39 protein-coding genes and 1 other RNA gene (1 of these 40 running past the window's edge) are annotated in these 48,517 nt (G+C 41.5%); 36 read left to right on the top strand and 4 right to left on the bottom strand.

Going from position 1 to position 48,517, the window contains the following annotated elements; translation table 11 throughout:
• The 6 genes from G603_RS21535 to G603_RS0110840 form a co-directional block, all read left to right on the top strand.
• Window positions 1-2,291: hypothetical protein (locus tag G603_RS21535; protein ID WP_196808066.1), on the top strand; the 2,291-nt coding region annotated here is incomplete at its 5' end.
• A 32-nt stretch (window positions 2,292-2,323) separates the two neighbouring features.
• Window positions 2,324-2,929, top strand: coding sequence for an imidazole glycerol phosphate synthase subunit HisH (hisH, locus tag G603_RS0110860; protein WP_026670247.1), 606 nt, complete (start codon window positions 2,324-2,326; stop codon window positions 2,927-2,929).
• A 17-nt stretch (window positions 2,930-2,946) separates the two neighbouring features.
• Window positions 2,947-3,705 (top strand): imidazole glycerol phosphate synthase subunit HisF, encoded by a 759-nt coding sequence (gene hisF / locus G603_RS0110855; protein WP_026670246.1) that lies wholly within the window; start codon window positions 2,947-2,949, stop codon window positions 3,703-3,705.
• 90 nt (window positions 3,706-3,795) lie between these two features.
• Entirely contained in the window at window positions 3,796-4,470 is a 675-nt protein-coding gene (locus G603_RS0110850) for a uracil-DNA glycosylase (RefSeq protein WP_026525824.1), read from the top strand.
• Window positions 4,471-4,548: 78 nt separating this feature from the next.
• Window positions 4,549-5,841 (top strand): diaminopimelate decarboxylase, encoded by a 1,293-nt coding sequence (locus G603_RS0110845; RefSeq protein WP_026670245.1) that lies wholly within the window; start codon window positions 4,549-4,551, stop codon window positions 5,839-5,841.
• 3 nt (window positions 5,842-5,844) lie between these two features.
• The gene (locus G603_RS0110840; protein ID WP_035792870.1) at window positions 5,845-6,717 is read left to right on the top strand and encodes a tyrosine-type recombinase/integrase; all 873 of its coding nucleotides are present in this window, start codon (window positions 5,845-5,847) and stop codon (window positions 6,715-6,717) included.
• Window positions 6,718-6,859: 142 nt separating this feature from the next.
• Here the strand turns inward: G603_RS0110840 and G603_RS0110835 are convergent, their stop codons facing one another.
• A complete protein-coding gene (locus tag G603_RS0110835) occupies window positions 6,860-7,888 on the bottom strand; it encodes a 3-deoxy-7-phosphoheptulonate synthase (RefSeq protein ID WP_026525821.1) in 1,029 nt (342 codons plus the stop codon).
• Between the two features lie 260 nt (window positions 7,889-8,148).
• Between G603_RS0110835 and G603_RS0110830 the strand changes: the two genes are divergently transcribed.
• The 4 genes from G603_RS0110830 to G603_RS0110815 all read left to right on the top strand — a co-directional run bounded on the left by G603_RS0110830 (window position 8,149) and on the right by G603_RS0110815 (window position 14,043).
• Complete coding sequence (locus tag G603_RS0110830) at window positions 8,149-10,215, top strand: methyl-accepting chemotaxis protein (protein WP_026670243.1); 2,067 nt, start codon at window positions 8,149-8,151, stop codon at window positions 10,213-10,215.
• A gap of 153 nt (window positions 10,216-10,368) precedes the next feature.
• A complete protein-coding gene (locus G603_RS0110825; protein ID WP_026670242.1) occupies window positions 10,369-12,213 on the top strand; it encodes a C1 family peptidase in 1,845 nt (614 codons plus the stop codon).
• Between the two features lie 328 nt (window positions 12,214-12,541).
• The gene (locus tag G603_RS0110820) at window positions 12,542-13,651 is read left to right on the top strand and encodes a serpin family protein (RefSeq protein WP_026670241.1); all 1,110 of its coding nucleotides are present in this window, start codon (window positions 12,542-12,544) and stop codon (window positions 13,649-13,651) included.
• A 92-nt stretch (window positions 13,652-13,743) separates the two neighbouring features.
• A complete protein-coding gene (locus tag G603_RS0110815) occupies window positions 13,744-14,043 on the top strand; it encodes a hypothetical protein (RefSeq protein WP_026525817.1) in 300 nt (99 codons plus the stop codon).
• Between the two features lie 66 nt (window positions 14,044-14,109).
• Here G603_RS0110815 and G603_RS0110810 read toward each other — a convergent pair whose 3' ends face one another.
• Window positions 14,110-14,784, bottom strand: coding sequence for a PilZ domain-containing protein (locus G603_RS0110810; RefSeq protein ID WP_026670240.1), 675 nt, complete (start codon window positions 14,782-14,784; stop codon window positions 14,110-14,112).
• Window positions 14,785-14,883: 99 nt separating this feature from the next.
• Between G603_RS0110810 and G603_RS0110805 the strand changes: the two genes are divergently transcribed.
• The 5 genes from G603_RS0110805 to G603_RS0110785 all read left to right on the top strand — a co-directional run bounded on the left by G603_RS0110805 (window position 14,884) and on the right by G603_RS0110785 (window position 22,092).
• Window positions 14,884-15,609, top strand: coding sequence for a hypothetical protein (locus G603_RS0110805; protein WP_026670239.1), 726 nt, complete (start codon window positions 14,884-14,886; stop codon window positions 15,607-15,609).
• 36 nt (window positions 15,610-15,645) lie between these two features.
• On the top strand, window positions 15,646-17,499 hold the full coding sequence (locus G603_RS20045; RefSeq protein WP_035792867.1) for a heparinase II/III domain-containing protein: 1,854 nt from the start codon (window positions 15,646-15,648) through the stop codon (window positions 17,497-17,499).
• 60 nt (window positions 17,500-17,559) lie between these two features.
• A complete protein-coding gene (locus tag G603_RS0110795; RefSeq protein WP_026670238.1) occupies window positions 17,560-19,380 on the top strand; it encodes an ABC transporter ATP-binding protein in 1,821 nt (606 codons plus the stop codon).
• On the top strand, window positions 19,373-21,199 hold the full coding sequence (locus G603_RS0110790) for an ABC transporter ATP-binding protein (RefSeq protein WP_330367634.1): 1,827 nt from the start codon (window positions 19,373-19,375) through the stop codon (window positions 21,197-21,199). Before G603_RS0110795 ends, G603_RS0110790 begins: the two co-directional genes overlap by 8 nt.
• Before the next feature lie 230 nt (window positions 21,200-21,429).
• The gene (locus G603_RS0110785) at window positions 21,430-22,092 is read left to right on the top strand and encodes a flagellin (protein WP_026525812.1); all 663 of its coding nucleotides are present in this window, start codon (window positions 21,430-21,432) and stop codon (window positions 22,090-22,092) included.
• 168 nt (window positions 22,093-22,260) lie between these two features.
• On the opposite strand, the gene G603_RS0110780 is transcribed toward G603_RS0110785, so the two are convergent.
• Entirely contained in the window at window positions 22,261-23,058 is a 798-nt protein-coding gene (locus tag G603_RS0110780) for a hypothetical protein (protein WP_026670236.1), read from the bottom strand.
• Between the two features lie 197 nt (window positions 23,059-23,255).
• Here G603_RS0110780 and thrC point away from each other — a divergent pair, with 197 nt between their 5' ends.
• From thrC to mnmA, 12 genes are all read left to right on the top strand, one after another.
• Complete coding sequence (gene thrC, locus G603_RS0110775; RefSeq protein WP_026670235.1) at window positions 23,256-24,740, top strand: threonine synthase; 1,485 nt, start codon at window positions 23,256-23,258, stop codon at window positions 24,738-24,740.
• A gap of 41 nt (window positions 24,741-24,781) precedes the next feature.
• Window positions 24,782-26,158 carry a citrate/2-methylcitrate synthase gene (locus G603_RS0110770; RefSeq protein WP_035792863.1) on the top strand — a complete coding sequence of 459 codons (1,377 nt, stop codon included), beginning with the start codon at window positions 24,782-24,784 and terminating at the stop codon, window positions 26,156-26,158.
• Window positions 26,159-26,200: 42 nt separating this feature from the next.
• Window positions 26,201-28,018 carry an aminopeptidase P family protein gene (locus G603_RS0110765; protein ID WP_026670234.1) on the top strand — a complete coding sequence of 606 codons (1,818 nt, stop codon included), beginning with the start codon at window positions 26,201-26,203 and terminating at the stop codon, window positions 28,016-28,018.
• Between the two features lie 156 nt (window positions 28,019-28,174).
• Window positions 28,175-28,382, top strand: a non-coding RNA gene (gene ssrS, locus G603_RS22020) — 6S RNA.
• A gap of 85 nt (window positions 28,383-28,467) precedes the next feature.
• Window positions 28,468-29,694, top strand: a complete 1,227-nt coding sequence (locus G603_RS0110760; RefSeq protein WP_026670233.1) for an EAL and HDOD domain-containing protein — start codon at window positions 28,468-28,470, stop codon at window positions 29,692-29,694.
• Window positions 29,695-29,871: 177 nt separating this feature from the next.
• Window positions 29,872-31,203 carry an aminotransferase gene (locus G603_RS0110755; RefSeq protein ID WP_051198099.1) on the top strand — a complete coding sequence of 444 codons (1,332 nt, stop codon included), beginning with the start codon at window positions 29,872-29,874 and terminating at the stop codon, window positions 31,201-31,203.
• A gap of 3 nt (window positions 31,204-31,206) precedes the next feature.
• Window positions 31,207-33,165, top strand: coding sequence for a YgiQ family radical SAM protein (locus tag G603_RS0110750; RefSeq protein WP_026670232.1), 1,959 nt, complete (start codon window positions 31,207-31,209; stop codon window positions 33,163-33,165).
• A gap of 393 nt (window positions 33,166-33,558) precedes the next feature.
• A complete protein-coding gene (locus G603_RS0110740; protein ID WP_026670231.1) occupies window positions 33,559-34,563 on the top strand; it encodes an energy-coupling factor ABC transporter permease in 1,005 nt (334 codons plus the stop codon).
• 36 nt (window positions 34,564-34,599) lie between these two features.
• Entirely contained in the window at window positions 34,600-35,376 is a 777-nt protein-coding gene (gene cbiQ / locus G603_RS0110735; RefSeq protein ID WP_026670230.1) for a cobalt ECF transporter T component CbiQ, read from the top strand.
• Between the two features lie 65 nt (window positions 35,377-35,441).
• Window positions 35,442-36,188 (top strand): energy-coupling factor ABC transporter ATP-binding protein, encoded by a 747-nt coding sequence (locus G603_RS0110730; RefSeq protein ID WP_035792860.1) that lies wholly within the window; start codon window positions 35,442-35,444, stop codon window positions 36,186-36,188.
• 21 nt (window positions 36,189-36,209) lie between these two features.
• Window positions 36,210-36,620: a metal-sensing transcriptional repressor gene (locus G603_RS22015; RefSeq protein ID WP_026525801.1), complete on the top strand. Its 411-nt coding sequence runs from the start codon at window positions 36,210-36,212 to the stop codon at window positions 36,618-36,620.
• A gap of 13 nt (window positions 36,621-36,633) precedes the next feature.
• On the top strand, window positions 36,634-37,725 hold the full coding sequence (gene mnmA / locus G603_RS0110720) for a tRNA 2-thiouridine(34) synthase MnmA (RefSeq protein ID WP_026670228.1): 1,092 nt from the start codon (window positions 36,634-36,636) through the stop codon (window positions 37,723-37,725).
• 86 nt (window positions 37,726-37,811) lie between these two features.
• On the opposite strand, the gene G603_RS21525 is transcribed toward mnmA, so the two are convergent.
• Window positions 37,812-38,489 (bottom strand): NUDIX hydrolase, encoded by a 678-nt coding sequence (locus G603_RS21525; protein ID WP_026670227.1) that lies wholly within the window; start codon window positions 38,487-38,489, stop codon window positions 37,812-37,814.
• 279 nt (window positions 38,490-38,768) lie between these two features.
• Between G603_RS21525 and G603_RS0110710 the strand changes: the two genes are divergently transcribed.
• The 9 genes from G603_RS0110710 to G603_RS0110670 form a co-directional block, all read left to right on the top strand.
• Complete coding sequence (locus tag G603_RS0110710; protein WP_242834874.1) at window positions 38,769-39,905, top strand: cation diffusion facilitator family transporter; 1,137 nt, start codon at window positions 38,769-38,771, stop codon at window positions 39,903-39,905.
• A gap of 76 nt (window positions 39,906-39,981) precedes the next feature.
• Window positions 39,982-41,343 (top strand): sodium-dependent transporter, encoded by a 1,362-nt coding sequence (locus G603_RS0110705; RefSeq protein ID WP_026670225.1) that lies wholly within the window; start codon window positions 39,982-39,984, stop codon window positions 41,341-41,343.
• 208 nt (window positions 41,344-41,551) lie between these two features.
• Entirely contained in the window at window positions 41,552-43,453 is a 1,902-nt protein-coding gene (locus tag G603_RS21520; protein WP_051207733.1) for an EAL domain-containing protein, read from the top strand.
• A 146-nt stretch (window positions 43,454-43,599) separates the two neighbouring features.
• Window positions 43,600-44,196, top strand: a complete 597-nt coding sequence (locus tag G603_RS0110695) for a manganese efflux pump MntP (protein ID WP_026670224.1) — start codon at window positions 43,600-43,602, stop codon at window positions 44,194-44,196.
• A gap of 242 nt (window positions 44,197-44,438) precedes the next feature.
• Window positions 44,439-45,047 (top strand): NUDIX hydrolase, encoded by a 609-nt coding sequence (locus G603_RS0110690; protein ID WP_026670223.1) that lies wholly within the window; start codon window positions 44,439-44,441, stop codon window positions 45,045-45,047.
• 12 nt (window positions 45,048-45,059) lie between these two features.
• Window positions 45,060-45,755, top strand: a complete 696-nt coding sequence (locus G603_RS0110685; RefSeq protein ID WP_026670222.1) for a YggS family pyridoxal phosphate-dependent enzyme — start codon at window positions 45,060-45,062, stop codon at window positions 45,753-45,755.
• Window positions 45,756-45,984: 229 nt separating this feature from the next.
• Complete coding sequence (locus G603_RS0110680; protein ID WP_026670221.1) at window positions 45,985-46,257, top strand: hypothetical protein; 273 nt, start codon at window positions 45,985-45,987, stop codon at window positions 46,255-46,257.
• 91 nt (window positions 46,258-46,348) lie between these two features.
• The gene (locus G603_RS0110675; RefSeq protein WP_026670220.1) at window positions 46,349-47,689 is read left to right on the top strand and encodes an MATE family efflux transporter; all 1,341 of its coding nucleotides are present in this window, start codon (window positions 46,349-46,351) and stop codon (window positions 47,687-47,689) included.
• Window position 47,690: 1 nt separating this feature from the next.
• A protein-coding gene (locus tag G603_RS0110670; protein WP_026670219.1) for a non-ribosomal peptide synthetase crosses the window boundary here: on the top strand, window positions 47,691-48,517 show its start. Its footprint extends 5,230 nt past the window's final position; only the first 827 of its 6,057 coding nucleotides appear in the window; it begins with the start codon at window positions 47,691-47,693; its stop codon lies off the right edge, out of view.

Below are 48,517 nucleotides of genomic sequence, written 5' to 3'. Positions count from 1 at the left end.
CTGCAGAACCTGCTACAGAAGGCGCAGTAGCCGATGTTTCAGCGGAGCCTTCAATTGAAGGTTCAGTAAGTGACGTATCAGCAGAGCCGTCACTTGGAGATATTAACATCGATGAGATGATGGCCGCAGAACCTGCAACAGAAGGCGAAGTAAGCGAAACAACAGCGGAGCCTACGGTAGATGCTGAACTTGGAGATATTAACATCGATGAGATGATGGCTGCGGAAGCTGCAACAGAAGGCGTAGTAGGTGAAGTCTCAGCAGAGTCTACGGTAGACGCTGGACTTGGAGATATCAACATAGACGAAATGATGGCAGATGCTGTTCCGGAAGTTATGCCGGATGAGATATCATTGGATGATATGCTGCTTGAGGAGAACGGCGTAGAGGATTCTTCTATAGAAGAAGTTATGGGCATGGACGCATCCGCAGAGGCAGGAGCAGGTGCAGAAATGCCTTCAGCAGAGGCAGAAGTTGGTGCTGAGATACCTGCTGCAGAGCCTATTGAAGGAATGGCTGCTGAAGAAGCAGTAGCAGAAGATGCGCTGTCTATTGATGGATTGACAGAAGAAGTGGCAACTGAAGAACCCGTTATTGAAGAAGCAGCCGAAGAAATGTCGGCGGCTGATGCATTGGAGGGTGAAGTGGCAGTTGAAGAAATGATATTGGATGAAGAAGTATCAGGTGAAACTCCTGTAGAAGATGCTCCGGCAGAAGATTCAGCTTCTGCTGAAACTGCATCTGACGGGGAAGTTTCAGACGAAATGCTTGAACTAGATCAGTCGCAGATAGACAGGATGCTTTCAGGTGATGACTTAGATGAAGCAGCACCTGAAGCGGCTGATGGAGGCGGCGATGAGCTTAGCCTTGATGATCTTTCTTTGGATGGTCTTGATCTTTCCCTGGATAGTCCTGAGGGAGTATCAGAAGAAGCAGGAGATGACGTAAGTTTTGAATCTGTGAGCGCTGAGCTTGATGATCTGCTGAGTGATGTGGGCGAAGGCGGAGCAGAGGAGTCTCTTGATGGCGAATCTATGGGCTCTGAATCTGAGCTTGACAGTATGCTGGCAGATCTTGGAGGTGAAGGCGGAGAAGGTGGCAGCGAACCTGCGGATGTAGATATGCCTGACCTTGATGCCATAATGAACAGCCTTGCCAGTGATGATGTTGAAGATCTGGAAAACACAGCACACATCGATGAAAAGGAAGGCGCAAACGCCGGTGAAATCAGCCTCGATGATATTGGCGTAGATGAAGGAGAAGGCGGCGAGGAAGTCAATCCTGAAGATATTATGGAAGCTCTTGAAGGTGACGGACTTGATGAGATAGGCCTTTCTGATGATATTCCGGATCCCGATGAAGTTGAGGATAATGGCGGAGATTATGATGAAATCTCCTTATTTGACGGTTCCGGTGAGCCTGCTGAGGGCGAAGAGGGAGGCAAAAAGAAAAAGAAGAAGCGTCCTAATCTTCTTTTCCTTATAATAGCAGCGCTTTTCAAAGTGCTTACACAGACTGACGAGGATCTTAATCCGAAATCAGAAGAGGACGGACTTGCAAGTCTTACTGATGAAAACCAGCAGGTTCTCGATGAGCTGGCGGCAGAGGATGGCAAGAAAGCCAAGAAGGAAAAGAAAAAGAAAGAAAAGAAGGAAAAGCCTAAGAAAGAACCTAAGCCCAAGAAGGAAAAGAAGCCGAAGCCGCCGAAGGAACCCAAGCCTAAGAAGGAAAAGAAAAAGAAGGTCGATGATGGCGCTCCCGAGAAGGCTTTAGCTCCCAAGAAGGTAGCTATTTCAATGATTTTCGCAGTAAGTCTTGGTTTACTGTGCTGCATACCTTCATTTGTATTACCGGGTAGAATCATATTTGGTCGTGCTCAGACGGCATTTGAGCATGGTGATTACAAGGAAGCTTATAAGCTTTTGTATGGAAAACAGCTAAATGAAGAACAGGCTCTTTTGTATAACCAGGCCAGAGTTCTTGCTAACGCAAACCACTATATGGATTCCTACAACAACTATATTGCCATGAATATGAAGGATGAAGCTGTTGATAGTCTCCTTATTGGAATGCGTACCAAGAATGATGTAATTGCGCAGGCAGAGGAGTTTCAGGTTGCAGGTGAGGTCGAAAGCGTGTATTCTAATATCGAATCGATACTTACCGGTGAATATGGACTTACTCTGGCGGAAATTGAAGAGGTAAATAAGCTTACCGAGAAGGCAGCTTATACCAAACGTATCATGGAAATAGCAGGAACGCTGGAGGACTTTATACATCCGAACGGTTAAGCATCGATAATCTTTTTACGGGGATGTGGATTATGCTAGCGATTATTGATTACGATGCCGGAAACATAAAAAGCGTTGAGAATGCGTTTCAATTTCTTGGACAGGATGTTTGTCTGACCAGAAACCCTGAAGAGATTTACAGGGCTGACCGAGTAGTATTACCGGGAGTTGGTGCTTTTGGCGATGCCATGAGGAAACTAAATGAATATGGTTTGACGGATGTCATCAAAACTGTATGTGACAGTGGGACTCCGTTTATAGGTATATGCCTGGGCCAGCAGCTTCTTTTTGATTCAAGTGATGAGTCAGAGGGAGTTGCAGGTCTGGGCATTTTGCATGGAAAAATTAAGAAGATCCCGGAAAAGGAAGGCTTAAAGATTCCTCAGATTGGATGGAACAATTTGAAATTTCCCAATAAAGGAAGACTTTTTGAAGGAATCCCGGAAGATTCATATGTATATTTTGTCCATTCTTATTATCTGGATGCTGATGATAAGAGTATTGTCACAGCTACTACAGAGTATGGTGTTACTGTGGAAGCTTCCGTTGAACAGGGCAATGTTTTTGCATGCCAGTTCCATCCTGAAAAGAGTGCGGATGTTGGAATGGAGATACTGAAGAATTTCCTTAGAGTATAAAGAAAAGGACATAGATTATGCTGACTAAAAGAATTATTCCATGCCTTGATGTGCATGGCGGAAGAGTTGTTAAAGGTATAAATTTTGTACAGCTTCGTGATGCCGGTGATCCCGTGGAAGTAGGAAAAGCCTATTCACAGGCCGGAGCCGATGAGCTTGTTTTTCTTGATATTACTGCGACTTCTGATGCGAGAGAGACCGTGGTTGATCTTGTAAGAAAAGTGGCTGAGCAGATTTTTATTCCCTTCACTGTTGGAGGAGGAATAAGAAGCGTCGATGATATGAGAGCAGTTTTAAGGGAAGGTGCTGATAAGGTTGCCATCAATTCCGCAGCTATTAATAGGCCTGAGCTCATTTCGGAATCAGCTGATAAATTCGGCTCCCAGTGTGTGGTTGTTGCTATTGATGCAAAAAGAAGACCGGATGGAGGCTTTAACGTTTTTAAAAACGGCGGAAGAATTGACACAGGTCTTGATGCCATAGAGTGGGCAAAAGAAGCTGAAAAGAGAGGCGCCGGAGAGATACTACTAACAAGTATGGACGGAGATGGGACTAAGAACGGATATGATATTGAGCTTACCAGGGCAGTGTCTGATCTTGTGAACATTCCTGTTATTGCTTCGGGCGGCGCAGGAAACTGCGAGCATTTCTATGAAGCAGTTACCAAGGGCGGCGCGGATGCAGCGCTTGCTGCTTCACTTTTCCACTACAAGGAATTGGAGATAAGAGAAGTTAAGGAATATCTTAGAGATAAAAATATCCCTGTAAGACTTTGAGATAATTTCTCAAAAACGTGAAGCAGCACATGATAGATTTTCGCTACGAAAAATTTATAAATACTAATCGAAATATAAGGAGGCGCCTTCATGGCGGCAATAGATAATGACTGGCTTGAATACCTTGGAGAGGAGTTTTCCAAGCCATACTACAGAAAATTATACGAATTCATAGTTAATGAATATAAGACCACAACTGTTTATCCGAAAAAGGATGATCTTTTGAATGCATTTAATTACACACCTCTTTCTAATGTGAAGGTGGTAATTCTTGGACAGGATCCTTATCATGAGCCGGGGCAGGCTCACGGGCTTTCTTTCTCGGTGCTTCCGGGAGAGCCGGCACCGCCATCTCTGGTAAATATATATGGCGAGCTGAAAGAGGATCTTGGCTGTTATGTTCCCAACAATGGATATCTGAAAAAGTGGGCAGATCAGGGCGTTCTGCTTCTGAACACTGTGCTGACAGTCCGGGCTCACAATGCCAATTCCCATAAGGGAAGAGGCTGGGAGCAGTTTACTGATGCAGCCATAAGGGCTGTGAACAAGCAGGACAGACCTGTGGTTTATATGCTTTGGGGAAGACCTGCGCAGATGAAGGCAGATATGATCGATAATCCCAAGCACCTTGTTCTTAAGGCACCTCATCCAAGCCCGTTATCAGCTTACAGAGGTTTCTTTGGATGCAAGCATTTTTCCAGGTGCAATAAGTTCCTTGAGGAAAACGGATTAAGTCCAATCGATTGGCAGATAGAGAATTTGTAAGTTTTAAGAAAAAACTGTACATAGACTCTTTTTCATGATAACGTAGTAAAGTGTAAAATTTTTGGACATAGAGGTGATATTATGAAAAAGGCTTTCGTTACGAAACAGCAGGTAGAAGAGATTGTAAAGAAATATCCCACACCTTTTCATATTTATGATGAGAAAGGGATTATAGAAAATGCCAGAGCAGTTAAGAAGGCATTTGCTTGGAATAAAGGCTTTCGTGAATATTTCGCAGTAAAAGCTACGCCCAATCCGGTTATTCTGGATATCCTTAAGAAGGAGGGCTGCGGTTTTGACTGCTCATCACTTACAGAGCTTATGCTCAGTAAGGCCATAGGTGCCTCAGGCGACCTTATTATGTTTTCATCAAATGATACACCTGCAGAGGAGTTCGTATATACTGATAAGCTCGGCGGAATCATTAATTTTGACGATATTACGCTTATCGAATATGCAAAGGAAGCCCTTGGCGGAAGAATGCCTGAGACTGTAAGCTGCAGATATAATCCAGGCGGAGTGTTCCAGATGAGTAACGGAATCATGGATAACCCCGGTGATTCCAAATACGGCATGACTAAGGAACAGCTCTTTGAGAGCTTTAGAATGCTGAAGGATATGGGCGTTAAGAACTTTGGTATTCATGCTTTTCTTGCTAGTAATACAGTTACAAATGAGTATTATCCTACTCTTGCGGGACAGCTTTTTGAACTGGCAGTTGAGCTTGAGAAGGAGACAGGTGCTGACATTAAGTTCATTAACCTTTCAGGTGGTGTCGGAATTCCGTACACTCCGGATCAGAAGGGCAATGATATCGCTGAGATCGGCGTTGGTGTAAAAGAGCAGTATGAGAAGATTCTTACACCAAACGGCATGGGCGATGTTGCTATCTATACTGAAATGGGAAGATTTATGCTTGGACCTTACGGAGCCCTTGTTACTCAGGCTATTCACGAGAAGCATATCTATAAGGAATACATTGGTGTTGATGCCTGCGCAGTTAATCTTATGAGACCAGCTATGTATGGCTCTTATCATCACATCACTGTTCTCGGAAAAGAGGATGCTCCCTGTGATCACGTATATGATGTTACAGGTTCACTTTGCGAGAATAACGACAAATTTGCAATTGACAGAGAACTTCCTAAGATCGATATGGGAGATTATCTGTTCATCCATGATACCGGTGCTCACGGTTTCTCAATGGGATATAACTACAATGGAAAACTGTGGAGCTCCGAACTTCTTCTCAAGGAGGATGGAAGCGTCGAAATGATTAGACGTGCTGAGACTCCCAGAGACTATTTTGCTACATTTGATAATTTACCTGTTTATGCCGAGCTTGATTCTATCATGAAGGAATTTGAATAACAGATGGATGAAATTAGTCATTTCATAACCGAATTAAAGTTAGAAGGGCGAATGAGTGAAAATACCGTTCGCTCTTATCAGACTGACCTTAAAAAGTTTGAGTGGTATCTTCAGGATAACGGTCTAGTGGATATTCTTTTGATAAATGAAAAGCAGCTTAAGGAATATGTTGATTCGATAAGTAAACAGGGGTATTCTGCTGCAACTTTGGCAAGGAACATAGTATCTCTGAAGGCCTTTTTTAAGACCCAGGCAAAACAGGGAAGGATGCCCTATGACATTTCTGAAAATCTGACTGCTCCCAAGGTGGAACTGCCTAAAACGGTTATACTTACAAGGAAGCAGATTGAACTTTTGCTATCTATTCCGGATTCCAAGAGTCCGAAGGGACAGAGGGATTCAGCGATGCTTGAGCTTATGTATGCCACAGGGATCAAGGTATCGGAGCTGATTAAGGCTAAGGTATCTGACCTGGATATGCAGGTGGGATCAATAGAGTGTAAATCAGACAAAAAGGACAGAATCATTCCTTTTGATAAAAGAACCAGGAAGGCGCTTGTAAGATACCTTCAGGATGGAAGGCGCCATCTTATTAAGAGTAATCTTGAAGAGCTTTTGTTTGTGAATTATCAGGGAGAGCCCATGAGCAGGCAGGGTGTATGGAAGATAGTCAAAAGATATGCTGACTATGCGGAAATCGACGCCCAGATAACTCCGGAATCCTTAAGGCACAGCTTTGCGGCTCATTTGGTTGAGAGAGGCGCTGATGTGGACGCAGTTCAGGAAATGCTTGGACATGTGACAGCAGCTTCGACCAACAGATATGTAAAAGAGAATAAGAATTATATAAGAGACGTTTATAATCAGACACATTAAGCTTTATACATCGAAATATATGTAAAATAAAACGCTATATATCCGGCTTATGCCGAATGTATAGCGTATTTCTTTTTATTGGTGGCTTTACCTGATATTGCAGAACAGAGTAAAGCTTTTTTTTATTCTAAAAGCAGAAATATTAAACAAGATCTGCGATATCGAGAAGAAGTCTCTCCGTATCAGCCCATCCAAGGCAGGGATCTGTGATGGATTTACCGTAAATACCGTCACCGATCTTCTGGCAGCCTTCCTCAATGTAGCTTTCGATCATTACACCTTTAACAAGCTCGCCGATATTGGCATTGTGGCTTCTGGAGTGAAGAACTTCCTTTACTATACGAACCTGCTCTTTATACTTCTTGCCTGAGTTGTTGTGGTTGGCATCGATGATAGCAGCGGGGTTCTGAATATCTCTCTGAGCATAAAGATCGGAGAGAAGACTTAAATCCTCATAGTGGTAATTGGGCTGTGACTGACCGTGCTTGTTGCTGGAACCACGAAGAACGCAGTGCGCAAGAGGATTACCACCAGTTTTTACTTCATAGCCTCTGTATACGAAAGAGTGAGGAAGCTGTGATGCATAAACGGAATTGAGCATTACGCTTAAGGTACCGCTGGTGGGATTTTTCATACCTGCAGGTACATCAAAGCCGCTGGCAACCATTCTGTGCTCCTGATCCTCAACTGAGCGGGCACCGATTGCTACATAAGAGAGGATGTCTTCGATATATCCCCAGTTCTCTGGATAAAGCATCTCGTCAGCTGCGGTAAGACCGGATTCCTCGATGGCACGAATCTGCATGTGTCTCATGGCTATAAGGCCTGCGCGGAAATCAGTTTTTCCTTCGGGATCGGGCTGAGATGTGATACCCTTGTAGCCTTCACCTGTTGTACGAGGCTTATTGGTATAGATTCTGGGTACAAGAATAAGCTTGTCCTTTACTTTATCATTAACACCTGCAAGTCTTGAAACGTAGTCACAAACTGCATCTTCATTATCTGCTGAACAGGGACCAACAATTACAAGAAATTTATCACTTTTTCCTGTTAAAACATCAGCAATTTCCTTATCGCGAACCTTCTTAAGCTCTGCCAGCTTCTTGGATAAAGGGAACTCCTCGCGAATCTCCTGTGGTGAAGGAAGCTGCTGTATATATTGGAAAGACATTTGTATAACCTCCGAAGCATAATTTGCAGGACTTTTGTCCCACATCGTCCACTGTACCACATTAAAGCCTGAAAGTAAACGCAAATGAATATAAATATTAAAAAACTATAAAAAAAACGGGCTTTTTCTACACTTTGGTTTCCAAAAATTTAATAATATATAATCGAATTTTTGATAATATAAAAAGGCATTTATGCTAAAATTAAATATAGATATATCTTTAAAAATACTCTTTTGAGAATCAAAAAGGGGGACCAATCATGTGGAAAAAAATGTCTATTATGGCTAAGATGCTGGTAGGAATCATCCCAATTGTTGCGATTGCAATGATTTTGATGACCTATATCAGTGTATCTCAGAGTAGGACACTTATTCAGGAGCAGACCACCGAAAGAAACGAAGCTATTACCGAAAGTAATATCAACAAAATGAATGGCTATCTTGCTGAGATAAGGGCTACTGCTATTGGTTTAGCAGAAACCGTAGGCGGAACCTATCAGAGTGCAACCATGGAAAACTATAAGGATGTTTTCTCTAATGTACAGAAGGATAGTGATATGATATCCGGATGTGGCATATGGTTCGAACCCTATGCTTATAGTGCTGAAGAACAGTATCAGGGACCATATTGGTATAAGGATGGATCAAGTATTGTCGAGACCTGGGATTACAGCAATGCTGAGTATGATTACTTTAATCAGGAGTATTATACAAATGCTAAGGCTCTTTCAAAGGGTACAGCCCAGATTACAGATCCTTATTACGATCCTACATCAGGAACGATTATGTCTACCTGTTCCTCACCTATTTACAATTCTGCCGGTGAGTATATTGGATGTGTAACAGTAGATATCGTGCTTGATACTATTTCCAATATCGCTCAGTCTATTACAGTAGGAAAAACAGGAAGAGCAATCCTCATCACATCTACAGGTGTTTATCTTTACACAGATGATGCTGCAAAGGTATCAGATGGCGCCAACATTTTAGATGATGATAATGCATCTCTTGTTGCTATAGCTCCCGACATTCTTGCAAATGAGACAGGCGGAGCAAGATTTGAGGATGATGGAAAATATGTCATCACTTCATACGGAACGGTTCCGGAAGTTAACTGGAAGCTGATAATCAGAATGGATCAGGATGAGCTGGAAGAGAAGGTTAATTCCCTTACATATACTATGATCGGCATTCTCATTGCTGCTCTTTTAATCAGTTCATTAGTAGTAGTTCTTCTTGTTAGATCAATTGCTGTTAATCTTGCAAATGTTAAGAAGTTTGCAGGATCCCTGGCAAGCGGAGACTTTACAGTATCCAAGCTATTCTCTAAGTCAGGTGATGAGCTTGGCCAGATGAGTGCTTCACTTAACAACATGTATGAGTCCAACAGAAGCGTTATCAGTCAGATTTCTGATGAATCTGAAAATATCAGTTCTGCAAGTACTTCTCTTTCTTCCATGGCTTCAGAGCTTACAAGCCAGTTTGAGAAGATTCAGAGTAATATGTCCGGCGTTAACGACGCAATGATGTCTTCCGGTGCAGCTACTGAGGAAGTTAGTGCATCTGTTGAGGAAGTAAATACCTCTGTACAGAGCCTTGCAGATGTCAGTGAAGAGAGCCTTGCAGCTACTAAGGAAATCATGCAGAGGGCACAGGAAATCGAGCAGAGCAGCCAGAAGGCTTATGATAACGCTATCAATATAGCTCAGGAAAGAAGCAGAGAGCTTAGCGAAGCTTCCGAAAAGGCTAAGATCGTTGAAGAAATCAGTAATATGGCACAGTCTATCGCTGAGATTGCAGATCAGATCAACCTCCTTTCACTCAATGCATCAATTGAGGCTGCAAGAGCAGGAGAGCATGGTAAAGGATTTGCGGTTGTTGCTTCTGAGATTAACAAGCTGGCAAGTGATACAGCTGAAGCAGTTCAGCAGATTCAGATCACAATCGACGGCGTACAGGATGCGTTCAAGACTCTTACAGACAGTTCACAAGAGCTTCTTGATTTCGTTAATAATACAGCTGCTCCTGACTATGAGAACTTCGTACATGTAGCTCGTCAGTATGGCGATGATGCTCAGCAGTTCGGTTCACAGTCCGATCAGATTTCTCAGATGGTTGAGAATATCAGGAACTCCATGGAAGAGGTTAACAACGCTATCCAGAATATTGCAGAATCTACACAGGAGACTGCATCCCACAGCTCAGATATCACAGATTCCATCAACACAGCAGCAGATGTTGTTGAGAATGTAAGTGATATGTCCAGCAAGCAGGAGGATATCGCAGTAACCCTTGATGGAATTGTAAAGAACTTCAAGCTTAAATAAGAAATGATTCTTTTGATCCCCTCAGGCAGATTGTTCGATTTGTCTGAGGTGATTTTTTGGTATATTATGGTGTTACGTCATTGAAATCTGGAAACGCTATATTTGTTTTCGTGCAATTAAATGCGATAAAATGTGTAATAGGGAGAAACTATTGTGAAAATCAAAGAGGCGGCAATAATTTTATTATTGTCTGCCGTTCTGTGCTCATGCTCAGATGAAAAGGAGCCTGATGTCTCCGCTGAGCAGGATATACAAGAGAATAGTGATTACAGCAGCCTCTTTGAGCCAATAGAGGAACCGGGGGATAAATCTGGGGGAATTGATGAAAACGTCGGAGAAAGCGATTTAAAGGACTCTCAGGGGACTGGCAGTAGCGATGATGAGAGTGCTGGAAGTGATGGTGAAAATCCGGAGGAACCTGAACCTATAGAGGTGATTCCTGTTAATATAAAGGAACTTGTAGTTAAAGAAGCGATTGTTATTGATGACACTGAAGCGGATTTGCTTGGGAAGCTTGACGGGACGGAATCAGACAGAGAGCTGTCTGCAGAAAATGTTGAGATTCCTGTATTTTACAGCTCTGATGCTACCGGTAACAATGATTATGTAACGCCTGTTCGCAATCAGGGATATACAGCCCTTTGTTGGGATTATGCAGCACTGGGGGCAGTTGAGAGCGATCTTTTGATAAAGCACAGGGAACTTGCATCTGACAGCCTTAATTTATCAGAAAAGCACAGTGCATACTACAATATGCATAAGGCAATTGGTTCCTTTGATTCCGGAATTGACGATGACTACAGGGAGTTTGTCTTTGAGGAAAATGATAACTTCCTTAAAAAATACGACACCAGTTATATATCAGTGGGTGGTGTTACAGACTATTGTCTATCTATTCTGACGTCCTGGAAGGGGCCTGTAGTGGACGAAGACAGTGATTCTCTTCATGCGATCAAGGGACAGTCGGATATTTACACACAGAACGCTGATGAGCCTTCAGATGCTTATGCAAAGCCTTTTTGCCATGTTCAGGATGTGCTTGAGGTTCCGGCCACCAAAAAGAACAGGGACATTATTAAGCGCATGATAATGGAGCATGGAAGCGTAACGGCAAGTATCTGTGCCGATGATGCATATTGGACGGGCAAAAAAGTAGCTCTTTACGACTATAAGAAATACGGGGATGGGAATTATGCCGATCACGAGGTTTTGATTGTGGGCTGGAATGATGAATATCCCGCTAAGAACTTTATTACAAAACCATCAGAAGACGGAGCATTTATATGTAAGAACAGCTGGGGTACGAAGTCAGGGGCTTCAGGATATTTTTATCTGTCCTATGAGGATGCCATTCTTATCAATAACAATGTTGCTGCCTATAGCTGCGCAATGGAGGGAGATAAGGGCTGGTATGATAAGAATTATCAGTACGCAGGTTTCATAACTCATATAATGGATCCAATCGTTGATCAGAGCAATGTTGTTTATATGTATGATAATAATGACATTCGTTATGGGATTTGTTTCTCACCGGAGAGTGATGAGAGATTATCAGCTGTTGGATATTTTTCCATGACTACAGATGCAAACGATAAAGTGAGCGTATATGAACTGGATAAAGATAATGCTCCTTTAGAAAATACTGATGATGGCCTTGAATTTTACGATTTTAATAAACTTGGTGAACCAATAATAACGAAGGATTGCAAAAGCTTAACCGGAGGATATCATACGTTTTCACTTGAACAACCGGTTGATATTAAGGCTGATAACAGCTATCTGGTGGTAATTACTCCCGGTCAGGAAACTAAGCTTATCTACGAGAAGGCAATGGATTTCACCACGGATCCGCACAAGGATGAATGGCAGCATGACCTGGGTGCAATTCATACACTAAATACTGCCAGTGGCCATAGCTTCATGGCTGACAGTACAGGAGATGCTTTTGTAAAGCAGACAGACAAGGATTTCTTTGTGAAGGTATATACCATAGAGTGATAAAAGATAGGATTTCGACCTCGGAATCCTATCTCGTTTTATAGGCATAAATAAAGACCTCTAACGTAGAGGTCTGGATTTTTGGGAGGTGGTCATGCGATGGGGAGTCGCATGACCATGTTGTATGAAAAAAGTTTTTTGGGGTTCAAGAGATGTTCTTCATCTCTGATAGGTTTATGTTAAGATAAATTTGTTTCTAAAATATGGCTGTTTTATAAAAGAAAGATTCAATATTTATTAATTAAATGTGGGCACTTTGTGAACAATAAATAAATATTATCGAATTTACGGATAGAGATTTTACGAAAACAAGGAGACAGGCGCATCTATGAGAATATCAAAAAATGAATTTCCTATAAAATGCATGGATTTTGCTCTTAACATTTTGAAAAATAATGAAAAAGATAATGCTCTTGTATCACCTGTATCTGTGATAATGGCCCTTGGACTTGCTGCGGGCGGCGCAAAGGGAGATACAAAGAATGAGCTTCTTAGGGCTGTTTCAATGGATGAAGATGCCCTTAATGAGGGTATAAGAAGACTTCTTGACAGTTCTGATACCGGGAGCGATCAGATAAAATATGCAAACGGAATTTGGGTAAACGGCGACGATAGGATAGTCAAAGCCTACAAGAAGAAAATGAAGGAAGAATTCAGAGCAAAGGTTCGCTCTGATGCGTTTTCTCAAAAGACTGCAGATAAGATCAACAAATTCGTTAATGAAAATACCGATGGGATGATAGAGAAGCTTGTGGATACGCTTTCGCCGGCTGCTTCCATGATCCTCATAAATGCACTTTCGTTTTCGGGAAAATGGGATAAACCCTTTGAGGATTATCAGGTTGATGATGAGGCCATATTTACAACTGCTTCCGGTAAAAAGAAGAGAGTATCAATGCTTTGCGGAAGCTCGAAGCAGTATTTTGAACTGAAAAACGCAAAGGGCTTTTTGTATCCCTATGAAAACAAGAAATATACCTTTGCTGCCATACTTCCGGATAAAGGAAAAAGCGTAAGTGATATTTTGAAAGCATCAAGGGGCGAAGATCTTTTGAAAGCTTTGGCGAATCCGCTGCATATTAAAGCCGAAATAGGAATTCCTGAGTATACCCTGGATTTTGAAGCGGAGTTATCTGATACCTTAAAAAGTCTTGGAGTAAATAGTGCTTTTGCTCCGGGAAAAGCTGATTTTTCAGGAATGCTTAATGGTAATTCGAATGATTTCATAAGTCAGATTCTGCATAAGACGCATATTGAACTGGATAGAGAGGGTACAAGGGCTGCAGCAATAACAGGCGTTTTGACTCTTGGTGCGGCGCCGCCTCTTCCGGGATCAAATATAGAGGTTATACTGGATAGACCTTTTATCTATTTTATAATTGATAATGCCGATAAAACGCCAGTTTTTGTGGGAAGAGCAGATAACATCGGGCATTGATCCGACTTGCAAAATCCAACCGTCTGTGCTATATTTTGTGGTAGGTAAACATGTAAACACAAATACTGCTAATTTAGTATAGGAGGTTTGTAGTGGGGAGAGAAGATAAAACACCTGCAGAGATTCGTACCACAGATAAGCTTAAGATTCAGAAGATCTTAGCAGAAGCCGGATACTTCGTTGAGATGGGTAATGGAAGTGTCCCTACAGTTGTCTGCAAAAAGCGTGAGGATATGAGCAAGGATCTTGCCGCTATCCGTAAGATTCTTAAGGAACAGCGTTATGAAGGTAGTTTCGGTGTTCGTGCACCTCGCAGGACTGATGAGATTCAGGTAACTGAAAATGAAGAATCATCTGAGATGATGGACGATATGGTAGCTGCAGCAGGTTGATGAGATATTAAAAGAGACAAAGTTTTCGCTTTGTCTCTTTTTTCATCAATTAATTTATGCATATTTTTATTCGTCTTTGCTTTCGTCATGGATAAGAACTCTTGATTGGGATTCCGCCCTTTTGGTCTCGTCCTTTTTTCTTTTGACGTCTATTATGTATCCCATAAGACCACTGTCTATTCCGCGCATCTTACATCCAACAGCGTCATAGGTACCAACCTTGAAGTTGCGGATTACTGTAAGAGTAATCTCAAAATCTTTATTGTAGCCCGGTGGTCTGAAGGTGAGTCTGATAATATCCCCGGGGTTTGCTGTGGCCATTTTTCCCAAAAGGAGAGAAAGTCCCTTTATGGAAATGTCGTAAATGATGGCACTTACAGTAGTGTTATGGTTGATAACTGCTTTTCCAAGCAGATTTATAACATATCGTTCAGCCTTTCGCTGATTCTCAAGCTCTGTAACAATTTCATGTCCCTTAAGAAGATAATAGATGTCGCTCCAGTTCTCGTAAGGAACGACGCTTTCAAGGCTGAAGCTGTGGTGGTCTCCCATGGGCATAAGTGTAGCCTCGGCAGTTGCCTGTGTCGAAGCGGGAATCGGGACACCATGGTATTTAAGCGGCTCCACCAAAAGTGCGCCGTCTATTACAGAAATGGCTTTTGTTTTGATAGCTACAGGCATATTATCCACAAGAACATGAACTGTCAGAGGTGTGCCTGCAACGACTTCAGTAATATTCATAAAATTCTCTTTCTTATTCGTTATATACCTACTAATTTATCTAAGAATAATGTTAAACTGTTATTAAGATTTTTACAATACTTTGGGGCTTTACTGACTATGAAAAAAGTGGCTTTTATTTACAAATTAATTCCTAAGTATATTCCAAACAGGGTAGTGCTTTCTTTTTTCGGGATTCTTTCTGCTTTTACAGGAAAGGTCAGGAAAAGGATAGTCGCTTTAAATCGTGAAGAAAACGAGAAAATACTTGATGATAAGAGCAACGGCATCTTTGACGGACAGGGCTTTATCGAGAATCAGAACAGATGGGAGAAGGTGTGCTTTGGATCACATAAAAAGTCCAATATGTCCTATTCAGGCTGCGAGATTATAGCCACTTGGAATGCACTTATGTCCCTTCATGGGGACATGCCCAAAATGCCTGAGCTTATCAGCTATTTTGAAAGGCATGGGGCTACTCTGCGTGGAGGCTTTGGAATTGCCCCCTCAGCTCCTGCGAAATACATGAAAAAAAGGGGCTATGGTATAAAACGTCTCACATCCAGAAACAGGGACGTAATAAGAGCCTTTGGTGAGCGCTACGACAGTTTTATGGTGACCTTTTACTGGGACCATGAAAATATACTGAAACAGCTCCATACTGTGAATATTTCTAAAAATGGTGACGAATATTTTGTCCATAATATTTACAGGAGTCAGGGCGGAAGGTTTGTGCAGAGCGGCCCCTTTATGGATTTGTCTGAAGCTATATATAGAATTGCTGATAAGGCAGCGCCCCTTGTTATATACGGAATTGAGGCATTCCCTCAGGATAGAGATAAATAAAAGTATCGGATGATATTTATGGAGGATAGGTTTCACATGCTTAAAGAGTACTTAGAATCAGTCAGCGGTAATTTAGATAAAAGAGTTAACATTCCTCAGATAACGAACAGAGAGTTTTGGGATGGACTTTCTGAGGATTTGAAAAAAGCCATAGTAAAAGAAGGCGAAAATAAGAAAAAAGAAGAATGGTCTGTGATTTTGCTGTCGGATTATCGGGATTTTTACGAGACGGGAAACAGGGTGTTTTTCGAAGATAAGTCTTTTTCAAGAAGAATTAAGCTATCCGCCATGGTTATGGCCGAGTGTGTAGAGAATAAAGGCACATATATAAAGGATATTCTTGATGGAATGTATCTTCTCATGGAGGAGAGCAGCTGGTGCCATCCTGCACATAATTCCCATATAAGGGACGCAAAGCAGGATAATATGCCGGATACGGAGAAGCCTGTTATAGATCTTTTTGCGGCTGAAACCGGGGCTGTTCTTGGAGTGGCAGAGTACATGCTAAGACCTGTTTTGGATGAGATAAACCCTATGATCACGCAGCATGTGGACAGCGAGATAAGGGAGAAATTGATTATTCCATATCTTTCAGAGCATTTCTGGTGGATGGGTGATGATGAAAACAAGGCCATAAACTGGACTGTTTGGATTACGCAGAATGTGCTTCTGGCTGCTTTTACAAGGCCTTGCCATTCCATGAATAAGGACACTGCCGCAAAGATAATAGAGCAGGCTGTAATTTCAACGGATTATTTTATAAGTGCTTATGGAGAAGATGGCTGCTGCGATGAAGGAGCTCAGTATTATTCTCATGCGGGGCTGTGCCTCTATGGAATACTGAACATATTGAATGATATTACAGGTGATGTATTTTATGACGTATATAAAGTGAATAAAATACGAAATATCGCCAATTATATCAGAAAAGTTTATGTTGATAACGGCTATTACATCAACTATGCGGACTGCGCTGCTAGGCCCGGTAACCGCAGCGCCAGGGAATTCCTTTTTGGAAAAGCCTGCGCGGACGAGCCTTTGTGTGCCATGGCTTCAGATGATTATCGCACTGAAGACTGGAATGAAAGGCTTCTCACAGAAGAGCATAACCTTTGGTACAGGGTATTACAGGCATCAGCTCATAAGAATATGATGCAGTACAGACATGGGAATGATAAGGGTGAAAAGGATGTTTTCTTTGAGAGCGTCGGCATGATGATAGCAAGAAACAATAGCTTTGTTCTCGCAGCAAAAGCCGGAAATAACGGCGACTCTCATAATCATAATGATGTGGGAAGCATTATTCTTTACAAAGAGGGAGAGCCCTTCCTCATCGATCTTGGGGCACCTACGTATACGGCTAAGACTTTTTCTGACAGGCGCTATGAGATTTGGACCATGCAGTCTGTGTATCATAATCTGCCTACTTTTTATGATGGACACGAGACTGTAATGGAGCTGCCCGGGGAAAAGTACGGAGCAGGAGACGTTGTATTTGATGAAAAAAGCCACAGTCTATCCATGGATATAGCGCAGGCTTTTGGAAACAGTAAGGTTCGAAGCTATAAAAGGAGCGTTAGCCTTAAGGAAGATAAGGTACTACTTGTAGATGAATATGATGGAGATTTGGACGCAGTTTTGAGCTTTATTACCTACGAAGAGCCAACGGTGATAAAGGAAGGGAAAAATGCTGACGGACTCAGTGATAATGCGGCTATTTCCGTTGGAAAAACAGGTGATATCAACATATCTTCATATGGCAGTGCAGGCGCCATAACAATAGAGAGATGTGAAATAAATGATGAGCGTTTGAAATTGAGCTGGAAACACGACTGTTATCGAATCAGAATTCCTGTTACAAAGGGCAAAATAGTAGTGGAAATTAGCTGATTCTTTGTAGTATGATAACTATTACGTACCTGAAAAATTACTAGAAATGGGGAGTTTACAATGAATAATAAGAATAAGTTTCCGACACGGTCGGGACTTGTATTTTTCTTTCTTAAGGGAAGTATAGGTCTGTTTGCTTCAGGCATTGTTTTTTCAATGCTTGTGGCTTTCTTAGACATGGTCAATCCCAAAATTATCCAATATACAGTGGATTATCTTATCGGTGATTCAGAATCGACCATGCCTTTCTATATGCAGCTTCTTATCGGTATATCCGGTGGAAAAGCCTATTTGAAGACCCATCTGTTTGTTATCGCATGTATAGTGATAACGATTGCTATTGTCTGCGGAATATGCAGATATCTCAATAAGGTCCTGAATTCCATGGCTGCGGAGAAGCTGATCAAGAGGATGAGAGATATTTTGTTTGATCATATTTCTCACCTTCCTTTTGCATGGCATGGAGAGAATCATACCGGAGATATAATTCAGAGATGTACATCCGACGTAGAGACCATCAAGGTGTTCCTGTCAGAGCAGCTGACTTCACTTTTCAGAATAGTGATAATGATTACCTTTGGACTCATTTTCATGTTCCAGATTCACGTGAAGCTGGCTCTTATTTCTCTTGCCTTTATTCCGGTACTGGTGCTTTACTCGCTGTTTTTCCATAACCGTATAGGAAATGCCTTCAGAGAAGCAGATGAGGAAGAGGGAAGACTGTCTGCAATTGCCCAGGAGAACCTGACCGGTGTCAGAGTTGTAAGAGCTTTTGGACGTGAGATCTACGAACGTCATCGCTTTGAGAAAAAGAATGATGCGTACACCAAGCTGTGGATAAAACTTATGATGCTGCTTTCAGCATTCTGGACTTCCAATGATCTGATTGCCGGAGTGCAGTGCATGGTAGTGCTTGTAATGGGCTGTGTATTTGCAGTAAGAGGTGAGATCACGGTAGGTGAGATGATTGCCTTCTATTCCTACAACGCAATGGTTTCATGGCCTGTACGTATGCTTGGACGAGTTATCTCAGAGATGAGTAAAGCCGGTGTATCCGTAGACCGTCTAAGAGAGATCATGAATGCAGAGATTGAAACTGACAGAGAAGGCGCAACAGAGCCGCCTCTGGATAAGGATATTGAATTTAATAACGTAAGCTTTTCTTATGATAACGGATCTTCCGAAATCTTGAAAAATGTAAGCTTTAAGGTTAAGGCCGGCGAAACAATTGGAGTTCTTGGAGGTACTGGTTCCGGTAAGTCCACCCTTATGTACCTTCTTGACAGACTGTATGAGCTTCCTGAGGATCAGGGTACCATTTCAATTGGCGGCGTGGATATCAGAAATATCAAGATGCATTATCTTAGAAGAAATATCGGACTTGTTTTGCAGGAGCCTTTCCTGTTCTCGAGAACACTTAAGGAAAATATAGCAATTACAAGGAAAACTCCTGAACTTAAGGATGTCACCAGAGCTGCCAAGCTTGCATCTCTTGATGAGACCATCAGGAATTTCGATGCTGGCTATGACACCTTTGTAGGAGAGAGGGGCGTTACCCTTTCAGGTGGACAGAAGCAGAGGACTGCTATTGCCCAGATGCTTATTACAGAGCCGCCGATTATGATATTTGATGATTCGCTTTCAGCTGTAGATACGGAGACCGATGCCAAGATCAGAGCTGCGCTTGATAAGCATGCAAGCGGTGCCACAACCATTCTGATCTCACATAGGATAACTACGCTTATGCATGCTGATCATATTATTGTTCTGGGTCATGGAGAGCTTATCGAAGAGGGTACCCACGATGAACTGGTAGAAAAGGGCGGCCTTTATCGTAAAATCTATGACATTCAGATGCAGGGAGGTGAGGAAAGTGCCTGAGTCCAAAGAAAACAAAGAAATAGTCAAGCTTCCCTGGATGGGGATTCCAAGACTATTACCATATTTAAAGCCCTACAGATACAGGATGATGCTCATGATCTTCCTTGGGGCGATGGTAAGTCTTGTAGACAGTATTGTTCCGCTTTTTAACAGATATGCAATCAACAATTATGTTGTAAAAGGAACGTTGGAAGGAATTAGCAGATTTGCGCTTTTATATGCACTTGTACTGGTGGTAAAGCTTTGTATGGATTTTACAAGTGCTTACATGTGCGGACAGATAGAGATGTCTGTTGACAGGGATCTCAGAAATGCAGCATTTAACCATCTGCAGGAGCTTTCCTTCTCATATTTCAATCAAAATAACGTTGGTTATATTCACGCAAGAGTTATGAGTGATACCGGAAAAATCGGTATGCTTGTGGCCTGGAGAATGATGGACATCATATGGAACGGAAGTTATATCCTGTTCGTTTTGATAGTAATGCTGTCCATAAATGTGCGCCTGGCCCTTTATATACTCGTGTTGGTTCCTATAGCTGTTGTGCTGGTTATTTATTTTCAAAAACATCTTATTGTGCTTAACAGACACATAAGAGAGCTTAATTCCACAATCACCAGTAACTTTAACGAAGGAATTACCGGTGCCAAGGCAATAAAAACGCTTGTTGTTGAAAAGAAGATTCAGGATGATTTTACCAGAGATACAGAGAGCTATCGCAAAAATGCAGTTCATGCAACTCATTACTCTGCGCTGTTTACCGCATCTGTAACCATGCTTTCATCATGTGCTCTGGCACTGGCTCTTTGGAGAGGCGGAAAGATAACCATGGAGGGTGTTATGGAAATCGGAACACTTTCTGTTTTCCTGTCCTACGCCCTTGGAATACTTGAGCCTATTCAGAATATCATCGTTACAATATCTGATCTTATTGCAGTGCAGGTAAACGTTGAGCGACTTACCAGGCTTCTCAACACTGAGTCAGACGTGGCTGATTCTAAGGAAGTTATTGAGAAGTACGGCGATACCTTTAATCCTAAAAAGGAGAATTGGGAAGAGCTTTACGGGGATGTGGAATTCAAGGATGTGTCTTTCCATTATCCTGACGGAACAGAGTATGTTCTTGAGAACTTTGATCTTAAGGTTCCGCAGGGTACCAACGTTGCTATTGTTGGTGAGACAGGTGCAGGTAAATCCACACTTGTTAACCTTGTATGCAGATTTTTTGAGCCTACAAAGGGACAGGTGCTGATTGATGGAAGAGATGCCAGAGAAAGGTCACAGCTGTGGCTTCACAGCAATATCGGATATGTGCTTCAGACACCTCATCTTTTCTCAGGAAGCGTAAGAGAGAACCTGAAATATGGTAATCCCGACGCAACGGATGAAGAGATTTGGAATGCTCTTAAGCTGGTATCTGCTGAAGAGATCGTAAAGCGCATGGATAAAGGCCTTGACAGTGATGTTGGTGAAGGTGGAGATATGCTTTCAACAGGTGAAAAGCAGCTGTTATCATTTGCAAGAGCGATACTGGCAGATCCTAAGATTCTGGTACTTGATGAGGCTACATCATCAATTGATACCGTTACGGAAAAAGCTATTCAGGATGCGATCTCTGTTGTAATAAAGGGTAGAACATCATTTATGATTGCCCACAGATTATCAACCGTTGTTGATGCTGATGTAATCCTTGTTGTTAAGGATGGTAAGATCATAGAACGCGGAAAACACAAGGAACTCATGAAGAATAAGCAGGGATATTACTACAGCCTCTTCTCAAGACAGTATGAGGAAATGTCAATAAAAGCGATAGGATAATTTTGTTAATGATCACAAAAATGAAATTCTTTACAAATTGACGTAAAAATGTTATTGTATTAATTAACTATAGGTTATTCTGTCTTAATGACAGATGTTTGGAAGGATCCTAAGATAGATTTTCAGGGACGGAGAATCTATCCCAGTGACTACATCAAGTGGGGACTTATAGGAGTCACAGGCGCAGAACGGATTTATCCTTATTCACGGAGGAAGAAAGGAGGCGCTATATGATAGGAGGCATTAGTAACAACAGCTATAGTAACTATTCATCCTATGGCAAGATTGCTAGCGGTAACAAGTTACAGTCCGCAGCAGATGGTGCCGCCGAGCTTGCCATCTCTCAGAAGATGGAGGCAGCTCAGAGAACTCACAACGTTAATGCAAGGAATTCAAGAGATAATGTATCTCAGCTGAACATTCGTGACGGAGTTCTTGATGGTGTTACGAGTTATCTACAGGATATTCGCGCTAACGCCGTTTATTCACAGAATGGTACCCTTACAGCAAGTGACAGAAGCGATATCGCAGGTGTCAATGCGCAGCTTATGCAGGGTATCGGTCAGCAGCTTGATTCTTCACAGATGAAGGCACTTGGACTCGATAATCTCGATGTTAATGATATCGATTCCATAGACGCTGCAATTCAGAGTGTGAGTGATGCCAGAAGCACGGTAGGAGCTACTACAAATGGTTACGAGCACAACATAAGCTACAATTCTATCGCAAGAGAGAATGTACTTAGTGCAGAGAGCAGGATTACTGATACTGATATTGCACAGGAGATCACAGAGCTCCGCAAGAATCAGACTCTTGAAGCTTATCGCAATCAGATGCAGAAAAAGCAGCTGGAAGACGAAGAGCAGAAAAGTAATATGAATCTTATGCTTTAAAAATGGTTCGGCCGCCACCATATATATCTAAACACATACTCGTTAAGCTTTGCTTATAATCGCCTGTGTTCCGATATATGTGGTGGCGGCCTTATTTTGTTTAAATATATTAATTTGGGTGTGGTAAATCAGGCCTTAGTCTGTTTAAACATATTCAGGTATGGCAGGTCAGGCCATGTTTAGCTTCATAATCTTAGGAGATATCTTTACGGTAGTGTAGATATCTGCGTATTGTGAAGCCGAAAGATCCTCAATGTAGTTTTGCATATAGTTTTTCTCTATGCCGTTTCTTCTCAGAATATCTACCGCCTTGTTATATGCAATGGCAGCTTCGTTCTCGGTGTTATATTTTCCAACAACAAAATCACCCCGGACATGAATCACGGTCTTGTACTTCAAATAGCCTCTGTGGTTGTACTGCCTAACGCCGTGGTATCTGTTCAGAATCTCGATATTTTCATAGCGAAGGTCGCTGGAGTTCCCATTTGCAAATTTATAATCTCTTCCCTCTACTGCGTAGCTTCTTATGCCGTAGCGGCTTAGTATGCTTATCTGTGAGCCGTAGTCAGCCACGAACAGATGTGAGCCCCTCTGCATGATCTTATGGGATGAATAATAGAACAGGTCATCTATATCAAAAATAAGAGTCTGCTGTGGTGAGAGATAGTATAAAAAGAACTTCTTTTCAAGATAAATCGGATTTGGAATGTAGAGACCTTTATCCCTATAGTTGATCAGAACAACACACTTTTCAAAGGGCAGTGGCTGTCCCTGCTTATAAGAATCAAGTGTCCATGAAGTGTCTTCGAGAATGCTTTGAGCCTGAGTGTAAGCCCGTCCTGCCAGGCGAGCATTACTAAAAGATCCAAGAGCTATGTGTTTGCCCTTGTAGGTGATTGATGCACGATAAGATTTAGTCCCATCCTTGAGACATGTTTCGTATACCCCCGTTACTTTGTTTGCCATTTTGGTTTACCCCCATAAACTAAAATTGACTAGTAATTGGTTATGTAAAAATATGCATTTTTGTGTTATACTTTTTACTCAAAGTATATGTTCATAAGAAAATCGTAAACGACTCATGAATGTATAGTCATTTATCTATCTTATTGTATCACAGTGTTTTATTCGCTAACAACATGAAAACGGAGGAGTGTCATATTATGGAAGTTATGTACAGGAGTACAAGAGGAGACAAAAATCAGGTTACAGCTTCACAGGCAATACTCAGAGGTCTTGCCGCTGATGGAGGACTGTTTGTACCGGATCATATACCTCATCTTGATAAGACTTTTTCAGAGCTTAAGGAGATGGATTACCGTGAGACCGCTTACCAGGTTATGAAGCTGATGCTTACGGATTATACCGAGGAAGAGCTGCGTTATTGTATAGATCATGCATACGATTCCAAGTTTGACACAGAAGAGATGGCTCCTATGACAGAGGCAGGCGGTGCTTTCTATCTTGAGCTTTATCATGGAAAGACAATAGCCTTCAAGGATATGGCCCTTTCAATACTTCCTTATCTCATGACAACAGCTGCTAAGAAAAACAATTTAAAGAATGAGATAGTTATTCTTACAGCTACAAGCGGTGACACAGGAAAGGCAGCTCTTGCAGGCTTTGCCGATGTTCCCGGAACCAGAATCGTTGTATTTTATCCCAAGGACGGTGTTTCTCCCATACAGGAGAGACAGATGGTTACTCAGAAAGGCGCAAATACTTGCGTTGTAGCAATTGAGGGTAACTTCGATGATGCTCAGACAGGCGTTAAGAAGATCTTCACAGATCCTGATTTCGCAAAAGAACTTGATGAGAAGGGCTTCCAGTTCTCAAGTGCAAACTCCATCAATATCGGAAGACTTATGCCTCAGGTCGTTTATTATGTTTATGCATACACAAGACTTCTCAAAGAGGGAAGAATTGCTGAGGGAGACCAGATAAATGTTGTAGTTCCCACGGGTAACTTCGGTAATATCCTGGCTGCATATTATGCAGGAAAAATGGGATTACCCATCAAGACATTTATTTGTGCATCCAACTCAAACAAGGTACTTTATGACTTCTTCAAGACAGGAGAGTATGACAGGAACAGAGAGTTTGTACTTACAAGCTCACCTTCAATGGACATCCTCATCTCATCCAATCTTGAGAGACTCATTTATCATATTGCCGGTGATGATGCTGTTGCAGATGCAAACTACATGAAGCAACTCTCCACAGAAGGTAAATATGAGATAACAGACGCTATGAAAGAGAAGCTTGACTGCTTCTATGGCGGATATGCCACAGAGGAAGAGACAGCAAAGACAATCAGTTCACTCTTTGGTGATACAGGTTATCTTATCGATACACATACAGCAGTCGCTTCCTGCGTATATGACAAATATGTGCGTGAAACAGGTGACAAAACCGTTACGGTTATCGCATCTACAGCAAGTCCTTACAAGTTCACAAGAAGCGTTATGACTGCACTTGGTAAAAACGATGACAGTCTCGACGACTTCCAGCTTGCTGATAAGCTCTCTGAGGTTTCAGGCGTAGAGATTCCTGAGGCTGTTACATCAATAAGAGATGCAAAAGTACTGCATAACAAGGTTGTTTCCAAGGATGGCCTTGCAGATGCGGTAAGAAGCTTTTTACAGTAATCGGATATACTAAAATAAAAATAGAAAACGGGGGGATATCAATGGGTAACAACAATGAGATAAACATTTATTCTGACAATACACCTGAATTAGAGGATCTTGCCAGACTGGTGGAGACAGCAGATGTCATTGATACCGACCTCTACACTAAGTATGATGTAAAAAGAGGTCTTCGTGATTTAAATGGTAAGGGTGTCCTAACCGGCCTTACTAACATTTCCACCATCAATGCTACGCAGCATATTAATGGTGAGACAATCCCTGCAGATGGTGAGCTTTTCTACAGGGGAATCAATGTTAAGGATATCGTTCACGGAACGGCATCCCATAGTAACTGTGGTTTTGAAGAGACAGCGTATCTGCTTCTTTTTGGAAAGCTCCCCACAAAGAGTGAATTGCAGGGCTTCTGTGAGCTCCTTGGCTTTTACAGATCACTGCCTACGGGTTTTGTAAGAGATATCATCATGAAGGCACCCAGCCGTGATATGATGAATACTCTTTCAAGAAGTGTGCTGACATTGTATTCCTACGATGACAGTGCAGATGATGTTTCTATGCCTAATGTACTAAGGCAGAGCCTGCAGATGATAAGTCTTTTCCCGCTCCTTGCTATTTACGGATATCAGGCATATAACCATTATCACGAGGGTAAGAGTCTTTTCATTCACCCTCCGAAAGCAGAGTTGTCAACAGCAGAGCATATACTGTATCTGCTTCGTCCTGACAGTAAATACACAGAGCTTGAAGCAAGACTTCTTGATATCTGCCTTATCCTTCACATGGAGCATGGTGGTGGTAATAACTCATCATTTACAACTCACGTTGTAAGCTCATCCATGACAGATACTTATTCTGTTATAGCTGCAGCTATTGGTTCTCTTAAGGGACCAAGACACGGTGGTGCCAACATCAAGGTTATTCACATGTTTGACCAGATGGAGAAGGAGCTTAAGGACTGGGCTGATGAGGAAGAGGTAAAGGAATACTTAAAGAAACTCCTTCATAAAGAAGCTTTTGATAAAGCAGGTCTAATCTATGGTGTAGGACATGCTATTTACTCAAAATCAGACCCGAGAGCAGTACTTCTTAAGGAGTACACAATTAAGCTCGCTAAGGAAAAAGGCATGGACAAAGAGCTTGCTCTCTATGAGATGGTGGAGAGACTTGCGCCTGAAGTGATCAGCGCTGAGCGTAAGATGTACAAGGGCGTTAGTATCAACGTGGACTTCTATTCCGGATTTGTTTACAAGATGCTTGAGCTTCCGGAGGAGCTTTTCACACCTATGTTTGCAATTGCCCGTATAGTTGGCTGGAGTGCTCACAGAATGGAAGAGCTTGCCAACAACAGTAAGATCATTCGTCCTGCATATAAGGCAGTAAGTGATGAATATCCTTATGTGCCTATGGAGGAAAGATAATATAAAAGGCCCGTAATAGGGGACTTTTGGAGGTTTTAGGAATTGGAGAATAAAGTAATTAAAGAAAGACTTTCTGCTCTCAGAGCAAAGATGGAGGAGAACGGCATTGATTATTATCTTATGCCCACATCCGATTATCATAATTCTGAGTATGCGGCAGATTTTTTCAAGGTGAGGGAGTTTTTCTGCGGCTTCACAGGATCAAACGGTACCTTGGTTGTATCCAAGAAGTGGGCCGGAATGTGGACTGATGGAAGATATTTCATCCAGGCTGAGAGAGAGATGAAGGGAACAGGAGTTACTCTTTACCGCATGGGCGAAGAGGGCGTTCCCACAATCAAAGAATATCTTAAAGACAATATGAAGGCAGGAGAGGTCCTTGGTTTTGACGGAAAGGTAGTTCCTGCTGTTGAGGGTCTTTCTTATGAAAAGGCTCTTAAGAAGATTCAGGCGAAGGTAAAATATGACAGAGATCTTGCAATGGAGGTATGGACAGACAGACCCAAGCTCCCCTGCAATCCCATCTATATCCTTCCCGATGAGCTTTGCGGTAAGAGCTTTAAAGAAAAGCTTGAAGAAGTACGTGCCACAATGACAGAGAACAAGGCAAAGGCATATCTTCTTTGCAAACTGGATGACATCTGCTGGCTTACCAACCTTAGAGGTAATGACGTAGAGTGTAATCCTGTAATTTTGAGTTATCTTTTCATCACAGAGAAAAAGACAGTTCTTTTCGTACAGTTTGATGAGCTTAGCGATGAAGTTCGCACTTACTGTGAGAAGAATGAAATTGAGCTTGCACCCTATAGCAAGATCATCGGATGGCTTGATGAATATGAATACGAAGGCATCACACTTTATGATGAGAGAAATGTAAGCTATCAGGTTTACAGAACTATCAGCGATAATTCTGAGAGCAGAAATGCTAAGATTAAGAACATCTTTGATCCTACAGAGATGATGAAGGCATGTAAGAATGATACGGAGCTTAAGAATATCCGCGAGGTTTACATCCGCGACAGTGCTGCTCTTACAAAATTCATCTATTGGGTAAAAAAGGAAGCTCCCAAGGGAGAACTCAACGAATATACAGCTGCCATGCATCTTGATGAGATGAGAGCTCAGCTTCCCGGATTTATCGAGCTGTCATTCCCTACAATCAGTGCTTATAAGGATAATGCTGCAATGATGCATTACGAAGCAACTGAGGATGATAATGCTGCTCTTAAGGGCGAGGGATTCCTTCTTGTTGATTCAGGCGGAACCTACATGGGTGGTACAACAGATGTTACCAGAACCATTGTCCTTGGCAAGATTTCAGCAGAAGAGAAGAAGCACTACACTCTTACAGCTGTAGGTATGCTTCAGCTGGCAAATGCAAAGTTCCTTGAGGGATGTAACGGAAGAAATCTTGATATCCTTGCAAGAGGACCCCTTTGGAATATCGGAATCGATTATAAGTGCGGAACAGGACACGGTATCGGATATATCCTCAACGTACACGAGGGACCTCACAGCATCCGCTGGAAGTCACGTTCTGTAGAGGATGAAGCACCTCTTAAGCCGGGAATGATCATGTCTGATGAGCCCGGAGTTTATATTGAGGGTAAGCATGGTATCCGTATTGAGAACATCTTAGAGGTTGTTAAGGATGTAAAGAACAGCGACGGACAGTTCCTTAGCTTTAAGCACCTTACTTATGTGCCTCTTGACCGCGATGCAATCGATAAGAAATATCTCCAGCCGAGAGAGATTGATGCCATAAATGAGTATCAGAAGATGGTATATGATACCATTGAACCGCTTATTGAAGAGAAGGAAATCAAGGATTGGCTTAAGAATGCTACAAAGCCGCTTTGATGTAACGTTTTTTCATGAGAAAACGCTCGGAATGAAGATTTTATGCGGTTTTTTCATTATTTCTTAAGAATTTTTAAGGATTATTCTATTGATTTGGGGCTCGTGTGATTTATAATATAATTAAAGAACTGCAGAAGCAGTTTATACGAGCCTCGAGCTCGCCTGGGATGCTCGACACTTCCGGTGTAATTTGAACCTACAGTTACTTTAAACGGGACACCTAGATTGCTGGATTGATGTCACGCCTCCGGCCCTGCACATGTGCAGACAAGCTATGGGAGAGGAAGACAGATATCGCTGCTGCGGTAACCCACCTGGCGTTTGCTAGGAGTCAAATAACCGGAACCGGCATTTCGGGTCTTAAAAGAACAGTAAATCTGTTCTTTTTTTTTGCAAAATGGTATAATAAATTATCAGAATTCAGAAAACAATCGAAAGGAGAAAGTTCCATGCTTGCTTCGCTTATTCCGCTGTTTGATGATGAGATGAAAGTCTGCGCATACTCTGTATTTGCACAGAGAGAGAACTACCTTATGAATCCGCAGCTTATGGGTACGGGTTATCTTGATAATGTAGTTGATATCGTCGGACTTGACATCGTAGATAGTATCGGTACCAATGTACTGTCCGGTAACAAGGAGGTCTTTGTTGAGATAAACAATATCTCTTTATTTGCCAACATCGAAGAGCAGTGCAGCGCGCCGAAGCAGAGGATAGTTCTTCTTTTAGACAATACGGTTCTTCCCCAGGAGCCTTATCTTGCAAGGCTTTGGGATCTGAGAGGACAGGGCTACAAGATCGCTGTGAGAAAGCTTGCGGGCAACATGTTCGAGACCTTCAGACCGCTACTCGAGATGTGTGACTATGTACTTCTTGATCATCGTAAGGTCAATATCAGAAGTGCCAAAATCTATTTCCAGAAGGCTTTTCCCAAGATTAAATTATGTGCTGTAAATGTAGACAGCAAGGATGATTATGAGAGACTATCTTCAGACGGATCCTATGATCTCTATGAGGGAAGCTTCTTCCGCGTACCTGTAGAGGATTCGGAGATTTCTGTTGCACCTCTTAAGGTTACATATATCGAGCTTTTAAATGTTGTTAATGATCCCGATTTTGATCTTCAGAAAGCGGCTGATGTAATCGGAAAAGATGCAGCTCTCGTTATTTCAATGCTTGAGATGGTTAATCATATGGCCATCAATTCCGAGATTACTTCCGTAAGGCATGCGGCTGCAATGCTTGGACAGAAGGAACTTAAGAGATGGATCAACACCGCGGTGACCAAAGAGCTTTGCGCTGATAAGCCCAGTGAGATTACAAGAATCTCCATGATTCGTGCAAAATTTGCTGAGAACCTTGCCAGTGTGTTTGATATGGCAGGACTTTCTTCAGAGCTTTTCCTGGCAGGTCTTTTCTCACTTCTTGATATAATGCTTGATCAGACCATGGAGGAATCCCTGAAGCTGGTACATGTATCAAAGAAAATAGAAGATGCACTTCTTGGCAATACCGGAGAACTGTGGCCTGTGCTTAATCTTATTTATCAGTATGAGGATGCTTCCTGGCAGGAGGTTTCAAGACTTATGATTCTTGATAATCTTGAGATGGATAAGATTTACGAGGCCTATACAGATGCACTTAAGTGGTACAGAGATCTTATTGATCCTGTATAACGGATGATTAGTGATTTGGCGGAGCGGCGAAAAAAGCTGCTCCGTTTTTTGTCTTATGGGAAATTCTTCCGAATTTTTTATTTCATTAGGCGGATTCTTTATCACATTAAAGTATCGCATTATTAATAAGTTGTGATATAATACATTCTAGTCAATTTTGGGATAAGGAGTTTTATTATGAAAAACAATAAGCCGGATCTGAAAAACGTTGACCTTAAGGTCAAGACCTATAAGGAAATGAACAAAGAGGAGCTTCAGCGCGAAGTTGCTAACCTGAAGGCAGAGTACAAGAGATATCAGGATATGGATCTTACTCTGAATATGGCAAGAGGTAAGCCCTGCCATGAGCAGCTTGATCTGTCCATGGGACTTATGGATGCACTTAATTCTGAAGCTGATCTGTCCTGCGAAGATGGAACAGATTGCCGTAACTACGGTGTCCTCGATGGTATCCAGGAAGCAAAAGAGCTGATCGGTGCCATGATGGAGAACAGTCCGGACAACATTATCATATATGGTAACTCATCACTTAATGTTATGTATGACACAGTTTCTCGTGCTTATACACATGGTATCATGGGCAATACACCCTGGTGTAAGCTTGATAAGGTTAAATTCCTTTGCCCGGTACCAGGTTATGACAGACATTTTGCCATCACTCAGTATTTTGGTATCGAGATGATTCCTGTACCCATGACTCCTACAGGTCCTGATATGGATATAGTTGAGAAGCTTGTTTCTGAGGATGAATCAATAAAGGGAATATGGTGTGTGCCTAAGTATTCCAATCCGCAAGGGTACTCATATTCAGATGATACAGTAAGACGTTTTGCAAGACTTCGCCCCGCTGCAAGAGATTTCAGAATTTTTTGGGATAATGCATACGGCATTCATCATCTCTATGATGATGATCAGGATTATCTGATCGAGATCCTTGCTGAGTGTAAGAAGGCAGGAAGTCCCGATATGGTTTATAAGTTTTCATCCACTTCCAAGATCACATTCCCCGGAAGCGGAATTGCAGCTATAGCTACATCTCTCAACAACCTTGAAGAGATCAAGGCTCAGCTCACTAACCAGACTATCGGTCATGACAAGGTTAATCAGCTTCGTCACGTGCGTTTCTTTGGTGATATCAATGGCATGAAGGAGCACATGAAGAAGCACGCAGCTATCATCAGACCTAAGTTTGAAGCAGTTCTTGAGATTCTTGACAGAGACCTTGCTCCTTACGGAATCGGTGACTGGACAAGACCCAAGGGAGGTTATTTTATCAGCTTTGATGCTCCCGAGGGCTGTGCAAAGGCTATAGTAGACAGAGCAAAGAAGGCCGGTGTTACCATGACAGGCGCAGGTGCAACATATCCTTACAAGAAGGATCCTCATGATAGCAATATCAGAATTGCACCTACATATCCTTCACTTGGCGATCTTCGTACAGCGATGGAGATTTTCACTGTCTGCGTAAGACTTGTTTATGCAAATAAACTTCTTAGTGAAATGGAATAAGATATGGCATTAGGATTTCCACCTATCAGCAAAAAAGATATGGAAGAAATGGGACTTTCACAGGTTGATTTTGTCTATGTGTGCGGCGATGCATATGTTGATCATTCAAGCTTTGGAAGTGCTATCATTACAAGAACATTGGAGGCTCACGGTTATAGCGTGGGCCTTATTTGTCAGCCTGATTTCAGGGATGAAAACAGCATTACGGTACTTGGTGAACCCCGTCTTGGATTTCTGGTATCAGCCGGAAACATGGACTCAATGGTTAATCATTACACTGTGGCCAAGAAAAGAAGGCAGACAGATGCTTACAGTCCGGGCGGTGAGATGGGTAAGCGCCCTGACTATGCTACAATCGTATACTGTAACCTGATCCGTAAGGTATATAAGAAAAATCCCATAATCGTTGGAGGAATAGAAGCCAGCTTAAGGCGTCTTGGCCACTATGATTACTGGTCCAATAAGGTAAGACGTTCAATTCTTCTTGATTCAGGCGCAGATATCATATCCTATGGAATGGGAGAGATAAGCATAGTTGAGATCGCTGATGCTCTTGCATCCGGCATGGATGTTGCGGATATCACATTTATAAACGGAACAGTTTATAAGACAAGAGATGAGGAAAACATCTACGATGCCATAAAGCTTCCTGAGTTCGAAGAGATTAAGGAAGATAAGAAAAAGTATGCCGAAAGCTTTGGTATACAGTATAAAAACACTGATCCCTTTAACGGAAAACGTCTCTATGAGACCTATGATAAGAGTCTTTTTGTTGTACAGAATCCTCCTTCGAGGCCGCTTACTCAGCAGGAGTTTGACGATGTATACGAGAGGCCTTATATGAGGGCATGGCATCCCGTATATGACAAAATGGGAGGCATTCCTGCTTTTAGTGAGATCAAGTTCTCCATATCATCTAACAGAGGTTGTTTTGGTGAGTGTAATTTCTGTGCGCTGACCTTCCATCAGGGCAGAATTGTTCAGGCCAGAAGCCATGAATCAATATTAAAAGAAGCAAAGATTTTCTTATCAGAGAAGGATTTTAAGGGTTACATCCATGATGTAGGCGGACCTACAGCTCAGTTCAGAAAGCCTGCATGTAAGAAGCAGCTTGTAAACGGCGCCTGTATGAATAAAAAATGCCTGTATCCAAAGCCCTGTCCCAATATAGAAGTGGACCACAATGATTATCTTAAGCTCCTAAAGGAATTAAGAGAACTTAAAGGTGTTAAAAAGGTTTTTGTAAGAAGTGGTATAAGATTCGATTACCTCTTAGCAGATAAGGATGATTCATTCCTTAGGCAGCTTTGTAAGTATCATATAAGCGGACAGCTTCGTGTGGCCCCTGAGCACATTTCAGATAATGTTCTTTCCAAGATGGGAAAGCCTTCAGTCAGCGTATATGATAAGTTTATCGAGAAATTCGATAAGGTAAATAAAGACCTTGGATTGCAGCAGTATGCGGTACCTTACCTGATGTCATCACATCCGGGAAGTACCATTAAGGACGCCATAGCCCTTGCAGAGTATCTTTGTAAGCACAGACTTAATCCTGATCAGGTCCAGGATTTTTATCCTACGCCGGGAACGGTTTCTACCTGCATGTATTACACAGGCATAGATCCACTCACCATGGAGAAGGTTTATGTTGCGAAGGACCCTCATGAAAAGGCTATGCAGAGAGCTCTTATTCAGTACAGGAGACCGGAGAACTACGAGCTTGTTAAGGAAGCTCTGCTTCGTGAGCACAGAGAAGATCTGATAGGCTTTGGTAAGGAATGCCTTATTCCGCCAAGAAAGGTTACAAATGATAAAGCCGCAGGAAGGTTTGGAAAATCAGGTAAGCTCGCCAATGGAAAAACCGGTAGCAGTAAAACGGGTAATGGAAAAAGAGCATCCGGCAACAGAAATAACAGTTCTTCAAATAAGACTAAAGCTTCGGGAAAAAGGAAGAGAAAATAAAAAAAGCCCCATTAATGGAGGAGGAGCTGTAAGGTGGGGAACCTTACAGCCCTGGTATGAAAAAAGTTTTGTTGGGGGAGTCAGAAGTCTTCGCTTCTGATATGTTTATAATACATTTTAAATTTGACAAAAGTATGTACGAACCCTAAAAGAACAATAAGAAGTATTAGTAAAGGCTAAAGAAAATATTATAAAATCATAAACTATATTATATATGCAAAATAACGTTAATATATGATTATAAAAAGGGCTTAATTCAAATTTTTACGTAAATATCTGCAATTTACATCCCCCCAGGGGGCTTGTAAGTGAGTTGTATGCAATATTATACTCTTTTAGAAACGTGCTTATGACGATTTCGTTTTTATACATACACATGGAGGAGAAATAATTATGCATATGGCTGATGCACTGGTAACTCCCGCAGTTGCAGGAACAATGTACGTTCTTTCAACAGGAGCTGCCGCTTATTCAATCAAGAAAGTAAGACTTGAGGACGATCCGAAGAAAATCCCTGTAATGGGTGTAATGGGTGCTTTTGTATTCGCTACTCAGATGCTTAACTTCACAATTCCCGGAACAGGATCTTCAGGACATCTTTGCGGAGGTATGATGCTTTCAGCACTTCTTGGACCTTACGCAGGATTCCTTACTATGATAGGAGTACTTCTTATACAATGTCTGATGTTTGCAGACGGTGGTCTTTTGGCCCTTGGATGTAACGTCTGGAATATGGCCTTTTACGGGTGCTTTATTGGAGCGCTTCTCATTTGGAAGCCTATCATGAAAAAAGGAGTTACAAGAGGTAAGATAGTTCTTGCATCTATACTTGGTTGCGTGCTTACACTTCAGCTTGGAGCATTTTCAGTAACACTTGAGACACTTGCTTCAGGAGTTACAGAGCTTCCTTTCTCTGTATTCCTTGCAACAATGCAGCCTATTCACCTTGCAATCGGTGCTGTAGAGGGACTTATTACAGCTGCTGTGCTTACTTTTGTAAATGAAGCAAGACCTGAGCTCTTATGGGGCGTAGGCGAGAACAAGAGCGAGAGCAAGCTTTCATTCAAGAAGACTATCATCGTTCTTGCTTTAGCTGCTGCACTTTGCGGCGGCGTTGTATCACTTTTTGCATCTGCTTTCCCGGATGGCCTTGAGTGGTCCATGGAGAAGGTAGCAGGCACATCAGAGCTTGAAGCTGATGGAAGCGTATATGAAACTGCTGAGAACATCCAGACTACAACTTCACTTTTACCGGACTACGCATTTAAGGACAGCGAAGCAGCTGTAGGAACAAGCTTCTCCGGAATCGTGGGTTCACTCATGGTTGTTATCATACTTACACTGGTATGCTATGCATTTAAATTCTTTAAAAATGGTAAGAGTGTTCAGGAAAACTAATAACTCATAGCCATTTTTAAGAAATGGTTAGTTTTAATGGATTCAATTGAAAAGAAGTTAAACGAATTTAAAAGCATTGAAGAATTATGGCAGCGTTCTCATTGGATGAATGACCTTCATCCTTTGGGGAAGCTGCTTATTAGCGTTATATACATTTTTACTGTGGTGTCCATAAATAAATATGCTGTGACACCGCTGATTCTTATGTCTGTTTATATCATTTTCGTTTTTGTCATCGGAGAACTCTCATTTAAAACAGGAATTTACAGGATGAGGCTGATACTTCCGCTGGTGATTTTTGTGGGAGTGCTTAATCCTTTTTTTGATAAAGAGGTACTGTTGCAGGTAGGAGATGTTGGGATCTCGGGAGGCGTTATCTCGATGTTTACCCTGATGTTAAAAGGGTTCTATGCTGTGCTTGCAACCTATATTCTTATAGCCACAACGTCAATTGAGAAAATATGCTACGCTCTAAGAGTCCTGCATGTTCCTAAGATAATCGTGATAGTTGTGCTACTGATAGGAAGATATTTTTATATAATGGGCGAAGAAGCTGACAGAATAGCTACGGCCTATAAACTAAGGGCTCCCCATCAAAACGGAGTTCATTACAGCGCATGGGGTACGCTTGTTGGTATGTGGCTCATTCGAAGTATGGACAGAGCTACAATCGTATACGAGAGCATGCTGCTTAGGGGCTTTAAGGGAGATTTTTCTTCTGAAAAAATAAAAGTAAGAGCGATAGATGTAATATATCCCATAGTCTGGATAACTATTTTTATACTTATAAGACACAGTTATTTGTTTTTATGAAGGATGTTTTGGAACGTGATTAAAACGACACGTGTAAGGCGCAGATAATAAAAAGGAAGTAAGGAATGCATACCGGAATACATGGTGAACTTTTAACAATTGAACATTTGAATTTTTCCTATGAAAAAAATCAGCAGGTTTTGTTTGATTTAAATTTACATGCCCATGATGGTGAGAGTATAGGACTTCTTGGGGCAAACGGCATAGGTAAGTCCACTTTATTAAAACTGCTTGTGGGGCTTTATCTTGACTATGACGGACGCCTTGAAATAGTAGGGCACGCAGTTAATAAGAAAAATCTAAACCATGTGAGAGAGCATATAGGCTATGTCTTTCAGGACTCTGACAGTCAGCTTTTTATGTCAACCGTAGAGCAGGACGTGTCTTTTGGCCCCAGGAATTACGGGCTTTCTGAGGATGAGGTAAAAAGAAGAACAGATGAAGCTCTTGCAAAGGTGCACATAGAGTATCTTAGAAACAAGCAGACCTACAAGCTATCCGGCGGTGAGAAAAAGCTAGCTGCCATCGCGACAATTTTATCCATGGAACCAGATATAATACTTATGGATGAGCCCTCAATTGCCCTTGATCCAAGGAACAGAAGGAATCTCATCAACATATTAAATGAGCTAAAATGCCTTAAAATAGTTGCATCCCACGATCTTGATTTTATAATGGATACATGTGAAAGGGTTGTTCTTTTGCATGATGGTACTATAATAGCTGATGATAAAGCAGAGGTTATCCTGAGAGATAAGGAACTTTTAGAGAGTCACGGACTTGAGCTTCCCCTTAGATTTCAGAATTATTGATTAGATATAAAGGAAACAGAAATGAAGAAAAAACAGACACACACCCATGAGCATACACATGAAGGTCACGAGCACGAACACAGCCATGGTGAACATGATCACGTTCATGAGCATAGTCATGAGGGACATGCACATGAGGAACACGAGCATGTTCATGATCACGGACATTTCCATTCTCCCGAGGAGAAGAAAAAGCAGATAAACAGACTGAGCAGGGCAATCGGTCATCTTAACCATGTAAAGCTTATGATAGAGAATGATGATGACTGCGCGGATGTTCTTATGCAGCTGTCCGCAGTGAATTCGGCTCTTAAGAATCTTGGTAAGGAAATAATTAATGAGCATATGACTCACTGCATCATACATGCCATCGAGGATGGTGATACAAGAGCTGTTGAGGAATTCCAGAAGGCAGTTCAGAAGTTTATCTAAAAAATGAGGTTTTATGGATAATAAGAAAAAGACAGCACTTATAGCCATGAGCGGAGGAGTTGACAGCAGCGTTGCCGCAGAGCTTATGGCGAAGAGAGGCTTTTCATGCATCGGTTGTACCATGCGATTATATGAAAATGACATGATAGGTGAGGACCTCTTTGGGACCTGCTGCAGCCTTAAGGATACCCAGGATGCAAGGGCTGTTACAGAGAAAATCGGAATTCCCTATTATATATATCATTATGAAAATGAGTTCAGGGAGATGGTAATCGAGCCCTTTGTCTGCAGCTATGAAAAGTGCGAGACTCCCAATCCCTGCATCAGATGTAATAAATATCTTAAATTCGACATCCTTTATAAAAAGGCAATGGAGCTTGGCTGCGAGTATATCGTGACAGGACACTATGCCAGAATAGAAGAGAAGGATGGCCATTTTTATCTTAAAAAGGCAGTGGATTTATCCAAGGATCAGAGCTATGTTCTCTACGATCTTACTGAGGAACAGCTCTCCCATACAGTTTTCCCGCTTGGAGATTTTCATAAGACAGAGGCCAGACAGATTGCAGAGGAAAATGAGTTCGTAACATCCCATAAGAGCGATTCTCAGGATATATGCTTTGTTCCTGACGGAGACTATGCTTCAATGATAAAGCGTTACAGGAATAAGGATTATCCAGGTGGCGACATAGTCGATAAGGATGGCAATGTTATCGGTCATCACAACGGATTAATAAACTACACCATAGGTCAAAGACGCGGCCTTGGAGTGGCAGCAGAGAAAAGACTCTATGTGACTAAGCTTGATATAGAGAAAAATCAGGTTGTTCTATCTGATAATGAGGATCTGTTCAAGACGGATCTTACGGTTCGGGATTTTCACTGGATCACAGGAGAGATGCCAAAGGGCGATGTCAGATGCAGCGTGAAGATCAGATATAAACATAAGGAACAACCTGCCACAGTTACCCTTCCGGAAAAAGAGGGTGGTATGGCGCACATTTCTTTCGATGAGCCGCAAAGAGCCATAACTGCCGGACAGTCAGCCGTATTATATGACGGGGATATTGTTCTGGGCGGCGGAATCATTGATCACGCTGATTAAATTCTAAAAAAGTAATTTGAAAAAAGGCCTGAATATGAATCGCCTACAAAAGTTAGCCTATATCAAACTTTTGTAGGCGGTGCATATCAGGTCTTTATTATTTCAGTAAATGCGTGGAGGAGCCTTCCTGTAAATCCCCAGATTACCGGAGACGTATCCTTATAGATCCACATATCATATTTCTGGGCATGCCAGTTGTAGGTACTTTTGCCGCCTGTTACTAACTTTATTGGGAAGTCATCAGGCGGTATTACTTTGCGCTCCATTGGGTAGCAGGATGGTTCATTCTCTATAAAATATGAGATTGGATAAGTGATAATCCTTTCAACCTCATCAGAAGAAAAACTTCCATTAAACTTCTTAACTGCGCATACAAAAGGATAGACATAGGCACCTGTTGGTCCCGGAAGAGGTGGCAACTGGCAGAGGATATCAAGATATTCGCCGAAGTCATCAGAACTATCTGATGACGAATCCTTAGAACCGTTGCTTTCACTGGCATTTCCAGAAGCAGCTGTATCCAGCACCTCCGGATACAATTCCTCCATAAACTCCCTTATGGCAGCATCCCTTGGACTTTCACCATTCTCAATCTTACCTCCCGGAAAACATACCTCACCTGGTTGAAAACTAAGCTTGTGTGATCTCTCTTCAAATATCACATGCAGCTCACCATCAATTTCCACAAGCGGAATCATAACAGCGTATTTTCCGTCATAGGATTCTTTAAAATTCTTTAGTTTATTAAGAATTTCATTTTTCATTCGGATGCTCCTGATAAGTCATTTTTGTTTGTTTATCACTTTACCTTGTCACACTAAAATGATAGCATATTAACATAATTTAATAAAAGAATAGCTGTGTGGGAATTGAATTTAAGCCCCACACAAGTGTGTTGAACATGCATATTCCATGAAGCAGCTTTTGAACACGTCGGTACTTAGCCTGTGTTCTTTACAGGCTTAGTACCGCTACGTGTGAAACAGAGCGGGAGCGTCGGCTGAATGGAATATACATGTTAATAAGCACTGTTTGGAGATGAAATGCCCAAAAACACAGCCGTAGGGGAAGAAATGGACAGAAAAAGTATTATCATAAGGACTAGTATTATTGGAATTGTTACCAATTGCTTATTGGCGGGATTTAAGGCAGCGGTCGGAATTTTGTCGGGATCGATTGCTATTGTACTAGATGCAGTAAATAACTTAAGTGATGCACTGTCATCCATAATTACAATTGTTGGAACAAAACTTGCGGGCAAAGCTCCTGACAGGAAACATCCCCTGGGATATGGACGAATTGAGTATATTAGTGCAGCCATAATATCCGTAATCGTACTTTATGCCGGCATTACTTCTTTTGTTGAATCTGTTAAAAAGATCATACATCCCGAGCTTCCAAGCTATGGCGTGCCTTCACTTATCATCGTGGCAGTTGCCATAGTGGTCAAGATAGTTCTTGGAACCTATGTTAAAAAGACAGGAGAAAAGGTTAATTCCGACTCCCTTATAGCATCAGGCGAAGATGCAAAGCTTGATTCCGTTATCTCGGCATCAACACTTATTGCTGCCATCATTTTTATTTTCAGCGGAATATCCCTTGAAGCATGGCTTGGTGCGATTATCTCAATCGTAATCATAAAGGCCGGTTCAGAGATGCTAAGAGATACTCTTTCTCAGATTCTTGGAGAGAGAATGAGCCCTGAATTTACCCAGAACATTAAGAAAACAATCGCGGCCTTTAAAGAAGTAAACGGTGCATATGATCTTATTCTTCATAACTACGGTCCTGATAAGATTGTTGGCTCTGTACACATCGAGGTCCCGGAAGATATTACAATCAAGAGACTTGATTCACTTCAGCGAGAGATTGTAATGAAGGTTTATGAAGAGCATGGCGTTGCCATAGAGGCTGTCGGAATCTATTCTCAGAACAGTGATAATTCCGTTGCCGGCAAACTCCACAATGATGTTGTCAGAGTTGTGAAAAGGCATAAACATATAAAACAGATCCACGGCTTTTATCTTGATGAAGTCCGTGAGAGAGTATCCTTTGATATGGTTGTAACCTTCGATGAGAAGGATGTGGAGAAGCTTCGCAGAGACGTTTATGATGAGCTTAGAAAAGAATTCCCTGAATATGACTATATAATCAATATTGACAGGGATATTAGTGATTAAAATACTTGCAAAGCGCAGGGAATATGGTTTACAGTTTTATCTGTTGAAAAATTAAAACAAAGGAATGGTATGAAAAATGAATAATGAGAGGGGAAGCTTTGGCTCAAGGCTTGGTTTTATTCTGGTAAGTGCAGGATGCGCTATCGGTATTGGTAATGTTTGGAAATTCCCGTATATCACAGGTGCAAACGGCGGCGCAATATTTGTTCTGTTTTATCTGTTATTTCTTGTGATCATGGGTGTGCCTGTTCTCACTATGGAGCTGGCTGTTGGAAGAGCAAGTGGTAAGACCATAGTAAGAGGATATGAGGCATTGGAAAAGCCCGGATCCAAGTGGCATATTCACGGCTGGTTCTGTGCACTTGGCTGCTATCTTCTGATGATGTATTACACCAATGTGTCAGGATGGATGCTGAATTATTTCTACAAATTCGCAACAGGAAAATTTAATGGTGTTGCAACTGAGGCAGTTGGCGATGTTTTTGGAAATATGCTTGCAAATCCCAATGAGATGGGCATTTTCATGACACTTACAGTCCTTTTCGGATTTGGAGTGCTGCTTCTTGGAGTTGAGAATGGTCTTGAGAAGGTTACGAAGGTGATGATGATAGGACTTCTTGTTCTTATCATGGTTTTGGCTATTCACTCTGTATCACTTAAAGGCGCAGGAGAGGGAATTAAGTTTTATCTGCTTCCCAGCCTTGAGAGGGCAAAAGAGGTAGGCTTTGGTAAGGTTATTACTGCAGCCATGAATCAGGCCTTCTTTACACTGAGTCTTGGTATCGGTGCAATTGAGATATTTGGTAGCTACATGTCCAAGGATCATGCACTTACAGGTGAATCCATCAGAATTTGCGCTCTTGATACCTTTGTTGCCATTATTTCAGGACTTATTATTTTCCCTGCATGCTTTAGCTATGATGTTCAGCCTGATCAGGGACCGGCACTTATTTTCATAACTCTGCCTAAGGTATTTATAAACATGCCTATGGGAAGAGTATGGGGAACAATGTTCTTCATGTTTATGACATTTGCCAGCTTTTCAACAGTTACTGCAGTATTTGAGAATCTGGTAGCCATAATCACTGATACCTTTGGAATCAGCAGGAAAAAGTCAATTTTAATCAACTGTATTGTAGTATTTGTAACCAGTATACCCTGTGTACTTGGATATAACCTTTGGAGCAATCTCCATATTATCGGCGGAAGAGACGTACTTGATTCAGAGGACTTCATTGTAAGTAATATCCTTCTTCCTGTTGGTGCGCTTATTTTCCTTTTGTTCTGCGTAAGTAAGCACGGTTGGGGCTTTGATAATTATCTTGAAGAGACCAATACCGGTGAGGGAATGAAGATGTCCAAAGCCTTCAAGACCTACTACAAATATGTACTTCCAATTTTGATCCTTGTTATCATTATTCAGGGATTGGTTCAGTAATCTGATTGAGATAATAAAGCTCTGAATATCCAATAATTGAACAGCGACTAAAATAATGCAGTGAAACCATACATGAATTAATGGTTTCACTGTTTTTGTTTACTGAGGTTTTTCTTGTTTTTTTATAATTTATTACCAATTATTTAATTTAAGTGTTGGCAAGGTTCATATAGAATAAAGGTAGTTATTTAAATGCGGGGTACCATGTATGGTTAATTGGAATTTCGATTATGTAATTCCAAGCCTGTTGATGCTAGTTGTAATCATGGGCTTCTATTTTGCGCTTCCCAGATTGCCGATAAGAATGAACAAACTGTTCCTGGCGATTCTGGTTAATGAAGCTATAGTAATCCTTTCCGATATCATATCAAGTTGGGCGGACAATAATTACCAGACAATAGCAGCGCCTATATTGGTACTATTAAACGCGGTCTTCTTTATTTCATTCGCTGCAAGAATGTATTTGTATTATTGTTTTACTGCAGCGCTTCTTAGGGTCGACACCTATGCTAAAAGAATTCACACAGTAATCATAGCCCTTCCTATTCTTTTTCTTCAGCTTTTAGTTCTTATAGGCTTTGTTCATGGCACAATCTTTTATATTGATGATACAGGATATCACAGAGGACCTTTCCATGGTCTTATCTATGTGGTTTCGTTTTTCTATGTCATCTATTCGTTTTTTATCATGTTCAAATTAAGGGACAGGATCAGAAGAAAAAGAGAGAGATATGGAATTTTCTTCTTTAATATCATCATATTTGTCGGGCTTATCTTTAGATATGCTTTGCCTAAAATGCTACTGTTTGATACCTTTTGCATGATGTCGGACATGGTAATTTATCTGGTATTTGCCAACCCCGAAGGATTTCTTGAAAGACGAAGCTACACCTTTAATTCCAAGGCCCTTAGGAGCTATGTCGAAGAAAATCTTGGAAAGGGCGGCTTTAAAATGCTGGCCTTCATTCTGAATGACTATCATGATATGCGTGAAATTTACGGCGGTGTTCAGATGGATCAGGGTATTTCCCTCATTTCTGCGCACCTCATTAAATGCTATCCTAAGTGTCTCAATTTTTATTACAACAACGGAAGGTTTATTATTCTTGGAGATAACAGGACAGAATTCGAGGTTATTCATGAGGAGCTGAGAAACAGATTTAAACTCCCATGGCGTGCTTTTAATGCCGAGCTGTATTTGGATGCCTGCTATGCACTTCTTGATTGCAACAAGAATTATAAAAGTGTAGATGAAGTTTTCAATACACTGAATCTTCTTTTAGAAAAAACAGAAAGTATAGGTGATGATTACAATATACTTACAGATGAAGAAATTCATCAGGATTATGAAGACAGACTTGAAGTAAAAAAAGCACTGGAGTATGCCGTTGATAATGACAAAGTGGAAGTTTTCCTGCAGCCCTTTATGGATTCAAAGACCAGAAAAGTTATAGGAGCAGAAGCACTTTCAAGAATAAGGGACAGTGCCGGAAAAATAATACCACCCGGCGAATTTATACCGATTGCTGAGATGAACGGCCGAATAAATCAGCTTGGAGAGCAGGTATTTGAAAAGGTATGCAGGTTCATATCTGAAAATGACATAGAGACTATGGGCCTTGAATTTATCAATGTAAACCTGTCACCTATCCAGTTTATGCGCGCAGACCTTGTAGACCGCTTCACATCAATTATCAATAAATATGATGTAAATCCGGAGTTAATTCATTTGGAGATTACAGAGGTATTTATGATCGATGAATTGCTGATGGAGAGGCAGATCAACATATTGCAGAGCTCCGGCTTCAAATTCGTCCTTGATGATTATGGTAAAGGCTACTCGAACCTTTCACGAATGAAGAGGAGTCCGTTTGTAAATATCAAGCTGGATATGGAGGTTGTTTGGGATTATTGCAATGAACCCGATGTTTTCATCCCTATGATGGTAAAGGCCTTTAAGGAGATGGATCTTGGAATTACCGCGGAGGGTATCGAGACAGAGCAAATGGCTGATGCTATGACAGATATCGGAGTTGATTATCTTCAGGGAATGTTGTTTTCACCTCCGATTCCTGAAGATGAATTTGTAAAAAAATACTCATCGAAATAAGTTATTTGCATAGTGTGAACACGAAGAGTTAATTTATCAAATTCTTTTAATCGGCAGCTTTAAGGAGCTGTCGATTTTTGTAGTGGAAAGGTGTATTATAGAACGGTCGGGCAAGCGACAAATTTTCGAGTTTTTAAGGTAGAGATATGACTAAGTTAATATTATTTATTTTTAATTCTGTTTTATTGGGCGTAGGTCTTGCTATGGATGCTTTTTCCGTATCTATAGCCAATGCCATGGCAGAGCCGGGTATGAAGCAGAAAAAGAAAATTCTGATAGCAGGTACCTTTGCGGGCTTTCAGTTTTTGATGCCGATGATCGGATGGTTCTGCGTACATACAGCAGCAGAGTATTTTAATGCTTTTCAGAAGTTTATTCCCTGGATTGCACTTATACTTCTGTGCTATATAGGCGGCAAGATGCTGATAGAAGGCATTCAGGAGCAGAAGGGTGATGAACCTTCAGAAGTTGTCGCTGTAAGAAAAAGAGAGCTTTTGGTGCAGGGCGTTGCAACTTCCATCGATGCGCTCTCTGTAGGCTTTACAATAGCGGATTATTCAGCTCTTATGGCTTTTGCTGCATCCGTTATCATTGCAGTTGTGACATTTGTCATCTGTATTATCGGACTTAAGATTGGTAGGAAATTTGGTCTTAAACTTGCAGGAAGAGCAACGATATTCGGTGGAATTATTCTCATCGGAATAGGTATAGAGATATTTGCTAAAGGATTTTTCGGATTATAATATTTTATGATATAGGTGTCAAAAGTCAAAAATGCGTACATGCTTGCATGTTAAGCATTTTGACTTTATGACCCGAACAAATATGAGGAATTAGCAATTTACGCAGTAAATTAGCGCTTTCCGAATATTTGTAGAATTGCGAGAGTTTCGAAGAAACGGAGCAATTCGTATATCATATGGTGTCAAAATTTACTTTTGACACCTACATCATTTTATAAAGAATCAGAAGTGGGGAATAAAAAATGGCCAAGATTACCAGTTTGGAACAGCTTACAACAAACAAATTCCTGAACCTTTTTCATGCAAAGGGTGTAAATGATAAGGGATATGAGAGTAACTACTTTATAGCATCCAGGAATAAAGATAAGTCAGGTCTTATGATCACTACCCATGAGAATGAGGCAGACGGAGTCGGAATATATGCTCTTTATGGTGAGAAGCACGATAAGGTTGTAATGGTGAAGCAGTATAGATATCCCATAGACGGTTACATTTATGAATTTCCCGCAGGACTTTGCGAGAAGGGAGAGGATTACAGGGAAGCTGCTGTAAGAGAACTTCACGAGGAGACAGGCCTTGTTTTTCATCCTATAGATGCCAAAAAGATGTACGAAGCTCCGCGTTTTTCATCTGTTGGAATGACGGACGAATCTGTGGCCATGGTATATGGATATGCAGATGGTGAAATCACGGATAAGTATCAGGAGGCAGCAGAGGAGATTCAGGTAGTGATTGCAGATAAGGATGAAGTCAGAAGGATTCTTAAGGAAGAGCATGTAGCAATGCCCGCCGCTATGCAATTATATCATTTCCTTGCAGATGAAGATCCTTTTGCATTCCTTAATATTTGAGAGGACTACGCCATGTCAATCAGAGAGAATCTTGAAACAGTAGAAAAAAACATACAGGCAGCCTGTGACAGAGCAGGCAGAGACAGGAGTGAGGTTACTCTTATTGCCGTAAGCAAGACCAAGCCCGTATCTGACATCAGAGAAGCCATGGACTGCGGAATTACTGTTTTTGGTGAAAACAAAGTCCAGGAGATCAGGGATAAGACAGAAGAGATCAAAGAGCCTCTTAACTGGCATATGATAGGTCATCTTCAGACCAATAAGGTTAAGTATCTTCCGGGAAAAGTGTGCATGATCCATTCCGTAGACAAGCTGAGTCTTGCAGAAGAGATTGAGAAGCAGGCAGCAAAGCATGATCTTGTTATGGATGTGCTTTGCGAGGTAAACATGGCAGGAGAGGACTCCAAGTTTGGTCTTTCTCCGGAGGAAGCACCTGATTTTGTAAAAAGTATTGCAGCTTTCCCGCACATAAGAGTAAGAGGCCTTATGACCATCGCACCCTATACAGATGATCCTGAGACCAACAGACCCTACTTCAAGGCCCTTAAGAAAATGCTGGACGACATCAATTCTGAAAACATCGAAGGCCTCCACCTGGACACTCTTTCCATGGGCATGACAGGCGACTACGAAGTGGCTATCGAAGAGGGTGCCACCTTTGTCCGCGTTGGCACAGGCATCTTCGGCGAACGTAACTATAATATTTAAAAATATGAATACTGATATATATCCAACCCCGCCCATCTGTGGTGATTATATCCTCGACCAAATATTATCAAAGACTATAATTTATATCGAGGATAACGAATCCACAGATGGGCGGGGTTGGATAATAAAGCAGTACACGATTTTATGTAAAATTCATATTTATTTTATTGATGATATCTTGTTCGACCTTTAGAATAAATTTATAAGTTATTAAACTAAGGGGAATCAGATGCTTAGGACGATGCCATTAACGAAAAACCTCACATTGGAGCAGATCAATCATCTGATAGATACCGGTCATGCCTTTATTTCTCCCTTTGGCCTTAACAGGACTGCTTATATTGTCATCAATCACAAGCCCTTTATGGTTGTTGTGACTGATGTTTCTATCAATGCAATACAGCTGTCCGGGTCCTGGTACAATTGGGATGAACTTGAGAAAATGGGCGGCGTTTTTGAGTCTGAATTTGAAGCGCTAAAGGCAGTTGCAGGCGGGGCATAAATTAAATTAAATGAAATAGTTTAAGGGAAGTACAGGCATTATAACCTGTACTTTTTTAACAAAAGAAATAAACACAAAATGGTAAAGTATTATGGAAAAAATCTCTATTTCTGATCATTTCACAGTAAAAAAAATCCTTCTGTTTGCACTTCCCTGTATTGGGATGCAGCTTGTGGATAATACTTATCAGGTTGTTGATGGATATTTCATCTCCAATTTTCTTGGAGAAGATGTATTTGCTGCGGAAAACATGATATTTCCTCCTCTGGCGCTACTTATGTCTATCGGGCTTGTAGTGGGAGCAGGCGGAAGTGCCATAATAGCATCCTATCTTGGTGAAGGAATGGAAGACAAAGCAAGGCAGACACTGTCCATGCTAAGTACTATCCTGCTTATAGTCGGCAGTATCATTTCTGCTGTTTCTTTTGTTTTCATGCACGGCATAGCCGTGATTGCAGGTGCCACAGAAGACCTGGTGGATTATTGCGCTGTATATGGTCGCATACTTGCAGTCTTTATGCCTGTCCAGATGATGAATTATGCATTCCAGGAGTATCTTGTGGCGGCGGATAATGGGAAACTGGGTTTCTTTGTATCTGTAGTTAATGCCGTGACGAATATTATTCTGGATTTTCTGTTTGTGGGATTTTTTGGATGGGGGCTTTGGGGTGCAGCTCTGGCTACGGGCATTGCCTGGTGTGTCAGCTGCATGGTAGCCATTAAGTATTTTGCGGACAGGAATCATAAACTACATTTTGCTGGATTTCATGTTAATTATAAAGATGTCTTTCAAGCCCTTGGAAATGGTTCGTCAGAGATGGTGGATGCTGTTTCCTATGTAATTGTGGCAATTATTTTTAACAGACGTCTGGTAACACTTCTCGCCGCAAGGGGCGTAGCTGCTTATGCTGTCACTGAATATGTGACCGGCGTTTTTGCAGCTATTTTTATGGGACTTGGTATTGCGATGATACCGGTTATAGGATACCGTTACGGCGAGAAAAATTTCGAGGAGCTAAAAGGACTTAGAAGAGAAGGTCTTAGGCTTTCCCTTATATTTGGCATCTCCATGATGCTGATAGCACTCCTGCTTAGTGGTATCATTGCAGATATTTTCGTGGGCTATGATCCGCAGCTAAAGGATATGGCAGTTTATGCCTTGAGAATATGTGCTTTAGCATATGCTCTTAGCGGGATCAATATGTTTTCCTCATCTTTTTTTACAGGTATATCTGATGGGCTAGCCTCAGCACTTATTGCAGCTTCCAGGAGCTTTGTGATGCCCATTATATTTATTTTTGTTCTGCCCCTTATGTTTGGGCATGACGGAATATGGTATACGACTCTTGTAGCTGAAGTGATCACCACAATAGTTGTCTTTACACTTTTCAGGTTAAGATTTAGCAAAGGAATAAAATGGGGGAGAGAGTAATATGTTTATAAAAGCTTTTCTTGAACAAACTAAAAAGAATCCTTCCAATATGGCTGTATGCGATATCCGCGGCGGATATTCATATAAGACGTTAAATGAACGCTCTTCTCATATTGCAAAGGTGCTTTTGGAATCCATTCCGGAAGATGCAAAGCACAGGAGAGTTGCTGTTTATCTGTCAAGAAGCAGGGATTATATAGCCTCGCTTATTGCTATTTTAAGGGCCGGATGCTGTATTGTCCCTATTGACGGTGAATATCCCATAGAGAGAGCGGCAACCACTATAGATAGTTCAGAATGTAGTGTAGTACTGACTGATAACAACTCTGCCCTGGATATTAGTGGGACTAAGATCATTTCTATGGACACTCTTTTTGATGATGAAGATTTTTCCTTCAATGGGGAGCTGGATCTGTCAGGACCTGATTTAGAGGGAATGATATTGTTTACATCAGGTTCAACCGGGAAACCCAAAGGTGTCATACACAGACAGGAAGTGTTTGATTTTCCTGTGAATATAGTAAAAGAGGTTGCTGGTGTAGATGAGTCGCTTCATACCATGTGCATTGCAGGCTTTAATTTCATAGCCAGCTTACTTGACATTACACCGCCCCTTTCCTGTGGCGGAAGTGTATATATTGCCAATGAGGTTGAACGTAAGAATTTTGATATGCTTCATGCACTTATAGATAAGCGGGGGATTACCGGAATGTTTATTTCACCGCAGATGTATGGAGTTATGACCAGAATATATGGTGAATTAAACCTGGACTATGTGCTTCTGGCAGGGGAAAAGGTTGAACCCTCATATCTTACGGGCAAAAATGA

It is taken from the genome of Butyrivibrio sp. AE3006, from assembly GCF_000424165.1.
In the GTDB taxonomy this organism is placed as follows: domain Bacteria; phylum Bacillota; class Clostridia; order Lachnospirales; family Lachnospiraceae; genus Butyrivibrio.
This window is presented reverse-complemented; position numbering and strand designations above follow the sequence as displayed.

What these genes read in the sequence shown, in the direction of transcription:
- G603_RS0110835 (WP_026525821.1), bottom strand. Translation starts at nt 7,888, where the DNA reads ATGTCTTTCCAATATATACAGCAGCTTCCTTCACCACAGGAGATTCGC.
- G603_RS0110770 (WP_035792863.1), top strand. Translation starts at nt 24,782, where the DNA reads ATGGGTAACAACAATGAGATAAACATTTATTCTGACAATACACCTGAA.
- G603_RS0110695 (WP_026670224.1), top strand. Translation starts at nt 43,600, where the DNA reads ATGACTAAGTTAATATTATTTATTTTTAATTCTGTTTTATTGGGCGTA.
- G603_RS0110810 (WP_026670240.1), bottom strand. Translation starts at nt 14,784, where the DNA reads ATGAATATTACTGAAGTCGTTGCAGGCACACCTCTGACAGTTCATGTT.
- G603_RS0110805 (WP_026670239.1), top strand. Translation starts at nt 14,884, where the DNA reads ATGAAAAAAGTGGCTTTTATTTACAAATTAATTCCTAAGTATATTCCA.
- G603_RS0110785 (WP_026525812.1), top strand. Translation starts at nt 21,430, where the DNA reads ATGATAGGAGGCATTAGTAACAACAGCTATAGTAACTATTCATCCTAT.
- G603_RS22015 (WP_026525801.1), top strand. Translation starts at nt 36,210, where the DNA reads ATGAAGAAAAAACAGACACACACCCATGAGCATACACATGAAGGTCAC.
- G603_RS0110710 (WP_242834874.1), top strand. Translation starts at nt 38,769, where the DNA reads ATGCCCAAAAACACAGCCGTAGGGGAAGAAATGGACAGAAAAAGTATT.
- cbiQ (WP_026670230.1), top strand. Translation starts at nt 34,600, where the DNA reads ATGGATTCAATTGAAAAGAAGTTAAACGAATTTAAAAGCATTGAAGAA.
- G603_RS20045 (WP_035792867.1), top strand. Translation starts at nt 15,646, where the DNA reads ATGCTTAAAGAGTACTTAGAATCAGTCAGCGGTAATTTAGATAAAAGA.
- G603_RS0110780 (WP_026670236.1), bottom strand. Translation starts at nt 23,058, where the DNA reads ATGGCAAACAAAGTAACGGGGGTATACGAAACATGTCTCAAGGATGGG.
- G603_RS0110740 (WP_026670231.1), top strand. Translation starts at nt 33,559, where the DNA reads ATGCATATGGCTGATGCACTGGTAACTCCCGCAGTTGCAGGAACAATG.
- G603_RS0110830 (WP_026670243.1), top strand. Translation starts at nt 8,149, where the DNA reads ATGTGGAAAAAAATGTCTATTATGGCTAAGATGCTGGTAGGAATCATC.
- G603_RS0110690 (WP_026670223.1), top strand. Translation starts at nt 44,439, where the DNA reads ATGGCCAAGATTACCAGTTTGGAACAGCTTACAACAAACAAATTCCTG.
- G603_RS0110685 (WP_026670222.1), top strand. Translation starts at nt 45,060, where the DNA reads ATGTCAATCAGAGAGAATCTTGAAACAGTAGAAAAAAACATACAGGCA.
- mnmA (WP_026670228.1), top strand. Translation starts at nt 36,634, where the DNA reads ATGGATAATAAGAAAAAGACAGCACTTATAGCCATGAGCGGAGGAGTT.
- G603_RS0110755 (WP_051198099.1), top strand. Translation starts at nt 29,872, where the DNA reads ATGAAAAACAATAAGCCGGATCTGAAAAACGTTGACCTTAAGGTCAAG.
- G603_RS0110795 (WP_026670238.1), top strand. Translation starts at nt 17,560, where the DNA reads ATGAATAATAAGAATAAGTTTCCGACACGGTCGGGACTTGTATTTTTC.
- G603_RS0110850 (WP_026525824.1), top strand. Translation starts at nt 3,796, where the DNA reads ATGGCGGCAATAGATAATGACTGGCTTGAATACCTTGGAGAGGAGTTT.
- hisH (WP_026670247.1), top strand. Translation starts at nt 2,324, where the DNA reads ATGCTAGCGATTATTGATTACGATGCCGGAAACATAAAAAGCGTTGAG.
- G603_RS0110760 (WP_026670233.1), top strand. Translation starts at nt 28,468, where the DNA reads ATGCTTGCTTCGCTTATTCCGCTGTTTGATGATGAGATGAAAGTCTGC.
- G603_RS0110705 (WP_026670225.1), top strand. Translation starts at nt 39,982, where the DNA reads ATGAATAATGAGAGGGGAAGCTTTGGCTCAAGGCTTGGTTTTATTCTG.
- G603_RS21525 (WP_026670227.1), bottom strand. Translation starts at nt 38,489, where the DNA reads ATGAAAAATGAAATTCTTAATAAACTAAAGAATTTTAAAGAATCCTAT.
- hisF (WP_026670246.1), top strand. Translation starts at nt 2,947, where the DNA reads ATGCTGACTAAAAGAATTATTCCATGCCTTGATGTGCATGGCGGAAGA.
- G603_RS0110675 (WP_026670220.1), top strand. Translation starts at nt 46,349, where the DNA reads ATGGAAAAAATCTCTATTTCTGATCATTTCACAGTAAAAAAAATCCTT.
- G603_RS0110750 (WP_026670232.1), top strand. Translation starts at nt 31,207, where the DNA reads ATGGCATTAGGATTTCCACCTATCAGCAAAAAAGATATGGAAGAAATG.
- G603_RS21520 (WP_051207733.1), top strand. Translation starts at nt 41,552, where the DNA reads ATGGTTAATTGGAATTTCGATTATGTAATTCCAAGCCTGTTGATGCTA.
- G603_RS0110730 (WP_035792860.1), top strand. Translation starts at nt 35,442, where the DNA reads ATGCATACCGGAATACATGGTGAACTTTTAACAATTGAACATTTGAAT.
- G603_RS0110840 (WP_035792870.1), top strand. Translation starts at nt 5,845, where the DNA reads ATGGATGAAATTAGTCATTTCATAACCGAATTAAAGTTAGAAGGGCGA.
- G603_RS0110680 (WP_026670221.1), top strand. Translation starts at nt 45,985, where the DNA reads ATGCTTAGGACGATGCCATTAACGAAAAACCTCACATTGGAGCAGATC.
- G603_RS0110820 (WP_026670241.1), top strand. Translation starts at nt 12,542, where the DNA reads ATGAGAATATCAAAAAATGAATTTCCTATAAAATGCATGGATTTTGCT.
- thrC (WP_026670235.1), top strand. Translation starts at nt 23,256, where the DNA reads ATGGAAGTTATGTACAGGAGTACAAGAGGAGACAAAAATCAGGTTACA.